The following is a 57,671-nucleotide window of genomic DNA, read 5'->3' on the forward strand; positions in this document are numbered from 1 at the left end:
GGCCACCTCTCCTCGGCGCGTACGGGTTCCGGTCTGCCGACCGAGCAGGCCCTGGCCCTGTTCGACCGCGCGATCACCCTGCCCGCACCGCACCTCCTGCCGGTGACGCTCGACCTCCGGGCCCCCAGGACGGGCGTGGTTCCGCCGCTGTTCCGCGCGCTGGTGCGGGCCCCGAGGGGCCGCGCGGCCGAGCGCGGCGCCGGCAGCCGGGCCGCGGTGCTGGAGCAGCTGCGGGGCCTGGACGCCGATCAGCGCCGTGCGCGGCTGCTGGAACTGGTGCGGGCCCACGTGGCGAGCGTGCTCGGCCACGCCGGAGCGGACGCGGTCGGCGCGAAGCAGGCCTTCAAGGACCTCGGCCTGGACTCGCTGACCGCCGTGGAGCTGCGCAACGGGCTCAACGCCGCGACCGGGCTGCGGCTGCCCGCGACCCTGGTCTTCGACTACCCGACCCCGGACGCGCTGGCCGACCACCTCGCCGAGGCGCTGTCCGACCGCGTCGCACCGGCCCCCGCCTCGACCGCGTCCGGCTCCGCCGCACCCGCCTTCGCCGGGGACGCCGACGAGCCGATCGCGATCGTCGGCATGAGCTGCCGCTACCCCGGCGGCGCCAACGACCCCGAGCAGCTGTGGCGCCTGCTGGCCGAGGGCTTCGACGGCGTGACCCCGTTCCCGGCCGACCGCGGCTGGCGGATCGAGGACGCGTCCTACACCCCGCGCGGCGGCTTCCTGGACGACGTCGCGGGCTTCGACGCCGAGCTGTTCGGCATCTCGCCGCGCGAGGCCCTGGTGATGGACCCGCAGCAGCGGATCCTGCTGGAGGCGTCCTGGGAGGCCTTCGAGGCCGCCGGGCTGGTCGCCCCCGAACTGCGCGGCTCACCGACCGGCGTGTTCGTCGGGGCGTACGCCTCGACCTACGGTGTGGGCGCGCAGCTCCCGCCCGGCGCGGAGGGCTACCTGCTGACCGGGACCTCGATGAGCGTGGTCTCCGGGCGGGTGGCGTACACCTTCGGCCTGGAGGGCCCGGCCGTCACCGTGGACACCGCCTGCTCCTCCTCCCTGGTGGCGATGCACCTGGCCGCACAGGCGCTGCGGCGCGGGGAGTGCGAGCTGGCGCTGGCCGGCGGCGTGGCCGTCCTGGCCGGTCCGAACATCTTCGCCGAGTTCGACCGGCAGGGCGGGCTGGCCTCCGACGGCCGGTGCAAGCCCTTCGCCTCGGCCGCGGACGGCACCACCTGGTCCGAGGGTGTCGGGGTGCTGGTGCTGGAGCGGCTCTCCGACGCGCTGCGCAACGGCCGTGAGATCCACGCGGTGATCCGGGGCAGCGCGGTCAACCAGGACGGCGCCTCCAACGGGCTCACCGCCCCCAACGGGCCCTCTCAGCAGCGGGTCATCCGGCAGGCGCTGGCCGACTCCCGGCTGCGCGCCGAGGAGGTGGACGCGGTCGAGGCGCACGGCACCGGCACCAGCCTGGGTGATCCGATCGAGGCCCAGGCGCTGCTGGCGACGTACGGCCAGGACCGGCCGGCCGAGCGGCCGCTCTGGCTGGGCTCGGTGAAGTCCAACATCGGGCACACCCAGGCCGCGGCCGGCGTGGCGGGCGTCATCAAGATGGTCCAGGCGATGCGCCACGGCGTCCTGCCCGCCACCCTGCACGTGGACGAGCCGACCCATCACGTGGACTGGTCGGCCGGCGCGGTCGAGCTGTTGACCGAGGCGCGCCCCTGGCCCGAGGCCGACCGTCCGCGCCGCGCGGGCGTGTCCTCCTTCGGCATCAGCGGCACCAACGCGCACATCATCCTGGAGTCCGCGCCGAGCCCCGCCGAGCCGAGCGCTGCCGCTCCGAGCCCGGCCGGGCCGACCACCACGGGCCACGGCCCGATGGAGCCGATCGGCGGACGCCGCGGACCGGCGGGCCCGACCACTGCGGGCGAGGGCACGGTCGTGTGGCCGATCTCCGGCCGGACCCCGGCCGCGCTGCGCGATCAGGCGCGCTCCCTGCGTGCCCGTCTGACAGCGGCACCCGCGCCCGAACCGGCCGACGTCGCCTGGTCGTTGGCCACCACCCGGGCCGGACTGGAGCACCGTGCCGTCGCCGTCGGACGGGACGGCGAGGACCTGCTGCGCCAGCTCGACCGGCTCGCGGACGAGGAGACCCCGGCCGGGGAGGGGCAGGCCGCGGCCCCGGGCGGCGCCGGTCGGCTCGCCTTCCTCTTCACCGGACAGGGCGCCCAGCGGGCCGGGATGGGCCGAGGGCTGTACGAGGCCTTCCCGGTGTTCGCCCAGGCCTTCGACGCGGTCTGCGCGGAGCTGGACCCGCACCTGGACCGGCCGGTCAGGGACGTGGTCCTCGACGGCGTCGACCTCGACCGGACCATGTGGGCCCAGGCCGGCCTGTTCGCCGTCGAGGTCGCCCTGTACCGCTGGGCGGAATCCTGCGGCCTGGTGCCGGACTTCCTGCTGGGCCACTCGATCGGCGAGGTGGCCGCCGCCCATGTGGCGGGCGTCCTCTCCCTCGCCGACGCCGGTGCCCTGGTCGCCGCGCGGGGCCGGCTGATGCAGGCGCTGCCCGAGGGCGGCGCGATGCTCGCCGTCCAGGCGGCCGAGGCCGAGGTGCGGGCGGAGATCGGCGACCGGCTCGACGTGGCCGCCGTCAACGGGCCCGCCTCGGTGGTGGTTTCGGGTCCGGCGGAGGTGGTCGAGGAGTTCGCCGCGCGCTGGACGGCCGAGGGCCGTCGGACCAGCCGGCTGACCGTCTCGCACGCCTTCCACTCGGCCCTGATGGAGCCGATGCTCGCCGAATTCACCGAGGTGCTGGCCGGGTTGACCTTCGCCGAGCCGCGCATCCCGATCGTCTCCAACCTGACCGGCGCGGTGGTCGACCCCGAGGAGATCCGGACACCCGGGTACTGGGCCCGCCAGGTGCGCGGCACCGTCCGGTTCGCCGACGGCCTCGCGCACCTGGCCGGCCGGGGCGTCACCCGGTACCTGGAGCTCGGCCCGGACGGCGTGCTGTGCGGCCTGGCCCAGCAGTCCGTCACCGAGGCCGTGTTCGTCCCGGTGCTGCGCCGCGGCGAAGCCGAGGAGACCGGGACGGCACTGCGCGCGCTCGGCCGGCTCTGGGCGGCCGGTGTCGAGGTCGACTGGCCGTCCGTGCTTCCGGCCGGACGCCGGGTGCCGCTGCCGACCTACGCCTTCCAGCGGACCAGGTTCTGGCTGGAGCCCGCCACCGGCGTGGGCGACGTGGGCGGCGTCGGCCAGAGCGCGGCGGACCACCCGCTGCTCGGCGCGACGGTCGCGCTGGCCGGCGAGGACGAGGTGCTGCTGACCGGTCGGCTGTCGCTCGCCGGCCAGCCCTGGCTGGCGGACCACGCCATCCTCGGCCGGGTGCTGGTGCCCGGCACGGCCTTCGTGGAGATGGCGCTGCGGGCCGGCGAGCAGGTCGGCTCGACGGTCCTGCGGGAGCTGCTCGTGCAGTCCGCGCTGCCCCTGCCGGCGACCGGCGGGGTGCAGGTCCAGGTGCGGGTGGCCGCCCCGGGCGAGGACGGCGACCGCCGGGTGGAGATCCACGCCCGGGCGGAGGAGGACGGGGCGCCGTGGGTGCGCCACGTGACCGGCCTCCTGGGCGCCGAGGGTGCCGCGGAGGAGTACGACCTGTCGGCTTGGCCGCCGCCGGGCGCCGAACCGCTGGCGCTGGAGGGCTTCTACCCGGCCCTCGCCGAGGGCGGGTACGGCTACGGGCCGGCCTTCCAGGGCGTCCGGGCGGCCTGGCGCGAGGACGCGACCGTCTACGCCGAGGTCGCGTTGCCCGGGGAGGCGGCCGCGGCCGCGCCCGGGTTCGGTCTGCACCCGGCGCTGCTGGACGCGGCGCTGCACGTGATCGGCTTCGTCGAGGCCGGCGGAGCGGCGCCCCGGGTGCCGTTCGCCTGGACCGGGGTCCGGCTGCATGCCACCGGTGCCACGGTGTTGCGCGTCGCGGTGACCCCGACCGAGGACGGTGTGCTGATCCGGACCGCCGACGGGATCGGCGCGCCGGTGGCCTCCGTCGACTCCCTGGTGCTGCGCGAGACCGCCGTGGAGCAGCTGCCGGACACCGGTCGACAGCCCGGCCGGGACTGGCTGTTCGCGGTCGACTGGACGCCCGTGCCGGCCCTGCCGCCGGTGGACACCGCCGCCTGGTGGGTGCTCGTCGGAGGCGAGGACGGCGCCGGGAGCGCGGCCGCGGCCGCGGTGCCGGGCGAGCGGATCGACTCGCTGTCGGGGCTGCCCGAGGGCGCGCAGGTGCCCCCGGTGGTGGTCCTGCCACTCGTGACCGGCCGCACCGACGCCGATCCCGTCGACGCCGCCGATGCCGTCGGCGACGCGGGTGCCGCACTCCGGGCGGCCTCCGAGGTGCTGGCGACCGTCCAGCACTGGCTCGCCGACGAGCGCTTCGAGTCCTCCCGGCTGGTGGTGCTGACCTCCGGCGCCGCCGGCCCGGCCGAGCGGGTGCGCGATCTGCCCGGCGCGGCGGTCTGGGGCCTGTTGCGCTCTGCCCAGTCCGAGCACCCCGACCGGTTCGTCCTGGTCGACGCGGACCCGGCGGACGACGCCTGGTACCCGTACGCGACCGGTGCCGAGCCGCAGCTGATGGTCCGGGACGGGCAGGTGCTGGTGCCCCGCCTGGTCCGGGCGTCCGGTACCGCGGCGCAGCCCGGCACCCTCGAGCGGCCCGGCACGGCGGAGCGGCCCGGCACCGGAGCGGTGGCCGACGGAGGCACCGTCCTGGTCACCGGCGGCACCGGCGTGCTCGGCGGACTGGTGGCCCGCCACCTGGCCGAGGCGTACGGCGTGCGCCACCTGCTGCTGCTCAGCCGGCGCGGTGCGGACAGCCCCGGCGCCGCCGAGCTGACCGCGGAACTCGCCGGACTCGGCGCCCGCGCCGAGGTGGTGGCCTGCGACGCCGCCGACCGCGACGCGCTCGCCCGGGTGCTCGCCGCGATCCCGGCGGAGCGCCCGCTGCGCGGCGTGGTGCACACCGCGGGCGTGCTGGACGACGGCGTGGTCGAGTCGCTGACGCCGGCTCGGATCGCCACCGTCCTCCGTCCCAAGGCGAACGCGGCCGTGCACCTGCACGAGCTGACGGCGGGCACGGACCTGGAGCTGTTCGTGCTGTTCTCCTCGGCGGCCGGCACCTTCGGCTCGCCCGGTCAGGCCAACTACGCGGCGGCCAACTCCTTCCTGGACGCCCTCGCGGCGCGGCGCCGGTCGCGCGGGCTGCCGGGCCTCTCGCTCGCCTGGGGCGTCTGGGCGGAGGCCAGCGCGATGACCGGGCACCTCGGCGACCGGGCCGCCCGGCTCGGCAACGCGCTGACGGCGGAACAGGGCCTCGCGCTCCTGGACGCGGCCCTGACCAGCGACCGCGCCCACCTGGTGCCGGTCCGCCTCGACCTGCCGGCCCGGCCCGGCCCGGTGGACGGTGCCGTCCCGGCGATCCTGCGCGGACTGCTGCCGGGCGGCCCGCGCCGGGCGAGCGCGGCCGCCGACGGCCCGTCGCTGCCGCGGCAGCTGGCCGGCCGCACCCCTGCGGAGCAGGCCAGGATCGTCCTGGACGCCGTCCGGGCGGACGTCGCGCAGGTCCTCGGGCACGCCACCGCGGAGGCCGTGGCGCCCGACCGGGGCTTCGTCGACCTCGGCTTCGACTCGCTCACCGCGGTCGAGCTGCGCAACCGCCTCGCGGCCCGCACCGGGCTGCGGCTGCCGGCGACCCTGGTCTTCGACCAGCCGTCGGCCGGCCGGGTCGCCGAGTACCTGACCGGGCGGATCGCCTCGCCCCGCACCGCGGCCGCCTCGCTCACCGACCGGGTGGAGCGGATCGAGGCCGAGCTGGCGGAGGTCGCGGAGGCGGAGCGGATCACCGTGGTCCGGCGCCTCCAGGCGCTGCTGGCCCGCTTCGAGGACGGCGCTCCCGCGGCCGGGACGCCGGACGTGGTGGCCGGGCTGGACGCCGCCACCGACGACGACCTCTTCGACTTCATCGACAAGGAACTGGGCGCCTCGTGACCCTGCTGCCGAACCCCTACCCGACACCCTGTGAGGCCTGACATGGCGGACGAGCAGAAACTGCGCGACTACCTCAAGCGCGTCACGGCCGAGCTGCACCAGACCCGGCAACGGCTGCACGCCGCCGAGTCGGTGGACCGCCAGCCGATCGCGATCGTCGGCATGGCCTGCCGGCTGCCCGGCGGCGTGGACGGCCCGGACGCGCTCTGGCGGCTGGTCTCCGAGGGCGTCGACGCCGTCTCCGCCTTCCCCGAGGACCGCGGCTGGGACGTCGGCGAGGACGCCGGATTCGCCCGCAGCGGCGGCTTCCTGCACGACGCGGACGGCTTCGACCCGACGCTGTTCGGCATCTCGCCGCGCGAGGCGACCGCCATGGACCCGCAGCACCGGCTGCTGCTGGAGGCCTGCTGGGAGGCGTGCGAGCGCGGCGGCGTCGACCCGCACGCGCTGCGCGGCAGCCGCACCGGGGTGTTCGCCGGGCTGATGTACCGGGACTACGCGGCCCGCATGATCGACGTCCCCGAGGGGGTGGACGCCTACCTCGGCATCGGCAACATGAGCAGCGTCGCCACCGGCCGGATCTCCTACACCCTCGGTCTGGAGGGCCCGGCGGTCACCATCGACACCGCCTGCTCCTCCTCGCTGGTCGCCCTGCACCTGGCCTGCCAGTCGCTGCGCTCCGGCGAGACCACGATGGCCTTCGCGGGCGGCGCCACCGTGATGGCCTCCCCGGACACCTTCACCGGCTTCGCCCGGCAGGGCGGGCTCTCCTCGGACGGCCGCTGCAAGTCCTACGGCGCCGACGCGGACGGCACCGGCTGGGCCGAGGGCGTCGGGATGCTCCTGCTGGAGCGGCTCTCGGACGCCCAGCGGCTCGGCCACCGGGTGCTCGCGGTGGTGCGGGGCAGCGCGGTCAACCAGGACGGCGCCTCCAGCGGCCTGACCGCCCCCAACGGCCCCGCCCAGCAGCGGGTCATCGAGGACGCGCTGGCCGGCGCGCGGCTCACCACCTCGGACGTGGACGTCGTCGAGGGCCACGGCACCGGCACCCGCCTCGGCGACCCGATCGAGATCCAGGCCCTGCTGGCGACGTACGGTCAGGACCGGCCCGCGGACCGGCCGCTGCGGCTGGGCTCGGTGAAGTCCAACATCGGGCACACCCAGGCCGCCGCCGGCGTGGCCGGGGTGATCAAGATGGTGCAGGCGATGCGGCACGGCACCATGCCGCGCAGTCTGCACGCGGAGGAGCCCACCCCGCAGGTCGACTGGTCGGCCGGCGCGGTGCGGCTGCTGACCGAGGCCGAGCCCTGGCCGGAGTCGGACCGCCCGCGCCGCGCGGGCGTCTCCTCCTTCGGCATCAGCGGCACCAACGCCCACGTCGTCCTGGAGCAGGCCCCTGCCGCCGAGGCCCCGGCCGCTCCCGGGCAGCCGGCCCCCGGGGTGGTGCCCTGGCTGCTGGCGGCGCGCACGACCGGGGCGCTGCGCGCCCAGGCCGGCCGGCTGCACGCCTTCGTCGCCGACACCGAGCCCGACCCGGTGGACGTCGGCCTCTCGCTGCTCTCCCGGGCGCCGCTGGAGCGGCGCGCCGTCGTGCTCGGCGCCGACCGGGACCGCCTGGCCGACGCGCTCGCCGCGCTGGCCGGTGACCTGCCCGACAAGGCCGTGGTCTCCGGGACGGCCGGGGAGGGCCGCAGCGCCTTCCTGTTCACCGGCCAGGGCGCCCAGCGGAGCGGGATGGGCCAGGAGCTGTACGAGGCATTCCCGGTGTTCGAACGCGCCTTCGACGCGGTCTGCGCCGAGCTGGACCCGCGACTGGAGCACTCCCTCAAGGACGTGGTGTTCGGCGGCGGCCAGGACCTCCACCAGACGGTGTGGGCCCAGGCCGGGCTGTTCGCGCTGGAGGTGGCGCTGTTCCGGTTGTTCGAGTCCTTCGGCGTGCTGCCGGACTTCCTGCTCGGCCACTCGATCGGCGAGGTGGCGGCGGCGCACTGCGCGGGCGTCCTGTCGCTGGCGGACGCCTGCGCCCTGGTCGCCGCGCGGGGCCGGCTGATGCAGGCGCTCCCGGCCGGCGGGGCGATGCTCGCCGTGCAGGCCTCCGAGGCCGAGGTGGTGGCGGCGATCGGCGCCGTCGCCGGGACGGCGGACCTGGCCGCGCTCAACGGCGCCGGCTCGGCGGTCGTCTCGGGCGCGGCGGAGACCATCGACGAACTCGCCGCCCGCTGGACGGCCGAGGGCCGCAAGACCAGCCGGCTGACGGTCTCGCACGCCTTCCACTCGGCCCTGATGGAGCCGATGCTGGACGACTTCCGGGCCGTCCTCGCGACGCTCTCCTTCGCCGCGCCCCGCATCCCGATCGTCTCCACCCTCACCGGCGCGGTGGAGGACGAACTGCTGCGCACCCCCGACTACTGGGTGCGGCAGGTCCGCGAGACCGTCCGGTTCGCCGAGGGCGTCGACCGCCTCAGGGCCGAGGGCGTCAGCCGGTTCGTGGAGGTCGGCCCCGACGCGGTGCTCACCGCGATGGCCCGCGAGAGCCTGCCCGAGTCGGTGCTCACCGCGACGGCGCTGCGCGCCAGCTGGAACGACACCGGGGTGTTCGTCACCGCGCTGGCCGACCTGTGGACCCGGGGCACCCCGGTCGACTGGCAGGTGCTCTTCGACGGCCACGGCCGCCTGGTCGAGCTGCCGGTCTACCCGTTCCAGCACGAGAGCTACTGGCTCCACCCGGTGGCCGCGCCGGCCGGCGGGCCCGCCGACCCGGGCTTCTGGGCCGCGCTGGCCGGCGAGGACGCCGACGCGCTCGCCGACCGGCTCGACGTGACCGACCCCGAGGTCCGGGCCTCGCTGCGCACCGCGCTGCCGCTGCTGTCCGACTGGCACCGGCGCGACCGGGCGGACGCCGAGGTCGCGGGCTGGCGCTACCACGTCGGCTGGGAGCCCCTCCCCGGCACCCCGGCGCCCGCCCTCACCGGCGACTGGCTGCTGGCCGTGCCCGCCGCGCAGGCCGACGACGAGCGGGTGCGGGCCCACCGGGAGGCCCTGACCCGGCACGGCGCCTCGGTGGTGACACTGCCGGTCGAGGCGGACGCCGCCGACCGCGCCGAGCTGGCCGCCCGGCTGCGACAGGCCGTCGGCACCGGGCACCGGCCCGCCGGCGTGCTCTCCCTGCTGGCGCTGGAGACCGTGCCGCACCCCGCGGTGCCGGCCCTGCCCGGGGGCACGGCCACCACGCTGCTGCTCGTCCAGGCCCTGCTGGACGCCGGGATCGCCGGACCGTTGTGGTGCGTGACCGAGGGCGCGGTGTCCACCGGTGAGTACGAGCCGCCGGTCGAGCCCGACCAGGCGCCGGTCTGGGGCCTGGGCCGGGTCGTCGCCCTGGAGCACCCGCAGCTGTGGGGCGGTCTGATCGACCTCCCCGCCGGGGCCGAGGAGGAGGACTTCGACGCGCTGGCGGGCCTGCTGACCTCCGCCGACGGCGAGGACCAGCTGGCGGTCCGTCCGGAGGGCGTCTTCGCGCGGCGGCTGCTGCACGCCCCGACGGCCGACCCGGAGGCCCCCGCGTGGCGCCCGCGCGGCACCGTCCTGGTGACCGGCGGCACCGGCGCGCTCGGCGGGCAGGTCGCCCGGTGGCTGGCCGGCGGCGGCGCCGAGCACCTGGTGCTGGTCAGCCGGGCTGGCCGCGGCGCCCCCGGGCTGGCCGCGCTGGAGGCCGAGCTGGTGGAACTCGGCGCCCGCGTCACGGTGGTCGCCTGCGACCTCTCGGACCGCGCGGACGCCGCCCGGCTGGTCGGTGAACTCGACGTGATGGAGCCGAAGTTGAGGGCCGTCGTGCACGCCTCGGGGGTCAGCTCCTCGGCGCCGCTGACCGACACCACCTTCGCGGAGCTCGAACGGACCGCGGGCGGAAAGGTCGCGGGCGCCCGGCACCTGGACGAACTGCTCGACCAGCGCCGGCTGGACGCGGTCGTGCACTTCTCCTCCATCGCGGGCGTCTGGGGCGTCGGCGAACAGGCCTGCTACGCGGCCGCCAACGCCTACCTCGACGCCCTGGCGCAGCGGCGCGACGCCGAGGGCGTGCGCGCGCTGGCCGTCGCCTGGGGGCCCTGGGACGGCGGCGGCATGGTCGACCAGGCGATCAAGGAGCCGATGCGCCGGCGCGGCATCTCGCTGATGGCGCCGGACCGGGCGATGCGCGCCCTGCAGCGGGCGCTGGACCTGGACACCGGAGCGGTCACCGTCGCCGACATCGCCTGGGAGCAGTTCGTTCCCGCGTTCACCGCGCTGCGGCCCAACCGGTTCTTCGCCGAACTGCCCGAGGTCCGGGCGCTCGCCGCGGGCACCGCCGACGAGGGCGAGGACCGGAGCCGGCTCGCCGCCCTGCGCGAGCGGCTGGCCGGCCTGCCGGCCGCCGACCGCGAGCCCGTCCTGCTCGACCTGGTCCGCACCCACGCGGCCGTGGTGCTTGGACACGACGGACCGGCCGCGATCGACGTCGACCGTCCGTTCCGGGACTTCGGCTTCGACTCGCTGGCCGCCGTCGAACTGCGCAACCGGCTCGGCCGGGCCACCGGCCTGGCCCTGCCCGCCACCGTGGTGTTCGACCACCCGACACCCGCGGTGCTGGCGGCCCACCTGCTGACCGAGGCGCTGCCGGACGACACGGCGGCCCTGCCCTCCACGGCCGAGCTGGACCTCCTGGAGGAGGCGCTGCTGGCCCGGGCGGAGGACGACGTGGACCGGCTCAGGGTCGTCCTGCGGCTGGAGGCGCTGCTCACCCGGCACCGGGGTGCGGGCGGCGACGACCCGGCTGGCTTCGACGACCTGCGGGACCAGCTCAGCAGGGCCAGCAACGAAGAGCTCTTCGACGTGATCGACCGGGATCTCGGCCTCTCGTGAGCAGGGGTGCGTGGTGGCCGGGGACAATCTTGGAAGGCGGCAATTTCGATGGCAGATGATGCGCGGCCGATGGCGGATGACGCGCAGCGGCTCCGCGACTACCTGACCCGGGTGGTCGCCGAACTGCAACACACCCGCCGGCGGGTCCGGGACCTGGAGTCCGCGGCGGGCGAGCCGATCGCCATCGTCGGGATGAGCTGCCGGTACCCGGGCGACGTGCGCTCCCCGGACGACCTGTGGCGGCTGGTCAGCACCGGCCGGGACCCGATCGGTCCGCTGCCCGCGAACCGCGGCTGGGACCTCTCGCTGGCCGACGAGCCGTCCTGGGCGGGCGGCTTCGTCGAGGACGCCGGGGAGTTCGACGCGGACCTGTTCGGGATCTCGCCGCGCGAGGCCCTGGCCATGGACCCGCAGCAGCGCCTGTTGCTGGAGACCTCCTGGAAGGCCTTCGAGGACGCCGGCATCGACCCGCTCTCGCTGCGGGGCTCCAGCACCGGCGTCTTCGTCGGCGTCACCTCGGTCAGCTACGGCCCCGGGATGGACCTGCCGGAGGACGTGGCCGGCCACCTGATGACCGGCACCGCCTCCAGCATCGCCTCCGGCCGGGTGTCGTACACCTTCGGCCTGGAGGGCCCGGCGGTCACCGTGGACACGGCCTGCTCCTCCTCGCTGGTCGCGCTGCACCTGGCCGTCCAGTCGCTGCGCGAGGGCGGCTGCGACCTGGCGCTGGTCGGCGGCGTCACGGTGATGACCACCCCGATGCAGATCGTCGAGTTCGGCCGCCAGGGCGGTCTGGCCTCGGACGGCCGCTGCAAGGCGTTCTCCGACGAGGCCGACGGCGCGGGCTGGTCCGAGGGCATCGGCCTGCTGCTGGTCGAGCGGCTCAGCGACGCGCGGCGGCGCGGGCACCAGGTGCTCGCGGTGGTCCGGGGCAGCGCGATCAACCAGGACGGCGCCTCCAACGGCCTCACCGCGCCCAACGGCCCGGCGCAGGAGCGGGTGATCCGGCGGGCGCTGGCCAACGCCAGGCTCAGCATCGAGGACGTGGACGCCGTGGAGGGCCACGGCACCGGCACCCGGCTCGGCGACCCGATCGAGGCCCGGGCGCTGCTGGCGACCTACGGGCGGGGCCGCTCCGCCGAACGTCCGCTCTGGCTCGGCTCGGTCAAGTCCAACATCGGCCACACCCAGTCCGCCGCCGGCGTCGCCGGCGTGATCAAGATGGTCATGGCGATGCGCGACGGCACCCTGCCGCCCACGCTGCACGCCGAGCGGCCCTCCACCCAGGTCGACTGGTCGCCCGGCACCGTCCGGTTGCTGACCGAGCCCCGGCCGTGGCCCGTCGCCGACCGGCCCCGCCGCTCGGCGGTCTCCTCGTTCGGGATGAGCGGCACCAACGCCCACGTCATCCTGGAGCAGGCCCTCGAACCCGAGCCCGCCGAACCCGCCGTCGAGCCGGGCACCGAGCCCGCCGCCGGGCCGGCGCTGACCGCCGGTCCGCTGCCGTGGCCGCTGGCCGCGAAGACGGCCGACGGGCTGCGCGGCCAGGCCGTGCGGCTGCGTGACGTCATGACCGCGGACGACGCCCCCCGGCCGGTGGACGTCGCCCGCTCCCTGCTGACCCGGGCCGCGCTGCCCAGCCGAGCCGTGGTGCTCGGCGCCGAGCGCGCGGAACTGCTGGCCGGCCTGGAGGCGCTGGCCGACGGCGGGTCCGCGGCCAACCTGGTGCGCGGCGAGGCCGCCGGCGGCACCGGGGTGGTCCTCGTCTTCCCCGGACAGGGCAGCCAGTGGGCCGGGATGGCCCGTGAACTCCGGGACGCCTCACCGGCGTTCCGGAACCGGCTGGAGGAGTGCGGGGCGGCGCTCGCGCCGTACGTCCCGTGGTCGCTGTCCGAGGTGCTGGACGGCGCGCCGGGCGCCCCGGACCTGAGCCGGGTGGACGTCGTCCAGCCGGTGCTCTGGGCGGTCATGGTGTCGCTGGCCGAGGCCTGGCGCTCGGTCGGCGTCCGCCCCGCCGCGGTCGTCGGCCACTCCCAGGGCGAGATCGCGGCGGCCTGCGTCGCCGGCGGCCTGACCCTGGAGGACGGCGCCCGGGTCGTGGCGCTGCGCAGCCGGGCGATCACCGCCCTCGCGGGCCGCGGCGGCATGGTCTCGCTGCCTGTCGGCCGGGAGCAGGCCGCCGAGCTGATCGCCCCCTGGGGCGACGGGCTCTGCCTGGCGGCGGAGAACGGCCCCGCCTCCACCGTGGTCTCCGGAGCGGCCGGCCCGATCGAGGAGCTGCTGGCGCTCTGCGAGGCCCGGGAGGTGCGCGCCCGCCGCATCCCGGTGGACTACGCCTCGCACTCCCCGCAGGTCGAGGAGTTGCGCGAGCGCATCCTCGCCGACCTCGCGCCGATCACCCCGGGTTCTTCCGGCACCGCCTTCTACTCGACCGTCACCGGCACGCCGATCGACACGGCGCGGATGGACGCCGCCTACTGGTACGAGAACCTGCGCTCCCCGGTGCGCTTCGAGACCGCCGTGCGGGCCCTGCTGGCCGACGGCCGCTCGGTGTTCGTGGAGAGCAGCCCGCACCCGGTGCTCACCATCGGCGTCCAGGACACCGCGGACCGGGTGGACACCCGGGTGACGGTCACCGGCACGCTGCGCCGCGAGGACGGCGGGCCGGACCGCTTCCTGTCCGGCGCCGCCGAGCTGTGGACCGCCGGGGTCCCCGTCGACTGGTCGGCGGCCTTCGTCGGCGGCACGCGCACCGCGCTGCCCACGTACGCCTTCCAGCGCCGCCGGTACTGGCCGGACCCGCTGCCCGCCCAGGCGCGGCCGGCCGGGGGCGGCGACCTCGCCGAGAGCGGGTTCTGGGACGCCGTCGAGCGCGGCGACACCGAGGAACTGGCCGCCACCCTGCGGCTCGACGAGGCGCCCGGCGTCCTGGACGCGGTGCTGCCCGCGCTGGCCGGCTGGCACCGCGGCCGCCGCCGGGGCGCGACCGTCGACTCCTGGCGCTACCGGGTCACCTGGACCCCCGTACCGGACCTGCCCGCGCACGCCCGGCTGGGCGGCCGCTGGCTGCTCGCCCTCCCGGAGGGCGGGGGCGGCGGGGAGGTCGCCGCACTGCTGCGCTCGGCCGGCGCCGAGGTGGTCGAGCTGACCGTCGCCGCCGGCGCCGACCGCACGGAGCTCGCCGGACGGCTGCGCGAGGTCGGCCCCGTCGCCGGTGCGGTCACGCTGCCGGCGGGCGCCGAGGACGCACCGACGGCCCCGGCCGGACTGTCCGCGACCGTCACCCTGCTCCAGGCCCTCGGCGACGCCGACCTCGACGCGCCGCTCTGGGCGCTCACCGGCGGCGCGGTGTCGATCGGCCGGGCGGACCCGCTGCGCAGCCCCGTCCAGGCGCTGTCCTGGGGCCTCGGCCGGGTCGCCGCGCTGGAGTACCCGCGCCGCTGGGGCGGCCTGATCGACCTTCCGGCCGTCCTGGACGCCCGGGCCGGCGCCCGGCTGGTGGCGCTGCTCGGCGGCGCCGCCGGGGAGGAGGACCAGCTCGCCGTGCGCGGCTCCGGGGTGTTCGCCCGTCGCCTGGTGCGCGCCCCGCGCCCGGCCGGGACGATGCTGGAGCTGCCCGGCTCGGTGCTGGTCACCGGCGGCACCGGCGCGCTCGGCGCGGTCGTCGCCCGCTGGCTGGCCGGCCGCGGCGTGCCCCACCTGACCCTGCTCGGTCGGCGCGGCGCGGCGGCACCGGGGGTGTCGGACCTCGTCGCGGAGCTGACCGAGCTGGGCACCCGGGTGACCGTGGTCGCCTGCGACGTGACCGACCGGGAGTCGCTGGCCGACGCGCTGGCGCGGATCCCGGCGGAGTTCCCGCTGGTCGGCGTGGTGCATGCGGCCGGCGTCGGGCAGGCCATGATGCTGGACCGCACCGGCCCGGCGGAGCTGGCCGAGGTGCTCGGCGGCAAGGTCGCCGGCGCGCTGCACCTGGACGAGCTGACCCGAGGCCCGGACCTGCGGATGTTCGTCACCTTCGGTTCCGGCGCCGGGATCTGGGGCAGCGGCGGCCAGGCGGCCTACGCGGCCGCGAACGCCTACCTGGACGCGCTGGTCGCCCGCCGCCGGGCCGAGGGCCTGCCCGGGACCTCGGTCTCCTGGGGCGCCTGGGGTGAGGTCGGGATGGTGTCGACCGACGCCGTCCGCGACCACCTGCGCGAGCGCGGCATGGTGCCGATGGACCCGGACCTGGCGATCGAGGCGCTGGCCGGGGCGGTCGACGCGGGCGAGGACTGCCTGACCGTCGCCGACATCGACTGGCCGCGCTTCGTCGACACCTTCACCGCCACCCGGGTCAGCCCGCTGCTGGCCGACCTCCCCGAGGCGCGGACGGCGGACGAGGCGCCGGCCGGCGAGGACCGGCGCCCGGACCTCGGCCGCCGGCTCGCCGCGCTGCCCGAGGCGCAGCGGCGGCAGATCCTGCTGGACCTGGTGCGCACCGAGGTCGCCGCGGTGCTCAAGCACCCGGACGTCCGGGCCGTCGAGGCCGCGCGGACCTTCAAGGACCTGGGTTTCGAATCGCTCACCGCGGTCGAGCTGCGCAACCGGCTGAACCGGGAGACCGGCCTGCGGCTGCCCGCGACCATGGTGTTCGACCACCCGACGCCGACGGCCCTGGTGGCCTACCTGGAACGGGAGTTGGACCTCGGCGCCGCGGCGGGGCCGGCCGGTGCCGAGCCGGCGGCGGTCCCCGTCGGCCTGGACGAGCCGATCGCGATCGTCGGCATGGGCTGCCGCTTCCCCGGCGGCGTCCGCTCGCCCGAGGACCTGTGGACCCTGGTCGCCGACGGCGCCGACGCGCTGTCCTCCTTCCCCGTCGACCGCGGCTGGCCGGACCGGGTGCCGGGCGTGGACACCGCCGTCGGCGGCTTCGTGTACGACGCCACCGAGTTCGACGCCGGGCTGTTCGGGATCTCGCCGCGCGAGGCGCTGGCGATGGACCCGCAGCAGCGGCTGCTGCTGGAGGCCTCCTGGGAGGCCTTCGAGTCCGCCGGCATCGACCCGCACGAGGTGCGCGGCAGCCGGACGGGCGTCTTCGCGGGTGCCTCCTCCTCGGGGTACGGCCAAGGCCAGTTGCTCGAGGGAGTCGAGGGGCACGTGCTGTCCGGCACCGCCAACAGCGTGATCTCGGGCCGCGTCTCCTACGTGTTCGGGCTGGAGGGCCCGGCCGTCACGGTGGACACGGCCTGCTCCTCCTCGCTGGTGGCGCTGCACCTCGCGGTGCAGGCGCTGCGGGTGGGCGAGTGCGGCATGGCACTGGCCGGTGGCGTCGCCGTGATGGTGAACGCCGGTGCGTTCGGCGAGTTCAACCGGCAGGGCGGACTGGCCTCGGACGGCCGCTGCAAGGCCTTCGCGGCCGGCGCGGACGGTACGGGCTGGGGCGAGGGCGTCGGCGTGCTGGTGCTGGAGCGGCTCTCGGACGCGCAGCGCAACGGGCACGAGGTGCTCGCGGTGGTGCGGGGGAGCGCGGTCAACCAGGACGGCGCCTCCAACGGTCTGACGGCGCCGAACGGTCCCTCGCAGGAGCGGGTGATCCGTCAGGCGCTGGCCAACGCGGGGCTGTCGGTCTCGGACGTGGACGCCGTCGAGGCGCACGGCACCGGCACCCGGCTGGGTGACCCGATCGAGGCGCAGGCGCTGCTGGCCACCTACGGCCGGGACCGGGCCGGTGAGCCGCTCTGGCTGGGCTCGGTGAAGTCCAACCTGGGGCACACCCAGGCGGCGGCCGGTGTCGCGGGCATCATCAAGATGGTGCAGGCACTGCGCAACGGCGTGCTCCCGGCCACCCTGCACGTGGACGAGCCGACGCCGCAGGTGGACTGGTCGGCGGGCGCGGTCGAGCTGTTGACCGAGGCCCGGCCGTGGTCGCCGGGCGAACATCCGCGCCGGGCGGGCGTGTCCGCCTTCGGGATCAGCGGCACCAACGCCCACGTGCTGCTGGAGCAGGCGCCGCCTCTCCAGGCTGCGGTGCCGGTGGAGGAGGCCGCCGGGCCGACGCCGTGGGTGGTGTCGGCGCAGAGTGCCGGGGCGTTGAGGGCCCAGGCGGCGCGGCTGGCCGGGGCGTTGGAGTCCGACGCCCGTCCGCAGGACGTGGCGTGGTCGCTGGCGACCGGGCGGGCCGGGCTGGCCCACCGTGCGGTGGTGCTCGGCGCTGACCGGGCCGCGCTGCTGGACGGCCTGGCGGCGCTGGCGGCGGGCGAGCCGTCGGCGCAGGTGGTCTCCGGCGTCACGGCCGAGGGCCGGACGGCGTTCCTGTTCACCGGTCAGGGAGCCCAACGGGTCGGCATGGGTGCCGGGTTGTACGAGGCGTTCCCGGTGTTCGCGGCGGCCTTCGACGCGGTGTGCGCGGAGTTCGACCTGCTGTTGGACCGCCCGGTGAAGGATGTCGTCCTCGCGGGCATCGAGGATCTGGACCGGACGGTCTGGGCGCAGGCCGGGCTGTTCGCCGTCGAGGTGGCGTCCTTCCGGCTGCTGGAGTCCTGGGGCGTGGTCCCCGACGTGCTGCTCGGGCACTCGATCGGTGAGGTGGCGGCGGCGCACGCCGCCGGAGTGTTCTCGCTGGCGGACGCGTGCGCCCTGGTGGCGGCGCGTGGTCGGCTGATGGAGGCGCTGCCCGAGGGTGGCGCGATGCTGGCGGTGCAGGCCTCCGAGGCCGAGGTGCGCGCGGAGATCGGTGACCGGCTGGACGTCGCGGCCGTCAACGGGCCTGCCTCGGTGGTGGTTTCGGGGCCGGCGGAGGTGGTGGAGGAGTTCGCGGCGCGCTGGTCGGCGGAGGGTCGCAAGATCCGCCGGCTGACGGTCTCGCACGCCTTCCACTCGGCGCTGATGGAGCCGATGCTCGCCGAATTCGCCTCCGTGCTGGAGGAGTTGACCTTCGCCGAGCCGCAGATCCCGATCGTGTCGACGCTGACCGGGTCGCCTGCCGAGCCGGGCCTGCTGACCACCCCGGACTACTGGGTGCGCCAGGTCCGTGAGGCCGTCCGCTTCGCCGACGGCGTCGAGGCCCTGCACCGCCAGGGCGTGACCCGCTTCCTGGAGCTCGGCCCGGACGGCGTACTGACGGCTCTCGCTGCCCGGTTGGTGCCCGATGCCGTGGGTGCGCCGCTGTTGCGCAAGGACCGGGACGACCACCGGAGCGCCCTGGCGGCCCTGGCCGCGCTCTGGACGGCGGGCGCCGGGATCGACTGGTCCGTGGTGCTGCCCGCCGGCCGTCGCGTCGCCCTGCCGACGTACGCCTTCCAGCGCGAGCGCTACTGGCCCCGGTCCATCGACCTGGGCAGCCTTGTGGCCGACCCGGCCGAGGCCCGGTTCTGGGCGGCGGTCGAGAACCAGGATCTGGACGGGCTGGCCGAGGCGCTGGAGATCGGCCGGGCGCCCGAGGAGTTGGAGTCCGTCCTGCCGGTGCTGTCCTCGTGGCGGCAGCGCCGCCAGGTCGACTCGGTGGTGGACTCCTGGCGCTACGAGGTGGTCTGGAAGCCGCTGACCGGCGTCACGGAGACCCGCCTGTCGGGTCGCTGGCTGCTGGTGACGGCCGAGGGGGCACCCGTGGAGGCCGTCGAAGCGGCGCTGCGGGCCGCCGGCGCGGACGTTCTGCCGTCGGCCGGCGAGGGCCTCGGCCGGAAGGAACTGGCCGACCGCATCCGCGAGTCGGCCCCCGAGGGCGAGCCGCTGAACGTGCTCTCCCTGCTCGCCGCGGCCGAGGAGCCGCAGGACCGGGGCTCGTGGGTGCCCTCCGGCGTGGCCGGGACGCTGACGCTGCTCCAGGCACTGGGCGACGCGGGCGTTCGGGCCAAGGTGTGGTCGGCGACGGTCGGCGCGGTGTCGGTGGGCCGGGCGGACCGGCCGGTGAGCCCGGCGCAGGCGCAGATCTGGGGTCTGGGCCGGGTGGCCGCACTCGAACTGCCGGACATGTGGGGCGGGTTGGTCGACCTTCCGCCGGTGCTGGACGAGCGGGCCGGGCGCCGGCTGGTGGCGGTGCTCGGTGGAGCCGAGGACCAGGTCGCGGTGCGTTCCTCGGGCGTCTACGGGCGCCGGCTGGTGCGGGCCGCGCAGCAGGGCGGCCGTAGCGGCGCCTGGACCCCGTCCGGGACGGTCCTGGTGACCGGTGGCCTGGGTGCGCTGGGCGCGGAGACGGCCCGCTGGCTGGCCGGGCGCGGCGTGCCGCACCTGGTGCTGACCGGCCGTCGGGGCGTGGACACGCCGGGCGCGGACGCCCTGGTGACGGAGCTGACGGCGCTGGGTGCCCGGGTGACGGTCGCCGCCTGTGACGTGGCGGACCGCGACGCGGTCGCCGCCGTCCTGGCCGCGGTGCCCGCCGAGCTGCCGCTCACGGGCGTGGTGCACACCGCGGGCGTCGTGGACGACGGCATGCTGGGCGGCGAGACGGTCGAGCGGTTCGAGCCGGTCTTCGCCGGCAAGGTCGGCGGCGCCGATCTGCTGGACGAGCTGACGGGCGGTCTGGATCTCGATCTGTTCGTGGTCTTCTCCTCGGTCGCGGCGACCTGGGGCAGCGGTGGCCAGGGGGCCTACGCGGCGGCCAACGCCCACCTGGACGCGCTGGTGCAGCGGCGTCGTGCGCGGGGGCTGCGGGGTACGTCGGTGGCCTGGGGTCCGTGGGCGGGCGAGGGCATGGCCGCCCAGGGCGATGCCGCGGGGCAGCTGGCCCGTCGTGGGCTGTCCGTGATGGAGCCGGGGCCGGCGGTGTCGGCGCTGGCGCGGGCGGTGGACGGTGACGAGGTCTGTGTGACCGTCGCGGACGTGGACTGGCAGCTGTTCGTGCCGGTCTTCACCGCGGTGCGCACCAGCCGGCTGCTGGCGGAGCTGCCGGAGGCCGTCGGCGCGCAGGCGCCGGTGGAGGCGGTGGCGGAGCGGTCCTCGGCGTTGCGGGAGCGGTTGGCCGAGGCCGCGGCCGGGCGCCGGGAGCGCATCCTGGTGGACCTGGTCCGGACCGGTGCGGCCGCCGTCCTCGGGCACGCCTCGGCGGAGGCCGTGGACGCCGGTCAGGCGTTCCGGGACCTCGGCTTCGACTCGCTGACGGCGGTGGCGCTGCGGAACCTGCTGGCGAAGGAGACCGGGCTCTCCCTGTCGGCCACGCTGGTGTTCGACTACCCGACGCCGGTGGTGCTGGCGGCGCATCTCGCCGAGGAACTGCTGGAGTCGGTGCCCGAGACAGCGGCTGCCGCAGAGCAGGCCGGTACGGCGGTGGTGGTCTCGGACGATCCCGTCGTGATCGTGGGCATGAGTGCCCGCTATCCGGGCGGGGTGGGTTCGGCGGCCGAGCTGTGGGACCTGGTGGCCGCCGGGGCCGACGGGGTCACCGGATTCCCGACCGACCGCGGCTGGCCGCTCGACGCGGTCGGCGCCGCGGCGGCGCGCGGTGGCTTCGTGGAGAGCGTGACGGAGTTCGACGCCGGGCTGTTCGCGATCTCCCCGCGGGAGGCGCTGGCGATGGATCCGCAGCAGCGGATCCTGCTGGAGGCCTCCTGGGAGGCCTTCGAGGACGCGGGGATCGACCCGCGTTCGGTGCGCGGCCGACAGATCGGCGTCTTCGTCGGAGCCTCCAACTCCGGCTACGGTTCCGCCGGCGGTCTGGAGGAGGTCCAGGGCCATGTGCTGGCCGGGACGGCGAACAGCGTGATCTCCGGCCGGGTGGCGTACGCCTTCGGGCTGGAGGGCCCGGCCGTCACCGTGGACACGGCCTGTTCCTCCTCGCTGGTGGCGCTGCACTGGGCGGCGCAGGCGCTGCGCGAGGGCGACTGTGGCCTCGCCCTGGCGGGCGGTGTCACGGTGCTGGCCACCCCCGGGGTGTTCGGCGAGTTCGACCGCCAGGGCGGCCTCGCCGCCGACGGCCGCTGCAAGGCCTTCGCGGCCGGCGCGGACGGTACGGGCTGGGGCGAGGGCGTCGGCCTTCTGGTGCTGGAACGGCTCTCGGACGCGCGCCGCAACGGGCACGAGGTGCTCGCGGTGGTCCGGGGCAGCGCGGTCAACCAGGACGGTGCGTCCAACGGGTTGACGGCACCCAACGGCCCGGCCCAGCAGCGGGTGATCCGTCAGGCCCTGGCGAGCGCCGGGCTGTCGGCCGCCGACGTCGACGCCGTCGAGGCGCACGGCACCGGGACGAAGCTGGGCGACCCGATCGAGGCCCAGGCGCTGCTGGCCACCTACGGCCGGGAGCGGGCGGGCGAGCCGCTCTGGCTGGGCTCGGTGAAGTCCAACATCGGGCACACCCAGGCCGCCGCCGGTGTCGCGGGCGTCATCAAGATGGTGCAGGCGATGCGCCACGGCGTGCTCCCGGCGACGCTCCACGCGGACCGGCCCACCACCGAGGTGGACTGGTCGGCAGGTGCGGTGGAACTGCTCACCGAGGCACGCCCCTGGCCCGAGCTGGACCGGCCGCGCCGCGCGGGCGTCTCCTCCTTCGGCATCAGCGGCACCAACGCCCATGTGATCATCGAACGCCCCGAGTCCGATCCCGCGCCCGAGCCCGCGCCCGCGGCGGGGAACGGCCTCGGGTCCGTGCCCTGGGCGCTCTCCGCCCGGACCACCGAGGGACTGCGCGGTCAGGCCGAACGGCTGCGCGACTTCGTGCGGGAGAACGGGACGGCGGACCTCCGGGACATCGGCCGCGCACTGGCCACCACCCGCGCCGCGCTGGAGCACCGGGCGGTCGTCGTCGGCGCCGACCGGGAGGAGCTGCTGCGCGCACTGGCCGCCGTCGTCGACGGCGTGCCGAGCGGGGCGGTGGTCTCCGGGAGCGCGGGCGACGGCCGGGTGGCGTTCCTCTTCACCGGTCAGGGCTCGCAGCGGGCCGGGATGGGGCGCGAACTCCACGCGCGCCACCCCGTGTTCGCCGAGGCCTTCGACGCGGTGTGCGCGGAGTTCGACCTGCTGCTGGACCGGTCGGTGAAGGACGCGGTGTTCGAGGGCGTCGACCTGGACCGTACGGTCTGGGCCCAGGCGGGGCTGTTCGCCGTCGAGGTGGCGCTGTTCCGGCTGCTGGAGTCCTGGGGCGTGGTCCCGGAGGTGCTGCTCGGGCACTCGATCGGTGAGATCGCGGCGGCCCATGTGGCCGGGGTGTTCCCGCTGGCGGACGCGTGCGCCCTGGTGGCGGCTCGCGGCCGGCTGATGGACGGGCTGCCCGAGGGCGGCGCGATGCTGGCGGTGCAGGCCACCGAGGCCGAGGTGCGGGCGGAGATCGGCGACCGGCTGGACGTGGCCGCCGTCAACGGGCCCGCCTCGGTGGTGGTTTCGGGCACGGTGGAGGCGGTCGAGGAGTTCGCCGGGCGCTGGTCGGCCGAGGGCCGCAAGACCAGCCGCCTGGCCGTCTCGCACGCCTTCCACTCGGCCCTGATGGAGCCGATGCTCGACGAGTTCGCGGCCGTCCTGAAGGGTCTGACCTTCAGTGAGCCGGGCATCCCGGTCGTCTCCGACCTGACCGGGGAGATCGCCGAGCCGGGCCTGTTGACCACGCCGGAGTACTGGCTGCGCCAGGTCCGCGAGGCCGTCCGCTTCGCCGACGGCGTCGAGGCCCTGCACCGCCAGGGCCTGACCCGGTTCGTCGAACTGGGCCCGGACGGCGTGTTGTCCGCGCTGGTGGCCCGGATCGTCCCGGACGCCGTGGGTGTGCCGCTGCTGCGCGAGGGACGGGACCACGTGCCGTCCGCCGTCGGGCGGCTCTGGGCGGCCGGCGTGCCGGTGGACTGGGCGGCCGTACTGCCCGGTGTCCGGCGGGTGGGCCTGCCGACCTACGCCTTCCAGCGGGACCGCTACTGGCCGGAGCCGGTGGCGGCGGCGCGGCCCGTCGACCCGGCGGAGGAACGGTTCTGGGAGGCGGTCGAGCGCGAGGACGTCGGCGAGCTGGCCGAGACCCTGGACACCCGCCCGGAGGCCGTCGAGACGGCCCTGACCGCGCTGTCCTCGTGGCGCCGCCGCCGGCGGCAGGACGCCCGCACCGACGGCTGGCGCCACCGGGTGCTGTGGCAGCCGGCCACCTCGCCGTCCGGCCGGGCCGCGCTGGACGGGACCTGGCTGGTCGTCGCCCCGGAGGGCGAGGAACTGGCGGCGGAGGCGGAGAGCAGCCTGGTCGCCGCCGGTGCCCGGACTCTCCGGCTACCCGGCGACGGCGACGGACGCGAGGGAGGCGACGGAACCGACGGAAGCGGCGGCACGGACGGCACGGACCGTGCGGTGCTGGCCGCCCGGCTCCGGGCCGCGCTCGACGGGGCCGGAGAGGTCGCGGGCGTGCTCGCGGTGCTCGGCGACCGGGTCGCCGAACTGGCGACGCTCGCCCAGGCCCTGGACGACACCGGCCTGACCGCCCCGCTGTGGGCGGTCACCTGCGGCGCGGTGTCGACCGGCCCGACGGACCCGCCGGCCGACCCGGCCCAGGCCACCGTCTGGGGCCTCAGCCGAGGCCTCGACCTGGCCGGCCCGGACTGCTGGGGCGGGATCGTCGACCTGCCGGTGCGCCGGGACGCCGCCGCCTGGGACCGCTTCGCGCAGGCGCTCGCCGGGCCGGAGCAGGAGGCCGCCGTCCGCGACGGGCGGGTCCTCGTCCGCCGGCTGGTCCCGGCTCCGGCCGGGGCCGAGGCGGGACAGGTGCGGTGGCCGGCCTCCGGCACCGTCCTGGTCACCGGTGGCACCGGCGCGCTCGGCGGGAGGGTCGCCCGCTGGCTGGCCGGCCAGGGCGTGCCGCGCCTGCTGCTGGTCGGCCGGCGCGGTGAGCACGCACCCGGCGTCGCCGGGCTGCTCGCCGAGCTGCGGGCCGCCGGAGCCGAGGCGACGGTGGCCGCCTGCGACGTCGCCGACCGGGCGGCGCTCGCCGGGCTGCTCGCCGCCGTCCCCGCCGAGCACCCGCTCACCGCGGTGGTGCACGCGGCCGGGGTCGGCGACGACACCGCGGCGGACGCGCTCACCCCGCGGCGGATCGCCGAGGTGCTGCGGCCCACCGTGGACGGCGCCCGGCACCTGCACGAGCTGACCTCGGGCCTGGACCTGAGCGCCTTCGTGCTGTTCTCCTCGGTGGCCGGAGTCTGGGGCGCCGCCCAGCCCGCCCGGGCGGCGGCCAACGCGTACCTGGACGCGCTGGCCGAGGCCCGCCGGGCCGCCGGCCTGGCGGCCACCTCGATCGCCTGGGGGCCGTGGGCCGCCGACAGCGGGCTGACCGCCGGCGCCGCCGACCTGCTGGCCCGCACCGGGCTGCGGGCGCTGGCCCCGGACGCGGCCCTCGACCTGCTCGCCCGGCTGCCCCGGGAGGCCTGCCTCACCGTCGCCGACGTCGACTGGGAGCGCTTCGCCGCCTCGTACACGCTCGGCCGGCCGCGCCGGCTGCTGGACGGGATCCCGGCGGCACGGCGCACCGGTGGCCCGGCCGACGAGCCCGTCCGGGCGGACGCGGCGGCGCTGCGCGAGCGGCTCGCCGGGCTGCCGGACGAGGAGCGGCACCGGACCGTGCTCGACCTGGTCCGCGCCCACGCCGCCGGCGTGCTCGGGCACGGCGGCGCCGAGGAGATCGCACCGGAGCGGCCGTTCCTGGAGCTGGGCGTCAACTCGCTCAGCGCGATCGAGCTGCGCGACCGGCTGCGGACGGCCGTCGGGGTGCCGCTGGAGAGCACCGTGGTGTTCGACAGCGGTACCGCGGCGGAGCTGGCCCGGCGGGTCCTGGAGGCCCTCGGCGGGGCCGGCGGCGCCGCCGGCCCCCAGGAGCAGACCGGGATCCTGCGCACCCTGTACGCCGAGTCGATGCGGCAGAACAAGCTCCACAAGTACATGGAGTTCCTGTCCGACGCGGCCTCCTACCGGCCGCAGTTCGAGTCGCCCGACGAGGTCTCCGAGCCGCCCGCACCGGTCTTCCTGGCCCGCGGGCCGAAGCGGCCGAGGGTGGTCTGCCACACCGGCATGTCGGCGCTCGGCGGCGTGCACGAGTTCGCCCGCTTCGCCGCCTCCTTCAACGGCAGCCACGACGTGATCGCGCTGCCGCTGCCCGGCTACCGGGACGGGGAGGAGCTCCCCGCCACCCTGGAGGCCTCGCTGGACTGGCAGGCCAGGACACTGGTGGAGGTCGCCGGGGACGCGCCGTTCGTGCTCCTCGGGCACTCCGGAGGCGGGCTGCTCGCCCACGCGCTGACCCGCCGGCTGGAGGCGATGGGCGTGCCGGTGGCCGGCGTGGTCCTGGTGGACACCTATCCGATGGACCGTCCGATGCACCAGGAGTGGCTGTCGGAGCTGACCGAGGGCACCTTCGGGCGCGAGGAGCTGGCCGTGCCGATGACCGACACCCGGCTCACCGCCCAGGCCTGGTACGGCCGGATGTACCTCGGGTTCCGGGCCGAGGAGGTCGCCGCCGCCACCCTGGTGGTCCGGGCCTCCGAGCCGATCGGCGAGTGGACCCGGGAGGACGACTGGCGCGCCACCTGGGACCGTCCGCACCGTACCGTGGACGTCCCCGGCAACCACTTCACGGTGATGATGGAACACGGCGCCACGACCGCCTCGGCCGTCCGGGAGTGGCTGGACACCCTGGTCGAGCCCGGTGCGAGGGCCGCCGCCGACCGACCGCACGGAAGGCCGGGTGACCGCACGGAAGACCGGTGACCGCACGGAAAACCGCCCGGGAGCGTCTCGTACGCTCCCGGGCGGTTCCGTCTTCCGCCGGCGGCTCAGGCGTGGTGGGCGACCTTGAGCGGCAGGCGCCTGAGGCCCAGCACGAAGTTGAACCGGGTGTGCCACTCCAGCTCCGTGGAGGCCAGCTCGATCCTCCCGTAGCGCCGCAGCAGTTCGGTGATGGTCAGGCAGACCTCGGTGCGGCCGAGCATCGCGGCGATGCAGTAGTGCGGCCCGGAGCCGAAGGCGAGCGACTTCACGCCCTCGCGGCGCAGGTCCAGGCGGTCCGGGTCGGGGAACCTCGCCGGGTCGCGGTGGGCGGCGCCGAGGATCGCCAGGACGACGTCGCCGGCCGGGATGCGCCGCCCGGACAGGACGAGGTCGTCGGTCAGGTGCCGCATGATGACCTGCACGGTGGAGTTGTAGCGGGCCAGCTCCTCGAAGCAGTCGCCCATCATCTCCGGGTGGGCGCGCAGCAGTTCCAGCTGGTCGGGGTTGGTCAGCAGGGCGTGCATGCTGTTGCCGATGACGTTGATCGTGGTCTCGTGCCCGGCGTTGAACAGCAGCAGCACCTGGGCGATCACGTCCTCGTCGCTGAGCCCCTCGCCGTCCTCGTCCTTGGCCATCAGCATGGTCAGCACGTCGTCGCGGGGCTCGGCCCGGCGCAGCTCCATCTGGTGCCGGATGTAGGCGCTGAACTCCGGCTCGGCCTGGTTCATCGCGTCCCGCATCTGCGGGGTGATCAGCGGGTCGATGATGTTGGCGATCGCGTTCGTCCACTTCAGGCACTTGTCCGCGTCCTCGATCGGAATGCCCAGCAGACCGCAGATCACCGCGACCGGGACGGGCGCGGCGAGCTGCTCGATCAGGTCGACCTCGCCCTCGCCCATCTCGTCGATCAGCCGGTTGACGATGCGCAGGATCTCCGGTTCGAGGCGCTGCACGGCGCGCGGCGTCACCGCCCGGGCGATGATCCGGCGCAGCTTGCGGTGCTCCTCGCCGTGCTTCACCAGCATCCAGCGGTTCAGGCTGCGCATCGCCGGGCTGTCGGGACCGCCGCGCTGCTCCGCGAACGCCGGGTCCGTGGTGACGCCGGAGGACGCCTGCGGGGACCGCAGGAAGGCGTCCACGTCGTCGTACCGGCTGAGCGTCCAGAATCCGTACGGCGAATGGTGAATGGGTTCGGTCTCGCGCAGCCGCCGATAGTAGGCGTATCTGTTCCTATGGAGCTGCGGATCGTTGAGGTCGAAGAGAACCCTGGTCCTTTGCCGCTCCACCATGACCCGGCCAATCATCGCGAGGAAATTTTCCCCAGAATCCGGCGGGCGGTGATGAGGGGTCAACCCCTATCCTTCCCGCCGTTCCGCCGGTTAAGGGGGAATCCCCGCAAGGCTAGGGGTGGTTGGCGGCGTCGGCGCGCGGTTAGCCTGCGTCCGGCGGACCGGCGAATCGGGCGGCTGGTGCATGCGGCGGCGGCGAAAGTCAAAGAATTCCCGTAACGGGCCGGCCGGTCATCTCCGTCAATTCGTCGCGCCATCCGTGGAAGAGGGTTTCACCAGATGGTTGATAAGGATACGCTCCGCGATTATCTGAAGCGGGTCACCGCCGATCTGCACCGGACCAGGCAGCGCCTGGCCGATTTCGAGGCGGCAGACACCGAACCGCTGGCGATCATCGGGATGAGCTGCCGGTTCCCCGGCGGCGTCCGTTCACCGGAGGACCTCTGGCGGGTGGTGGCCGACGGTTCCGACGCCATCGGCCCGTTCCCGGAGGACCGAGGCTGGGCCCTCGACCGCCTCTTCGACGACGACCCGGACCGGGCCGCGACCAGCTACGTGCGCGAGGGCGGCTTCGTCACCGGCGCCACCGAGTTCGACCCCGGGTTCTTCGACATCTCGCCGCGCGAGGCGCTGGCCATGGACCCGCAGCAGCGGCTGCTGCTGGAGACGTGCTGGGAGGCCGTCGAGCGGGCCCGCCTCGACCCCACCACGCTGCGCGGCAGCGACACCGGCGTCTTCATCGGCGCCGGCGACCAGAAGTACACCGCGCTGGTCGCCGGGGCGCCGCACGAGGGCGGCGAGGGCTACCTGCTCACCGGCGGCGCCAGCGCCGTCATCTCGGGCCGGGTCTCCTACGCGATGGGCCTGGAGGGCCCCGCGATCACCGTGGACACCGCCTGCTCCTCCTCGCTGGTCGCGCTCCACCTGGCCGCCCGTTCGGTGCGCCAGGGCGAGTGCTCGCTGGCGCTGGTCGGCGGTGTCACCGTCATGGCCACCCCGGGCGTCTTCACCGAGTTCAGCAAGCAGCGCGGGCTGGCCGGGGACGGCCGGTGCAAGTCCTTCGCCGCGGCGGCCGACGGCACCGGATGGTCCGAGGGCGTCGGCGTGCTCCTGGTGGAGCGGCTCTCCGACGCGCGCCGGCTCGGGCACCCGGTGCTCGCCGTGGTGCGCGGCTCGGCGGCCAACCAGGACGGCGCCTCCAACGGGCTCACCGCCCCCAACGGGCCGTCCCAGCAGCGGGTCATCCTGCAGGCGCTGGCCGGCGCCAAGCTGTCCACCGGGGACATCGACCTGGTCGAGGCGCACGGCACCGGCACGGAGCTGGGCGACCCGATCGAGGCCCAGGCGCTGCTGGCGACGTACGGTCAGGGCCGGCCCGAGGGCCGCCCGCTGTGGCTCGGCTCGGTCAAGTCCAACATCGGCCACACCCAGGCCGCGGCCGGCGTGGCCAGCGTGATCAAGACCGTGATGGCGCTGCGCAACGGCGTGCTCCCGGCCAGCCTGCACGTGGACGAGCCGACCCCGCACGTGGACTGGTCGGCCGGCGCGGTGGAGCTGCTCACCGAGACCCGGCCCTGGCCGCGCGGCGCCGAGCCGCGCCGCGCCGGCGTCTCCTCCTTCGGTATCAGCGGCACCAACGCCCACATCATCCTGGAGGAGGCCGCCGAGCCCGGAGCCGACGAGCGCGGAGCCGACGAGCCCGGAGCGGACGATCCCGGGGCCGCGCAGGCCGGGACCGCCCCGGCCACCGGCGAGCTCCCGTTCGTCCTCGGGGCCAAGAGCGAGGCCGCGCTGCGCGGCCAGGCCGCGCGGCTGCGCGCCCTGCTGACGGCCGATCCGTCGGTGCCGCCGGCGGACCTCGGCCGTTCACTGGCCCTCACCCGCGCCGCGCTGAACCACCGCGCGGTGGTCGTCGCCGCCGACCGCGCCGACCTGCTGGCCGGCCTGGCCGCGCTGGAGGACGGCACCGAGAGCGGCCGGGTGGTGCGCGCCACCGCCCGCACCAGCGGCAAGCTGGCCTTCCTGTTCACCGGCCAGGGCGCCCAGCGCGCCCGGATGGGCGCCGAACTGGCCGCCGCCCGGCCCGTGTTCGCCGAGGCCCTGGCCGAGGTGTGCGAGCGGCTGGACCCGCACTTCGACCCGCCGCTGAGCGCCGTGCTCGACGCCGAGCCCGGCAGCGACACCGCCGCGCTGCTCGACCGGACCGCCTACACCCAGGCCGCGCTGTTCGCCGTCGAGGTGGCGCTGTACCGCCTGGCGACCGCCTTCGGCCCGGCCCCCGACTACCTGCTCGGCCACTCGGTCGGCGAGGTCGCCGCCGCGCACGCGGCCGGGGCGCTCTCCCTGGACGACGCCTGCACGCTGGTCGCCGCGCGCGGCCGGCTGATGCAGGCGATGCCCGAGGGCGGCGCGATGCTCGCCGTCGGGGCTGACGAGGCACGGGTCCGCGAGGACCTGGCCGCCGTGGCCGACCGGGTCACCGTCGCCGCCGTCAACGGGCCGGCCTCGGTGGTCGTCTCCGGCGACCGTGAGGCGGTCCTGGCGCTCGCCGGGACCTGGCGCGAACGCGGCCTGCGCACCAGCGAGCTGCGGGTCTCGCACGCCTTCCACTCGCCGCACATGGACGGCATGCTGGCGGAGTTCCGCGAGGTCGTCGCGGGGCTCGCGTTCCGCCCCCCGGCGATCCCGGTGGTCTCCAACCTCACCGGTGCCCCCGTCGGCGCCGAGCAGCTGGCCGACCCGGACCACTGGGCCCGGCAGGTCCGCGAGACCGTCCGGTTCGCCGACGGCGTCCGGCACCTCGACGGGCAGGGCGTCACCCGCTACCTCGAACTCGGGCCCGACGGCGTGCTCACCGCCATGGCCCGGGAGAGCCTCGCGCACCGCGAGGACACCGTCTTCCTGGCCCCGCTGCTGCGCCGCGACCGGCCCGAGCCGCTGAGCGCCACCACCGCGCTGGCCGGCCTGTACGCGCACGGCGGCGCCGTCGACTGGGCCGCCCTCTTCGGCGACGGCCCCCTGCTGGACCTGCCGACCTACGCCTTCGAGACCGCGCCGTACTGGCCCAACACCGCCTCCTGGCGGGGAGACGTGACCTCGGCCGGCCTCAGCGCCACCGGCCACCCGATGATCGGCGCCGGGATCTCGCTCGCCGGCGGCGACGAACTGCTGTTCACCGCGCGGCTGTCCGCCGACTCCCACCCGTGGCTGGCCGACCACCGGGTGCACGGCCGGGTCGTCGTCCCCGGCACCGCCTTCGTCGAACTCGCCGTCCACGCGGGCGACCAGGTCGGCTGCGGCGACCTCGACGAGCTGGTCCTGGAGACCCCGCTGGCGCTGCCCGACCGCGGCGCCGTCCAGGTCCAGGTGGCCGTCGGCGCCGCGGGCCCGGACGGCCGGCGCACCGTCTCGGTGCACGCCCGGCCCGAGGAGCGGGCCGACGGCACCTGGCCGGACGGCCCCTGGACCCGGCACGCGACCGGCGTGCTGGCCCCCGTCGACGACGGCGCGGCGGCCGAGCAGGCCCCGCGGCAGTGGCCCCCCGCCGACGCCGACCCGGCCGACGTGGACGCCGTGTACGAGCTGCTGGAAGCGGCCGGACTGGCGTACGGCCCGGCCTTCCGCGGCCTGACCGGCGCCTGGCGGCACGGCGACGCCGTCCTGGTGGAGGCCCGGGCCGGCGAGCCCGAGGAAGCCCGCCGCTACGGCCTGCACCCGGCGCTGCTGGACGCCGTTCTGCACGCGCTCGCGGCCCGGTCGACGGCCACCGGGGGAGCCGCGGGCACCGCGCTCACCGCCGGACTGCCGTTCTCCTGGGCCGGGGTCGCCCTGCGGGCCTCGGGCGCCCCCGGCCTGCGGGCCCGGATCACCCCGCTGGGCGAGGACGCGCTCTCCCTGGTGGCCTGGGACGGCGACGGCCGGCCGGTCGTCACCGTCGAGCGCCTCGTGCTGCGCGCCGCCGACACCGCCGGGCCGTCCGCCGACACCGCCGGGCTGTACCGGGTGGACTGGCGGCGCCTGACCGACGCGGGCGCGAACGTCGCCGTGCCCGCGGACCTCGCCCTGCTGGACGCCGAGGACGCCCTGGCCGCGGCCGTCGACCAGGACGGCCACGTGCCGGGCGTCGTGGTGCTGCCCTGCCCGGCCGGCTCCGCCGAGGCGGCCGTCACCCGCGTCCTGACGGTGCTCCAGGACTGGCTGGCCGACGACCGCTTCACCGCCTCCCGGCTGGTGGTGCTCACCCGCGACGCGGTCGCCGCCGCCCCCGGGGACCCGCTCGCCGATCCGGCCGGCGCGGCCGCCTGGGGCCTGGTGCGCACCGCGCAGACCGAGCACCCCGACCGCCTCGTCCTGCTGGACGCCCCCGCCGGGGCGCCGCTGACGACCGAGGTGCTGACCGCCGCCGTCGCCTCCGGCGAACCCCAACTGGCGCTGCGCGACGGCGCGCTCGCCGCCGCCCGCCTGGTCCGCGCGGCCGTGCCCGCCGGCCTGCCGGCCCCGGCCGGTGCCGAGGCCTGGCGGCTGGACACCCGGAACCCGGGCACCCTGGAGGCGCTCGAACTGCTGCCGGTCGACCCGGCCGCGCCGCTCGCCCCCGGCACGGTGCGCCTGGGCGTGCGCGCGGCGGGCCTGAACTTCCGCGACGTGCTGGGCGCGCTCGGCATGTACCCGGGCGAGGTCGTGCTCGGCGGCGAGGCCGCCGGCGTGGTGCTGGAGGTCGGACCGGACGTCGAGGGCCTGCGCCCCGGCGACCGGGTGTTCGGCCTCTGCCCGGCCGCGTTCGGCCCCACCGCCGTCACCGACCACCGGCTGCTCGGGCCGATGCCCGCGCACTGGTCCTTCGCCGAGGCCGCGGCCGTCCCGATCGCCTACGCCACCGCCTACTACGCCCTGGTCGACCTGGCCGGCCTGCGGGCCGGCGAGTCGGTGCTGGTCCACGCCGCCGCGGGCGGCGTCGGCACCGCCGCCGTCCAGGTCGCCCGGCACCTGGGCGCCGAGGTCTACGGCACCGCCAGCGCGGCCAAGTGGGACGCGGTGCGCGCCCTCGGCGTCGCCGCCGACCGGATCGCCTCCTCCCGGGACACCGGCTTCGCCCGGCGCTTCGCCGAGGTCACCGACGGCCGGGGCATGGACGTGGTGCTGGACTCCCTGGCCGGCGAGTTCGTCGACGCCTCGCTCGGCCTGCTGCCGCGCGGCGGCCGCTTCCTGGAGATGGGCAAGACCGACGTCCGCGACCCGGAGGAGGTCGCCGACCGCCACCCCGGCGTGCGCTACCAGGCCTTCGACCTGATCGAGGCCGGGCCCGAGCGGATCCGCGAGATCCTCGCCACCCTGCTGGAGCTGTTCCGCACCGGCGCGCTGCGGCTGCCGCCGCTGCGCGCCTGGGACGTGCGCACCGCCCCCGAGGCGTTCCGCCACCTCAGCCAGGCCCGCCAGATCGGCAAGGTCGTGCTGACCGTGCCGCGCGCCTTCGACCCGGAGGGCACCGTCCTGGTCACCGGCGGCACCGGCGGCCTCGGCCGGGTGCTCGCCGAGCACCTGGCCGCCGTCCACGGCGTGCGCCACCTCACCCTGCTCAGCCGCGGCGGCCCCGCCGCCGGGGGCGCCGCCGCGCTCACCGAGGCGCTCGCCGGACACGGCGCGCAGGCCGAGCTGATCGCCTGTGACGCCGCCGACCGGGACGCCCTCGCCGAGGTGCTGGCCGGGCTCACCCGCCCGCTGACCGGGGTGTTCCACCTGGCCGGCGTGGTGGACGACGCCGTGGTCACCGGCCTGACCCCGCAGCGAGCCGCCGCCGTCCTGCGCGCCAAGGCGGACGCCGCCGCGCACCTGGACGAGCTCACCCGGCACGCCGACCTGGCCGCGTTCGTGCTGTACTCCTCCGCCGCCGGCACCCTGGGCAGCGCCGGGCAGGCCGGCTACGCCGCCGCCAACGCCTACCTCGACGCCCTCGCCCACCGCCGCCGCGCCGCCGGGCTGCCCGGGCTGTCGCTGGCCTGGGGCGCCTGGCAGGACACGGCCGGCATGACCAGCCGGCTCACCGGGGCCGAGCGCGAGCGCATCGCCCGCTCCGCTTTCCCGCCGCTCTCCGTCGAGCGCGGCCTCGCGGCCCTGGACGCGGCGCTCGCCCTGCCCCACCCGGCGCTGGTCCCCACCGAGCTGGACCAGGCCGCCCTGGCCGCCGCCGCGGGCTCGCTGCCGCCGCTGCTGCGCGAACTCGTCCGCGGCGGCACCCGCCGCGTCGCCGGCGCCGACCCGGCCACCGCCGGTTCGGCCCTCGGCCGCCGGCTGGCCGGACTCGGCGCGGAGGAGCGGGCCCGGCTGCTGCTGGAGCAGGTGCGCGGACAGGCCGCCGCCGTGCTCGGCTTCGCCGGTCCCGAACTGGTCGACCCGAACCGGGCGTTCAAGGAGCTCGGGGTCGACTCGCTGACCGCGGTCGAGCTGCGCAACCGGCTCGCCGCCGCCACCGGCCTGCGGCTGCCGGCCACCCTGGTCTTCGACAACCCGACCCCGGCGCTGGTCGCCGAGGAGCTCGGCCGCGAACTGCTCGGCGAGTCCGAGTCCGGGGCCGACCCCACGGTCGCCGCTCCCGCCCCGGTGGCCGCCGCCGCTCCGGCCGACGACCCGCTGGCGATCATCGGCATGAGCTGCCGGCTGCCCGGCGGCGCCGACACCCCCGAGGGCCTGTGGCGGATCGTCAGCCAGGGCGTGGACGCCATGACCCCGGTGCCCGCCGACCGCGGCTGGGACCTCAGCGCCTTCCCGGAGGGCTTCGCGGACGGCCTCGACGGCGGCTTCGTCGAGGGCCTGGCCGACTTCGACCCCGCCTTCTTCGGCATCAGCCCGCGCGAGGCGCTGGCGATGGACCCCCAGCAGCGCCTGCTGCTGGAGACCGCCTGGGAGGCGATCGAGAGCGCCGGGATCGACCCGACCACGCTGCACGGCAGCCCGACCGGCGTCTTCGTCGGCAACGCCACCACCGGCTACAGCGTCGGCGCCACCGAGGTGCCCGAGGGCATCGGCCCGCACCTGATGCTCGGCACCGCCGCCTCCGTCACCTCCGGCCGGGTCGCGTACACCCTCGGGCTGGAGGGCCCGGCGCTGTCCATCGACACCGCCTGCTCCTCCTCGCTGGTGGCGCTGCACATGGCGGGCGAGGCGCTCGGGCGCGGCGACTGCTCGCTCGCCCTGGTCGGCGGCGTGACCCTGATGGTCGTGCCGACCATGTTCGTCGAGGGCACCCAGGGCGGCGCGGTCTCCACCGACGGCCGCTGCAAGGCCTTCGCCGCCGCCGCCGACGGCACCGGCTGGGGCGAGGGCGCCGGCATGCTGCTGGTCGAGCGGCTCTCCGACGCCCGCCGCAACGGCCACCGGGTGCTGGCCCTGGTCCGCGGCACCGCCGTCAACCACGACGGCGCCAGCAACGGGCTGACCGCCCCCAACGGCCGGGCCCAGCGGAAGGTCATCCGGCAGGCGCTGAGCGCCGCCCGGCTCGCCCCCGGCGACGTCGACGCCATCGAGGCGCACGGCACCGGCACCGAGCTGGGCGACCCGATCGAGGCCCGGGCGCTGCAGGCGGTCTACGGCCGGGACCGGGAGGCCGACCGCCCGGTCTGGCTCGGCTCGGTCAAGTCCAACATCGGGCACACCCAGTCCGCGGGCGGCGTCGCCGCCGTGATCAAGATGGTCCAGGCGATGCGGCACGACGTGCTGCCCGCCACCCTGCACGTGGACGAGCCGACTCCGCACGTGGACTGGTCGGCGGGCGTGCTGCGCCTGCTCACCGAGCCGGTGCCGTGGCCGCGCGGCGGGCGCACCCGCCGGGCGGGCGTCTCCTCGTTCGGCATGAGCGGCACCAACGTCCACGTGATCCTGGAGGAGGCGCCGGAGCCGGCCGAGGCCCCGGGGCGGCCGGCCGCCCCGTCCCTGGCGGGCGCCCCCACCCCCTGGCTGCTGTCCGCCCGCGGCGAGGCAGCGCTGCGCGCCCAGGCCGCTCGGCTGCGGGAACACCTCGACAACCGACCGGAACTGACGATCGGTCAGGTCGCCGGCGCGCTGGCTTCCGGCCGCTCCGCCTTCGACCACCGCGCGGTGCTGCTCGCCGAGGACCGGGAGGGCTTCACCGAACTGCTGACGGCGCTCGCCGAGGACGGGACGGCCGAGGGCCTGGTGCGCGGGGTCGCCGCCGGCGGCGGCCGGACCGTGTTCGTCTTCCCCGGCCAGGGCACCCAGTGGGCCGGCATGGCCGCCGACCTGCTGGAGACCTCCGAGGTCTTCCGCGACTCCGTCCGGGCCTGCGACGCGGCCCTGGCGCGGTACGCCGACTGGTCGGTGGAGGACGTGCTGCGCGGCGCCGAGGACGCCCCGCCGATCGAACGGATGGACGTCGTCCAGCCCGTGCTGTTCACCATGATGGTGTCGCTGGCCGCGCTCTGGCGCTCGCACGGCATCACCCCCGCCGCCGTGGTGGGGCACTCCCAGGGCGAGATCGCGGCCGCCCACGTCGCGGGCGCGCTCACGCTGTCCGACGCGATGCGGATCGTCGCGCTGCGCAGCAGGCTGCTCCTGGCCCTCGCCGGCCAGGGCGCCATGGCGTCGGTCTCGCTGCCCGAGGCCGAGGTGGCCGCCCGGATCGAGGCCTGGCCGGGCGAGCTGCACATCGCCGCCGTCAACGGCCCGCGCTCGATCGTGGTCGCCGGTGATCCGGAGAACGTCGACGGGTTCGTCGAGACGCTGGCCGCCGACGGCGTCCGGGTGCGCAAGGTCCGGGTCAACGGCGCCGGCCACTCGCCGCAGGTCGAGCCGCTGCGCGAGGCGGTGCTGGAACAGCTGGCCGGCATCGAGCCGCGGCCCGCCGGGACGGCCTTCTACTCCACCGTGACCGGCGGCGCGCTCGACACCACCGAGCTGGGCACCGCCTACTGGTACCGCAACATGCGCGAGCCGGTCCGGTTCGCCCCCGCCGTCCGCTCGCTGCTGGAGGACGGCTACCGCACCTTCGTCGAGTCCAGCCCGCACCCGGTGCTGGGCCCCGGCGTGCAGGAGGCGGCCGAGGAGCTCCCGGGCACCGGCGAGGTGACCGTGGTCGGCACCCTGCGCCGCGACGAGGGCGGCCCGGCCCGGTTCCTGCGCTCGCTCGCCGAGGCGCACGCGCACGGCGCCCGCCCGGACTGGTCCGCCGTCCTCGGCGGCGTCCCGGCCACCCCCGTCGAGCTGCCCACCTACGCGTTCCAGCGGCAGCGCTACTGGCTCGACCTCCCGTCGGCCCAGGACACGGCGGCCGGCGACGCGCTGCGCGACCCGGCCGAGGAGCGGTTCTGGGCGGCGGTCTCCGAAGCCGACCCGGCCGGACTGGCCGAGGCACTCGGCGTGGACGACCCGGACGCCCGCGCCGCGCTGGCCGCCGCCGCGCCCGCGCTGCCGGTGCTCTCCTCCTGGCGGGCACGCCGCCGGGACGGCTCCACCATCGACAACTGGCGCTACCGGGTGCGCTGGCGGCGCATCGCCCGCACCGACGGCGCCGAGCTCTCCGGCACCTGGCTCCTGGTCACCCCGGGCGGGCAGGACGACGCGGCCGCCGCGTTCTGCGCCCGCGCGCTCGGCGCCCACGGCGCCCGCGTGGTGACCGTCTCGCCCGCCGCCGACGACCCCTCCGGCCACGGCCTGGGCGAGCTGATCGCCGAGGCGACGGCCGAGCGGCCGGCCGGCGTGCTCTCCCTGCTGGCCCTGGACGAGGGGACCCACCCGGACCACCCGGTGCTCTCCCGCGGGCTGGCCCGTACCCTCGCCCTGCTCCAGGCCGTCGAGGCGGCCGGCGGCACGGCACCGCTCTGGCTCGTCACCCGGGGCGCGGTCTCGGTCGGCGCCACCGACCCGCTGACCCGCCCGGAGCAGGCCGGCGCCTGGGGCCTCGGCCTGACCGCCGGCCTGGAACTGACCGGCCGTCGGATCGGCCTGCTCGACCTGCCCGCCGACCCGGACGAACGCGCCCTGGCCCGACTGGCCGCGGTGGTCCACGGCGGCACCGGCGAGGACCAGGTGGCGCTGCGCGCGGCCGGTGTCTTCGGCCGCCGGATGGTCCGGGCCCCTCGTGAGGAGACCCCGGGCGCGGACGGCTGGCAGCCCCGCGGCACCGTCCTGGTCACCGGCGGAACGGGCGCGGTCGGCGGCCGGGTGGCCCGCTGGCTGGCCCGGGCCGGTGCCGAGCGGCTGGTGCTGGCGGGCCGGCGCGGACCGGCCGCCCCCGGCGCCGAGGACCTGGCCGCGGAGCTGACCGCGCTCGGCGCCGAGGTCCGGATCGAGGCCCTCGACGTCGCCGACCGCTCCGCCGTCGCCGACCTGCTGACGCGGCTGCCGGAGCTGACCGCCGTCGTGCACGCGGCCGGCGTCGCCCAGAGCACGCCCGTGCTGCACACCGACGTCGCGGAACTGGCCGCCACCCTGGAGGCCAAGGTCGCCGGCGCCGTCCACCTGCACGAGCTCGCCGGGGACGACCTGGAGGCCTTCGTCCTGTTCTCCTCCGGCGCGGCCGTCTGGGGCGGCAGCGGCCAGGCCGCCTACGCGGCCGCCAACGCCCGCCTGGACGCGCTCGCCCAGCACCGGCGCTCGCTCGGGCTGCGCGCCACCTCGGTCGCCTGGGGCGGCTGGGGCGGCGGCGGCATGGCCACCGACGAGGCGATGGCCGTGCTCGGCCGGCGGGGCCTGGCCCTGATGGACCCGCAGCTCGCGGTCGCCGCGCTCGGCCAGGCACTGGCCGACGACGAGACCCTGCTGACCGTCGCCGACATCGACTGGGCCGCCTTCACCCCGGCCTACAGTGCCGCCCGCGAGCGGCCGCTGATCGGCGAGATCCCCGAGGCCCGGGAGGCGCTGGCCGACTCCGGGCCGCAGGGCGCCGCCGAGGGCGGGGCCGAGGGCGAGTTCGCCCAGCGGCTGGCCGCCCTCCCCGAGGGCGAGCGCGGCCGGGTCGTCCTCGACCTGGTCCGCACCCACACCGCCGCCGTGCTCGGCTACCCCGGGCCCGGGGACGTCGAGCCCGCCCGGGCGTTCCGCGAGGTCGGCCTGGACTCGATCATGGCGGTCGAGGTCCGCAACCGGCTCCGCACCGCCACCGGGCTGCGGCTGCCGGCCACCATGGTCTTCGACCACCCGACGCCCGCCGCCGTCGCCGACCACCTGGCCACCCTGCTGCTCGGCGCCCCGGCGGCCGCGGCCCGCGGGCCGGAGCAGCACGCGGCGCCGGCGGACGACGACCCGATCGCCATCGTCGGCATCGGCTGCCGCTTCCCCGGCGGCGTCCGCTCCCCGGAGGACCTGTGGGAGCTGGTCATGGCCCGCCAGGACGCCGTCACCCCGTTCCCCACCGACCGCGGCTGGGACCTGGACGCGCTCTACCACCCCGACCCGGACCGGCCCGGCACCTCCTACGTCCGCGAGGGCGGCTTCCTGGAGGGCGCCGGCCACTTCGACGCCGAGTTCTTCGGCATCAGCCCGCGCGAGGCGATCACCCTGGACCCCCAGCAGCGGGTGCTGCTGGAGGCGGCCTGGGAGGCGCTGGAGCGGGCCCGGATCAACCCGGCGACGATGGCCGGCGCCAAGGCCGGCGTCTTCGTCGGCACCTCCTTCCAGGGCTACGGCGTGGACGCCCAGGACGGCATCGCCGCCTCGGAGGGCTTCTTCCTGGCCGGGACGGGCACCGCCGCGGTGTCCGGGCGCCTGGCGTACACGCTCGGCCTGGAGGGCCCGGCGGTCACCGTGGACACCGCCTGCTCGTCCTCGCTGGTGGCGCTGCACCTCGCCTGGCAGGCGGTGCGCAACGGCGAGTGCACGCTGGCCCTGGCCGGCGGCGTCACCGTGCTGCCCACCCCGGTCTCCTTCACCGAGTTCAGCCGCCAGCGCGGTCTGGCGCCGGACGGCCGCTGCAAGGCGTTCGCCGCCTCCGCCGACGGCACCAACTGGGGCGAGGGCGTCGGCGTGGTCGTCCTGGAGCGCCTCTCGGAGGCGCGCCGCAACGGGCACCCCGTGCTCGCCCTGTACACCGGCTCGGCGACCAACCAGGACGGTGCCTCCAACGGCCTGACCGCGCCCAACGGCCCGTCCCAGCAGAGGGTCATCCTGCAGGCGCTGGCCAGCGCCGGGCTGCGGCCGACCGACATCGACCTGGTCGAGGCCCACGGCACCGGCACCTCGCTCGGCGACCCGATCGAGGCCCAGGCCGTGATCGCGACGTACGGTCAGGACCGCCCCGAGGACCGGCCGGTCGGGCTCGGCTCGCTGAAGTCCAACATCGGGCACACCCAGTCCGTCTCCGGCGTCGCCGGTGTGATCAAGACCGTGATGGCGCTGCGCGCCGGCGTGCTGCCGCCGACCCTCTTCGCCGAGGAGCCGACCCCGCACGTCGACTGGAGCGCGGGCCGGGTCGAGCTGCTGACCGAGGCCCGCCCCTGGCCGCACACCGAGGGCCCGCGCCGGGCCGGAGTCTCCTCCTTCGGCGGGACGGGGACGAACGCCCACGCCGTCCTGGAGCAGGCCCCGGAGCCCGAGGAGGAACCGCGCCCGGACCGCGAGGCCGGGGCGCCGCCCTTCGTGCTCTCCGCCCGCAGCCCGCAGGCCCTGCGCGAGCAGGCCGAGCGGCTGCTGGCGCACCTGGACGCCGAGCCCGCCGTGGACCTCGGCGACCTCGCCCACTCGCTGGCGACCACCCGTACCCCGTTCACCGAGCGCGCCCTGGTGCTCGCCGCCGACCGGGCCGAGCTGCGCGCCGGCCTCGCCGGCCTGGCCGCGGGGCAGACCCCCGAGGGCACGCTGACCGGCTCGGCCGTGGACGGCCGCACCGTGTTCGTCTTCGCCGGCCAGGGCGCCCAGTGGGCCGGCATGGCCGCCGGACTGATGGAGTCCTCGGAGGTCTTCGCCGAGCACGTCGCCGCCTGCGACGAGGCGCTCGCCCCGTACACCGACTGGTCGCTGGTCGACGTGGTGCGCGGCGTCGAGGGCGCGGCCCCGCTGGACCGGGTGGACGTGGTGCAGCCGGCCCTGTGGGCGATGATGGTCTCGCTCGCCGCGGTCTGGCGCTCCTGGGGCGTCGAACCGGACGCGGTGATCGGCCACTCGCAGGGCGAGATCGCGGCCGCCTGCGTGATCGGCGCGCTGTCCCTGGAGGACGCCGCCCGGGTGGTGGCCGTGCGCAGCCGGGCCCTGACCGCGCTGTCCGGCAAGGGCGGCATGGTCTCGGTCGCGCTGCCCGCCGCGGGGGTCGAGGAACGGATCGCCCCGTGGGCGGGACGGATCTCCGTCGCCGCCGTCAACGGGCCCTCCTCCACGGTGGTCTCGGGTGAGACCGCGGCCCTGGAGGAGTTCCTCGCCGCCGGCGAGGCGGACGGGGTCCGGGTCCGCCGGATCGCGGTCGACTACGCCTCGCACTCGGCCCAGGTCGAAGCCATCGAGGAGCGGCTGGCCGCGGAGCTCGCCGGGATCACCCCGCGCTCCTCGGCGGTCTCCTTCTACTCCACCGCGCTCGGCCGCTGGGCGGACACCGCCGAGCTGGACGCCGGGTACTGGTACCGCAACCTGCGCAACCCGGTCGGCTTCGAGCAGGCCGTGCGCGCCGTCGCCGCCGAGGGCTACCGGCACTTCGTCGAGGCCAGCCCGCACCCGATGCACACCGTCGGCATCCAGGAGACCCTGGAGGACCTGGACGAGGCCGTCACCGGCGGCGGCGCCGTGGTCGGTTCGCTGCGGCGGGACCAGGGCGGCCTGGACCGGCTGTGGACCTCCGCCGCCGAGGCGCACCTGCGCGGCCTGGCCGTGGACTGGGCGCGGCTGCTCGGCGGCCTCGGCGCCCGCACCGTCGACCTGCCCACCTACGCCTTCCAGAGCAAGCGCTACTGGCTCGGCGGCTCCGGCGGCGGTGCCGCCGAGGCCGGCACGGCCGGGCTGGGCGCCACCGGGCACCCGCTGCTCGGCGCCGCCGCCGACCTGGCCGGGCTGGACGCCGTCCTGATGACGGGCCGGCTCTCCCGCCGCTCCCAGCCCTGGCTGGCCGACCACGCCGTGCTCGGCACCGTCCTGCTGCCCGGCACCGCCTTCGTCGAGATCGCGGTGCAGGCCGGTGAGCAGGTCGGCTGCGGACACGTCGAGGAGCTCACCCTGGAGACCCCGCTGATCCTGCCGGAGGACGGCGGGGTGCGGCTGCAGGCCGTCGTCCAGGCCCCGGACGCCGGAGGCCGCCGGACGCTGAGCGTCTACTCCCGGCCGGACGACGGCACGGCCGCCGGCGCGGGCACGGACGGCTGGACCCGGCACGCCACCGCGACCCTCGCCCCGGAGGCCCCCTCCCCGGCGTTCGACCTCGCCCAGTGGCCGCCGCGGGACGCCGCCGCGATCGACCTCGGCGGCTTCTACCAGGAGCTGACCGCCCGCGGCTATGCGTACGGCCCGACCTTCCAGGGCCTGCGCGCCGCCTGGCGCTCCGGCGAGCAGATCTTCGCCGAGGTGGCCCTGCCGGAGCCGGGCCCCGACGCCGAGCGCTTCGGCGTCCACCCCGCGCTGCTGGACGCTGCACTGCACGGCATCGGCATGCTGCGGGCGCTGCGCGAGTCGGAGAGCGGTGAACGGGCCCGGGCCGAGCTGCCGTTCGCCTGGCGCGGAGTCGGCTGCCACCAGCGGGGCGTCACCTCGCTGCGGGTCCGGCTGGCCTTCGCCGAGGGGGACGGGATCACCCTCCAGGCCGCCGACGACACCGGGCTGCCCGTCGCCTCGGTCGAGGCGCTGGTCTCCCGGCCGGTCCCGGACGACCTCGGCACCGCCCCGGCCCCCGGGCAGTCGCTGTTCCAGGTCGAGTGGACCGGGGCCGAGCCGGCCCGGACCACCGGGCCCGGCCGCCTGCTGCTGGCCGGTGACGACCCGTCCGGGCTCGCCGAGCGGCTCGCCGAGCGGCTCGCCGCCGCCGGTGCCCCGGCCGAGCGCCACCGGGACCTCGCCGCGGTGGCGGCGGCGCTCACCGGCACCGAGGAGCCGGCGACCGTCCTGGTCCCGCTCACCGGCGCGGCCGACGGCGACCCGGTGGAGGCCGTTCGCGCCGCCACCCACACGGCGCTGGCACTCGCTCAGCAGTGGCTCGCCGAGGAGCGCTTCGGCACCTCCCGCCTGGTGCTGGTCACCCGGGGCGCCGTCGCGGCCGATCCGGCCGAGGCCCCCGGCGACCTTCCCGCGGCGGCGGCCTGGGGCCTGCTGAAGTCCGCCCAGTCCGAGCACCCCGGCCGGTTCGTGCTGCTCGACGAGGACGGCCACGAGGACACCGCCCCCGCCCTGCTCGCCGCGCTGGGCACCGACGAGCCCCAGGCCGCGCTGCGGGCCGGCGCCGTCCGCGTCCCGCGACTGGCCCGACTGTCCGTACCGGCCCGGCCGCAGACGACGGTGTTCGACCCGGACGGCACCGTGCTGGTCACCGGCGGCACCGGCACCCTCGGTCAGGCGCTGGCCCGTCACCTGGTGACCGAGCACGGCGTCCGGCACCTGGTGCTGGCCGGCCGGCGCGGACCGAACGCCCCCGGCGCCGCCGAACTCGTCGCCGAACTGGCCGAACTGGGCGCCCGGGCCGAGATCGCGGCCTGCGACGTGGGCGACCGCACGGCGGCGGCCGCGCTGCTGGCCGGCATCCCGGCCGACGCCCCGCTGCGCGCCATCGTGCACGCGGTCGGCGAACTGGACGACGGGGTGCTCGTCGGGCTCGACCCGGCGCGCGTCGACCGGGTCCTGCACGCCAAGGTCGGCGGCGCGCTGCACCTGGCCGAGCTGACCCGCGGCACCGGGCTCCGCGGTTTCCACTTCTTCTCCTCGGCGGCCGGCACCTTCGGCGGCGCCGGCCAGGCGAACTACGCGGCGGCCAACGCCTTCCTGGACGCCTTCGCCCAGGCCCGCCGGGCGGAGGGGCTCGACACGGTCTCCTTCGCGTGGGGCCCGTGGGCGCAGCCGACCGGGATGACCGGGAACCTGACCGAACTGGACGTCAACCGGGTGCGCCGGCTCGGCATGACGCCGGTGTCCACCGCGGAGGGGCTGGCGCTGTTCGACGCGGGTCTGGCCGCCGGCACCGCCGTGGTCGTGCCGATCAACCTGAACACCGCCGCGCTGCGGACCCAGGGTCTGCTGCCCCCGCTGCTGCGCGGGCTGATCCCCGCGGCGCCGGCGGCGTCCGGGGCGGGCGGGCCCGCCGGGGCCGCGGCCGGCGCCGGGAACCTGTCCGAGCGGCTGTCCGGCCTCTCCGGCCGGGAGCGGCTGGAGGCCCTGCTCGACCTGGTGCGCACCCAGGCCGCCACGGTGCTCGGCCACGACTCGGCGGGCTCGGTCGGCGCCGAGCGGGGCTTCCTGAAGGTCGGCATGGACTCGCTCACCGGCGTCGAGCTGCGCAACCGGCTGGCCCTGGCCACCGGCTTGCGGCTGCCGGCGACGCTGATCTTCGACTACCCCACGCCGCTGGACCTGGCGCGCCACCTCCGGGACGCGCTCGCCCCGGCGCCGGCCGCCCCGGCCGCGAGCGCCCTGGAGGAGCTGGCCAGGTTCGAGGAGGCCCTGAAGAACGTCGGCACCGACGAGTCCGAGCGGGCCGCGGTCGGCCGACGGCTGCGCGAACTGGCGGCCCGCTTCGGCGAGTTCGGCACCACCGACAGTGCGGCGAGCCTGCAGACGGCCACCGCGGAGGAGCTGTTCCAGATCCTCGACCAGGCGCAGTGAGATCCGGGGGAGACGAGATGAGCGCGACCAGGGAAGAAGAGCTGCTCCGGTACCTGCGCCAGGCCACGGCCGCACTGCAGGAGACCCGCCAGGAGCTGCGCGAGGTGCACGAGAAGGCCCGGGAGCCGATCGCGATCGTCGGGATGGCCTGCCGGCTGCCCGGCGGGATCGCCACTCCGGAGGAGCTGTGGCGGCTGGTCGCCACCGGTGGCGAGGGCCAGTCGGGGCTGCCCACCGACCGCGGCTGGCACCTCGCGGAACTCGGCGGCGACGGCACCCGGCAGGCCGGCTTCGTGCACGAGGCGGGCTGGTTCGACCCGGCGTTCTTCGGCATCTCGCCGCGCGAGGCGGTGGCGATGGACCCGCAGCAGAGGTTGTTCCTCGAAGCCTCCTGGGAGGCCTTCGAGTACGCTGGACTGGACCCGGAGCGGCTGCGCGGCAGCCGGACCGGGGTCTTCGCCGGGATGATGTACCACGACTACCTCCCCGGCGGGGCCGAGGGCAGTGAGCCCTACCTGGGCACCGCCACCGCGGGCAGCGTGGTCTCCGGCCGGGTGGCGTACGCGCTCGGGCTGGAGGGCCCGGCCGTCACGGTGGACACCGCCTGTTCCTCCTCGCTGGTCGCCCTGCACCTCGCGGTGCAGGCGCTGCGGGGCGGCGAGTGCGACCTGGCCCTGGCCGGCGGGGTGACCGTGATGGCCGCGCCCGAGGTGTTCGGCTCGCTCGGCGGTGGCCAGGGCGTGGCTGCGGACGGCCGCTGCAAGTCCTTCGCCGCCGCCGCCGACGGGATGGGCTGGGCCGAGGGCGCCGGCGTGCTGCTGGTGGAACGGCTCTCCGATGCCCGGCGGCTCGGGCACGAGGTGCTCGCCGTGGTGCGGGGCAGCGCGATCAACCAGGACGGCGCCTCCAGCGGGCTGACGGCGCCCAACGGCCCCTCCCAGCAGCGGGTGATCCGGGAGGCGCTGGCCGCCTCCGGGCTCTCGCCCGCCGAGGTGGACGCGGTGGAGGCGCACGGTACCGGTACCCGGCTCGGCGACCCGATCGAGGCGCAGGCGCTGCTGGCCACCTACGGCCAGGGCCGGCCCGAAGACCGTCCGCTGCTGCTCGGCTCGGTGAAGTCCAACCTGGGGCACACCCAGGCGGCGGCCGGTGTGGCGGGTGTGATCAAGATGGTGCTGGCGATGCGCCACGGCGTGCTGCCCGCCACCCTGCACGTGGACGAGCCGACGCCGCTGGTGGACTGGTCGGCGGGCGCGGTGGAGCTGTTGACCGAGGCCCGGCCGTGGCCGGAGGCGGACCGGCCGCGCCGGGCGGGTGTCTCCTCCTTCGGGGTGAGCGGCACCAACGCCCATGTGGTCATCGAGCAGGGCGAGGCCCTCGTGGCTCCCGAGCCGGTGAGCGTCCCGGCCCTCGTCCCCTGGCCGCTCTCGGCCCGGACGGCCGACGGCCTGCGGGCCCAGGCGCGCCGGCTGCGGGCCTTCGTGGCCGCCACTCCGGAGGCCGGCCCGGTGGACGTCGGGCGCGGGCTGCTCGCCCGTACCGCCATGGAGCACCGGGCGGTCCTGCTCGGCGGCGACCGCGAGGCCTTCACCGCGGCGCTCGACGCGCTGGTCGGGGGCGAGGCCGCGGGCGAGGGGCGGACGGCGTTCCTGTTCACGGGGCAGGGTGCGCAGCGGGTCGGGATGGGCCGGGGGTTGTACGAGGCGTTCCCGGTGTTCGCGGCGGCGTTCGACGCGGTCTGCGCGGAGCTGGACCCGCTGGTGGGCCGGCCGCTCAAGGGCGTCGTCTTCGAGGGCGCGGAGGAGCTGGACCGTACGGTCTGGGCCCAGGCCGGGCTGTTCGCGGTCGAGGTGGCCTCCTTCCGGCTGCTCGAATCCTGGGGCGTGGTGCCGGACGTGCTGCTCGGGCACTCGATCGGTGAGGTGGCGGCGGCGCACGTCGCCGGGGTGTTCCCGCTGGCGGACGCCTGCGCCCTGGTGGCGGCGCGCGGCCGGCTGATGGACGGGCTGCCCGAGGGCGGCGCGATGCTGGCGGTCGAGGCGACCGAGGCCGAGGTGCGCGAGGCGATCGGCGACCGCCTGGACGTCGCGGCCGTCAACGGCCCGACCTCGGTGGTGGTCTCCGGGCCCGTCGAGGTGGTGGAGGAGTTCGCGGCCCGCTGGTCGGCCGAGGGCCGCAAGACCCGCCGACTGACCGTCTCGCACGCCTTCCACTCGGCGCTGATGGAGCCGATGCTCGCCGAATTCGCCTCCGTGCTGGAGGAGTTGACCTTCACCGAGCCGCAGATCCCGATCGTCTCCACCCTGACCGGCGGCCTCGCCGAACCCGGGCTGCTCTCCACGCCCGACTACTGGCTGCGCCAGGTCCGTGAACCGGTCCGCTTCGCCGACGGCGTCGCGGCCCTGGGCGGACAGGACGTGACCCGCTGCGTCGAGCTGGGCCCCGACGGCGTGCTGACCGCCCTGGCCCGACAGGCCGAGGCCAAGGGCACGTTCGCGCCGCTGCTGCGCCGCGACCGCCCCGAGACCGAGACCGCCCTGGCCGCGCTCGGCGCGCTGTGGACCTCCGGGGCGGCCGTGGACTGGCCGGCCGTCTACGCCGACTGGGGCGGGGCCCGGGCGCTGCTGCCCCGCTACGCCTTCGACCGGCAGCACTACTGGGCGCCGCCGCCCGCCGCGCGCCACTGCGCCCGGCCGGGGGAGCGCTCCGACGCCTGGCGCTACCGGATCACCTGGAAGCCGCTGCCCACCGCGGCCGTTCCACCGCCGCTGTCCGGCAGTTGGCTGGCGGTGCTGCCCACCGGGGCGGCGGAGCCCGGAACCCCGGGGGCCGACCTGACCGAGGCCTGCCTGGCCGCCGTGGAGCGGACGGGCGCCCGCGTGGTGCGGACCACGACCGGGCGGCTCGCCCACGACCTCCCCGGGATCCCGGACCTGGCCGGGGTGTTGGCCTTCCCCGGCACGGCCCCGGACGGCGACCCCGTCGCGGACGCCCTGGACCTGATCGACGCGCTCGCCGCCGCGGACGGGCGGGTGCCGCTCTGGTGGGTCACCTCCGGCGCGGTGACCGTGCGCGAGGAGGAGACCGTCCGGCCCGGCCATGCCCGGATCTGGGGCCTGGGCCGGGTGGTCGGCCTGGAGCTGCCCCACCTGTGGGGCGGGCTGGTGGACGTCGGCGGTCCGGCGGGGCCGGTGCTCGGCGACCGGCTGGCCGCGGTGCTGTCGGGCACCGAGGACCAGGTCGCCGTCCGTGCCACCGGTGCCTTCACCCGCCGACTGGTCCCGGCCGGCACCGGGTCGGTGACGGCCGACCCCGCCCCCGCCACCGGCACCGTCCTGATCACCGGCGGCACCGGAGCGCTGGGCGCCGCCGTGGCGCGCCGCCTGGCCGGGCAGGGAGTCCCGCACCTGGTGCTGGTCTCCCGCCGGGGCCCCGCGGCGCCCGGTGCCGCGGAACTGGTCGCGGAACTGGAGGCGCTGGGCGCCCGGGTGACCGTCGCCGCCTGCGACACGGCTGACCGGGCCGGGATGGCCGGGGTACTGGCCGCCGTCCCGGCGGAGTTCCCGCTGAGCGGAGTGGTGCACGCGGCCGGTGTCGGCGACCCGACGCCGTTCGGCGCCACCGCGCGCGCCGAGTTCGCCGCGATCGTGGACGGCAAGGCCGAAGGCGCGGCCTGCCTGGACGAGGTGCTGGGCGACATCCCCCTCGACTACTTCGTGCTCTTCTCCTCCGTCGCCGGCGTCTGGGGCAGCGGCGGGCAGTCCGCGTACGCGGTGGCGAACGCCGCGCTGGACGCGCTCGCCGTCGACCGCCGGGCCCGCGGGCTGGCGGCCACCTCCGTGGCCTGGGGCCCCTGGGCCGGCGAGGGCATGGCCGCCGACGCCGACGCCGAGGAGTTCCTGCGCCGCCGGGGCCTGCGGCCGATGGCCCCGGACCTCGCCCTGGACGCGATGGACACCGCGATCCGGACCGGCGACGTGTGCGTGACCGTCGCGGACGTGGACTGGCCGGCCTTCGTGCCCGGCTTCACCGCGTACCATCCGCAGCCGCTGATCGAGGACGTGCCCGAGGTGCGGCAGGTCCTCACCGGGGCCGCCACCGGCGGCCCGCAGGACGGCGCCGCGCTGCGCGAGCGCCTCGTCGGGCTGTCCGGCGAGGACGGCCGCGCCCTGCTGCTGGAGACCGTGCAGCAGCAGGCCGCGCTGGTCCTCGGCCACAGTGCGGCGGGGGCGGTCGCCGTCGACCGGGCCTTCCGCGACCTGGGGTTCGACTCGCTCACCGCGATCGAACTGCGCGACCGGCTGACCTCGGCCACCGGGCTGGCCCTGCCGGCCACCCTGATCTTCGACCACCCCACCCCGCGGGAGCTGGCCGAACGGATCACGGCCGAACTGCTCGGCGACGACGCCCCGGACGCCGACGAGGCGGAGCGGCTGCGCCGCGTCCTCCTCACCGTCCCGGTGTCCCGGCTGCGCGAGTCCGGACTGCTGGAGCCGCTGCTGCGGCTCGCCCCGCAGGAGTCCGCGCCCGCCGCCGAGGACACCGCACCCGTGACCGCCATCGAGTCGATCGACGAGATGGACGGCGAAAGCCTGCTGAGGCTGGCCCTCGGCGAACGTGATTCCTGACCGCAGTACGGAGCTTGCGATGGCCTCTACCCAGGACTATGTCGAAGCGTTGCGAGCTTCCCTCAAGGAGACGGAGAAGCTTCGCGCGCGAAACCGGGAACTGACCGCCGCGGTCAGCGAACCCGTCGCGATCGTGTCGATGGCGTGCCGCTACCCCGGCGGCGTCGCCTCGCCGGACGACCTCTGGCGGCTGGTCGAACGGGCCGCCGACGCGATCGCGCCCTTCCCCGAGCAGCGCGGCTGGAGCGCGGACGGCCTCGGCGCGGACGCCGCGGCCAGCGACCTCGCCGCCCAAGGCGGCTTCCTCGACGGCGCCGAGCGCTTCGACGCGGCGTTCTTCGGGATCTCCCCGCGCGAGGCCCTGGCCATGGACCCCCAGCAGCGGCTGCTGCTGGAGAGCGGCTGGGAGGCCTTCGAACGGGCCGGGATCGCGCCGGACACCGTCCGCGGCAGCCGGACCGGGGTGTTCGTCGGCGCGACCTCCTCCGGCTACGGCGTCGGTGCGGCCGACGCCGACCAGGGGTACGTCCTGGCCGGCGGGGCGACCAGCGTGCTCTCCGGCCGGGTGGCGTACGTGTTCGGCCTGGAGGGCCCGGCCGTCACCGTGGACACCGCCTGCTCCTCCTCGCTGGTGGCCCTGCACCTGGCCGTCCAGGCGCTGCGCGCCGGCGAGTGCACGCTGGCGCTGGCCGGCGGCGTGACGGTGCTGACCAACGCGGAGGTCTTCCACGCCTTCAGCGCCCAGCAGGGCCTGGCCTCGGACGGGCGCTGCCGCTCCTTCGGCGCCGGCGCGGACGGCACCGGCTGGGGCGAGGGCGTCGGACTGCTGCTGCTGGAGCGGCTCTCGGACGCGCGCCGCAACGGGCACCAGGTGCTGGCGGTGGTGCGGGGCAGCGCGGTCAACCAGGACGGCGCCTCCAACGGGATGACGGCGCCGAACGGCCCCGCGCAGCGCCGGGTGATCCGGCAGGCGCTGGCCACGGCGCGGCTCGCCCCGTCCGAGGTGGACGTGGTGGAGGCGCACGGCACCGGAACGAAGCTGGGCGACCCGATCGAGGCGCAGGCGCTGCTGGCGACCTACGGCCAGGAGCGCCCCGAGGACCGGCCGTTGTGGCTGGGCTCGATCAAGTCCAACATCGGCCACACCCAGTCGGCGGCCGGTGTCGCGGGCATCATCAAGATGGTGCAGGCGATGCGGCACGGGCTGCTCCCGGCCACCCTGCACGCCGAGCAGCCGACGTCCCACGTGGACTGGTCGGCCGGTGCGGTGGAACTGCTGACGGAGGCCCGGCCGTGGCCGGAGGCGGACCGGCCGCGCCGTGCGGGCGTGTCCTCCTTCGGCATCAGCGGCACCAACGCCCACGTCATCCTGGAGCAGGGCGACCCGCTGCCCGCGCCGCAGACGGGCGGCGCCCCGGGCGCGACGCTCTGGCCGGTGTCCGCGAAGACCCCGGACGGGCTGCGCGGACAGGCGCAGCGACTGCGGGACCACCTGGCGACCGGGCCCGACCTGGCGGCCGCCGGGCACGCGCTGGCCGTCACCCGGGCGGGGCTGGAGCACCGCGCGGTGGTGCTCGGCGACTCGGCCGCCGTCCTCGGCGAGGGGCTGGCGGCGCTGGCCGCGGGCGAGCCCGGCGCGGGGGTGGTCACCGGTGCGGTCGCCGAAGGCCGTACGGCGTTCCTGTTCACCGGGCAGGGGGCGCAGCGGGCGGGCATGGGCCGGGACCTGTACGAGGCCTTCCCCGCCTTCGCGGCGGCGTTCGACGCGGTCTGCGCGGAGCTGGACCCGCTGCTGGACCGGCCGCTCAAGGACGTGGTGTTCGGGGGCGCCGAGGACCTGGACCGTACGGTCTGGGCCCAGGCCGGGCTGTTCGCGGTCGAGGTGGCCTCCTTCCGGCTGCTCGAATCCTGGGGCGTGGTGCCGGACGTGCTGCTCGGGCACTCGATCGGTGAGGTGGCGGCGGCGCACGTCGCCGGGGTGTTCCCGTTGGCGGACGCCTGCGCCCTGGTGGCGGCGCGCGGCCGGCTGATGCAGGCGCTGCCGAGCGGTGGCGCGATGCTGGCGGTGCAGGCGGGTGAGGCGGAGGTCCGCGCGGCGATCGGCGACCGCCTCGACATCGCGGCCGTCAACGGTCCCACCTCGGTGGTGGTCTCCGGGCCGGCCGAGGTGGTGGAGGAGTTCGCGGCCGAGTGGGCCGCCCAGGGCCGCAGGACCCGCCGGCTGACGGTCTCGCACGCCTTCCACTCCGCGCTGATGGAGCCGATGCTCGACGGATTCGCCGCCGCCCTGGCGGACGTGACCTTCGCCGAGCCGCGCGTCCCGCTCGTCTCCGACCTGACCGGCGAGATCGCCGGGCCCGGGCTGCTCACCACACCGGACTACTGGGTGCGCCAGGTCCGCGAGGCCGTCCGCTTCGCCGACGGCGTCGAGGCCCTGGGCCGCCGGGGCGTGACCCGGTACGCCGAGCTCGGCCCGGACGGCGTGCTGTGCGGGATGGTCCGACAGGCCGGCGTCGAGGGCACCTTCGCGCCGGTCCTGCGCGGCCCCGGCCACGACGGCGTGCGCACCTTCCACGCCGCCGTCGGCGCGCTCTGGACGGCGGGCGCGGCCGTGGACTGGTCGGCGGTCCACCCGGGGCGGGGCGAGGGACACGTCGCCCTGCCCACGTACGCCTTCCAGCACCAGTCCTACTGGGCCGGCCCCGCCGCCGCGCCCGTGGCCGGGACGGCGGGCGCGGAGAGCGCCGCCGAGAGCGGCTTCTGGTCCGCCGTCGAGCGCGAGGACGTGGCCGAGCTGACCGGCGCCCTCGGCGTGGCCGCGGACCCGGGCGAGCTGCGGGCCGTGCTGCCCGCCCTGTCCTCCTTCCGGCGCCGCAGCCAGGACGAGGCCGTCATCGACTCCTGGCGCTACCGGGTCCGTTGGAAGCCGCTCACCGACGCGCCCGCCGCCGGGACGCTCACCGGCACCTGGCTGGTCGTCTCGACCCCGGGCGACACCGACGCCCAGCGGCTGCTGACCGCCGCCGGCGCCGAGGTGGTCCCGGTCGAGCTCGGCCCCGGCGACACCCGGGCCGAGTTGGCCGCCCGGTTGCGCGAGCTCGCGATCGCCCCGGCCGGCGTGGTGGCCTGCCCGGCCCGGCACCCCGAGCCCGTCCCGGCCACCGTCGCGCTGATCCAGGCGCTCGGCGACGCGGGCCTCGACGCCGCGCTCTGGCTGGCCACCCGCGGCGGAGTCTCGACCGGCCGCTCCGACGGGCCGTCCGACCCGGCGGCGGCGCAGCTCTGGGGCCTCGGCCGGGCCGCCGCCCTGGAGCTGCCGGAGCGCTGGGGCGGGCTGGTCGACCTGCCGCCCGCCGAGGACGCCAGGACGGCCGCCCGGCTGGCCGCCGTCCTGACCGGCACCGAGGACCAGGTGGCCGTCCGGAGCGCCGGCACCTACGTCCGGCGTCTGGTGCGGGCCGCCCGCCCGGACGGGCCCGAGCCGCTCGGGCCGCCCCCGGGCACCGTCCTGGTGACCGGCGGAACCGGGGCGCTCGGCGCCGAGGTGGCCCGCTGGCTCTCCCGCCGGGGCACCCCCCACCTGGTCCTGACCAGCCGGCGCGGCTCGGCGGCCGAGGGCGTCGACGCGCTGGTGGCCGAGCTGACCGGCCTCGGCACCCGGGTGACGGTCGCCGCCTGCGACGCCGCCGACCGGGCGGCACTGGCAGCGGTGCTCGACGCGATCCCGGCCGAACTCCCGCTGACCGGCGTGGTGCACGCGGCCGGCATCGGCCAGGCGACCCCGCTGATGGACACCGCCGTCGAGGAGATCGCCGCCGTGCTCGGCGGAAAGGCCGACGGCGCCGCGCACCTGGACGAGCTGACCGCCGGCCTGCCGCTGGAGCTGTTCGTCGTCTTCTCCTCGATCTCGGCCACCTGGGGCTCCGGCGCCCAGGCCGTCTACGGCGCCGCCAACGCCTACCTGGAGGCCCTGGTCGAGCAGCGCCGGGCGGCCGGCCGCCCGGCGCTGGCCGTGGCGTGGGGCCCCTGGGCGGAGGCCGGCATGGCCGTGCAGGGGGAGTCGGAGGACTTCCTGCGACGGCGCGGGCTCGCCCTGCTCGACCCGGCCCTCGCCGTGCAGGCGCTCGACCGGGCCGTCGGCGGCGGCGAGGCCTGCGTCGCGGTGGCGGACGTCCACTGGGAGCGCTTCGCCCCGGCCTTCACCGCCAGCCGCCGCCGTCCGCTGATCGAGGACCTGCCCGAGGTGGTCCGGGCACTGGAAGCCCCGGCCACCGCCCCGGCCGAGGGGGTCTCCCCGCTGGCCGGGAGGCTCGCCGCGCTTCCGCCCGTCGAGCAGGAGCGGATCCTGCTCGACCTGGTCCGGCGGCTGGCGGCGGCCGTGCTCGGCCACCGCGAGGCGGGCGACGTCCCGCCGGAGACGCCGTTCAAGGGTCTCGGCTTCGACTCGCTCACCGCACTCGAACTGCGCAACGCCCTGGTGGCCGAGACCGGGCTGCGGCTGTCCGCCACCCTGGTCTTCGACCACCCCACGCCGCGCGAACTCGCCGCCCAGCTGCGCGGCGAGCTGCTCGGCACCGCGGCGGCGGCCGAGACCGTGCCGAGCGCCGCCGGCGCCGTGGACGAGCCGATCGCGATCGTCGCGATGAGCTGCCGCTACCCGGGCGGGGTCGAGAGCCCCGAACAGCTCTGGCAGCTGGTCGCCGACCGGGTCGACGCGGTCTCCGCGCTGCCCGACGACCGCGGCTGGCCGCCGCTCCCGGCGCCCTCCGGCGAGGCGGGCACGGACGCCACCTGGGCCGGCGGATTCCTGTCCGGCGTCGCCGACTTCGACCCGGCGCTGTTCGCGATCTCCCCGCGCGAGGCGCTGGCCATGGACCCGCAGCAGCGGCTGCTGCTGGAGACCGTCTGGGAGGCCTTCGAGCGGGCCGGGGTGGACGCGCGCGCGCTGCGCGGCAGCCGCACCGGCGTGTTCATCGGCACCAACGGCCAGGACTACGCGGCGCTGCTCTCCGGCCAGTCCGACAGCGAGGGGCACCGGGGCACCGGCACCGCGGCCGCCGTGCTCTCCGGCCGGATCTCGTACGTGTTCGGGCTGGAGGGCCCGGCGATGACCGTGGACACCGCCTGCTCCTCCTCCCTGGTCGCGCTGCACTCGGCCGCCGAGGCGCTGCGCCGCGGCGAGTGCACCATGGCCCTCGCGGGCGGCGCCACGGTGATGGCGACCCCGTCGGCCTTCGTGGAGTTCAGCCGGCAGCTGGGCCTGGCCGCCGACGGCCGCTGCAAGGCCTTCGCGGCCGGCGCGGACGGTACGGGCTGGGGCGAGGGCGTCGGCATCCTGCTGCTGGAGCGTCTCTCCGACGCGCGCCGCAACGGGCACCGGGTGCTCGGCGTCGTGCGGGGCAGCGCGGTCAACCAGGACGGCGCCTCCAACGGCCTGACCGCCCCGAACGGCCCCGCGCAGGAGCGGGTGATCCGTCAGGCCCTGGCCAACGCCGGGCTGTCGGTCGCCGAGGTGGACGCCGTGGAGGCGCACGGGACGGGCACCCGGCTCGGCGACCCGATCGAGGCGAAGGCCCTGCTCGCCACCTACGGGCAGGACCGCTCCGGGGAGCCGCTCTGGCTGGGCTCGATCAAGTCCAACATCGGCCACACCCAGGCCGCCGCCGGCATCGCCGGGATCATCAAGATGGTCATGGCGATGCGGAACGGCACGCTCCCGGCAACCCTGCACGTGGACGGGCCCACCCCGCACGTCGACTGGTCCACCGGTGCGGTCGAACTGCTGACCGAGGCGCGGCCCTGGCCGCGGGCCGAACGGCCGCGCCGTACCGGCGTCTCCTCCTTCGGCATGAGCGGCACCAACGCCCACGTGATCATCGAGGAGGGCGAGCCGGCCCCGGCCGCGCCCGCCGAGCGGCCGCACGGCCCGGTGCCGTGGCCGCTGTCCGGGCAGAGCCCGGAGGCGCTGCGGGCCCAGGCAGCCAGGCTCGGCGACCACCTGACGGCCCGCCCGGAGGACGGGCGGACCGAGGTGGCCCGGGCGCTGTCCGGCCGGACGGCGCTGGCGCACCGCGCGGTGGTGGTCGGGGCGGACCGGGCCGAGCAGGCCCGGGAGCTGGCGGCGCTGGCCGCCGGCGAGCCCGGCGCGGGCGTGGTCGCGGGCACGGCCGTCGAAGGCCGTACGGCGTTCCTGTTCACCGGGCAGGGAGCGCAGCGGGTGGGCATGGGCCGGGACCTCTACGAGGCCTTCCCCGCCTTCGCGGCGGCGTTCGACGCGGTCTGCGCGGAGCTGGACCTGTACCTGGACCGGCCGGTCCGGGACGTGGTGTTCGAGGGCGCCGAGGACCTGGACCGTACGGTCTGGGCCCAGGCCGGGCTGTTCGCCGTGGAGGTGGCGTCCTTCCGGCTGCTGGAGTCCTGGGGCGTGGCGCCGGACTTCCTGCTCGGTCACTCGATCGGCGAGGTGGCGGCGGCGCACGTCGCCGGGGTGTTCTCGCTGGCGGACGCCTGCGCGCTGGTCGCGGCGCGCGGCCGGCTGATGGAGGCCCTGCCCGAGGGCGGGGCGATGCTGGCGGCCGAGGCCGGCGAGGACGAGGTCCGCGAGGCGATCGGCGAGCGGCTGGACGTCGCCGCCGTCAACGGCCCCACCTCGGTGGTGGTCTCGGGCCCGACCGAGGTCGTCGAGGAGTTCGCGGCCCGCTGGCAGGCCGAGGGCCGCCGGATGCGCCGGCTGACCGTCTCGCACGCCTTCCACTCGGCCCTGATGGAGCCGATGCTCGCCGAATTCTCCTCCGTCCTGGAGAAGCTGACCTTCGCCGAGCCGCGCCTCCCGCTGCTGTCCAACGTCACCGGGACGATCGCCGAACCCGGGCTGCTCACCGAGCCGGACTACTGGGTGCGCCACGTCCGGGCGGCCGTCCGGTTCGCCGACGACGTCGCCTGGCTGGGCGAGCACGGCGTGACCCGCTTCCTGGAGCTCGGCCCCGACGGCGTGCTCTGCGGGCTGGCCCAGCAGAGCCTCCCGGACGCCGTGCTCGCCCCGCTCCAGCGGGCCGGCCGGGACCAGGTGGACGCGCTGTGGCACGGCCTCGGCCGGATCTGGACGGCCGGTGCCCCGGTCGACTGGGCGGCGGCCCTGCCGGCCGGCCCGCGCGCGGAACTGCCCACCTACGCCTTCCAGCGCGCGTGCTACTGGCCTCGGCCGGTCGCCGGAGCCGGGGACGTGGCGGCGCTCGGGCAGGCGCCCGCCGGGCACCCGCTGCTGGGCGCCGTCCTGGCCCTGGCCGGGGACGAGGGCGCGGTGCTCACCGGCCGGCTGTCCACGGCGAGCCACCCGTGGCTGGCCGACCACGCCGTGCTGGGCCGAACGGTGGTGCCCGGCACCGCGCTGGTCGAACTGGCGCTGCGGGCCGGCGAGCAGGTCGGCCGCACGGTGCTGGACGAACTGGTGGTGCGCTCCCCGCTCACGCTCCCCGAGCGGGGCGAGGTCCAGGTCCAGGTCCGGGTGGCCGCGCCCGGCGACGACGGGGACTGCCGGCTGGAGATCCACGCCCGGGCCGACAACGGCGACCGGACGCCCTGGACCTGCCACGCCACCGGCCTGCTGACCGGGACCGAGCAGGCCTCGCCCGCCGAGCACTTCGAGCTGACGGCCTGGCCGCCGCCGGCCGCCGAGCCGGTGCCGCTGGACGGCTTCTACGACACGCTGGCCGACGGCGGCTACGGCTACGGGCCGGCCTTCCGCGGCCTGCGCGCCGTCTGGCGGGCCGAGGACGCGGTCTACGCCGAGGTCGCGCTGCCCGAGCAGGCGGCGCAGGACGCGGCCGGCTTCGCCCTGCACCCGGCGCTGCTGGACGCCGCGCTGCACGCCGTCGGCTTCGCCGGCGGGAGCGAGGTCGAGGGCACCGCCCTGCCGTTCGCCTGGACCGGCGTCCGGGTGGACGCGGTGGGGGCCTCCGTCCTGCGGGCGCGGATCACCCGGGCCGCCGACGGGGTCGCGCTGCGGCTGGCCGACGGCACCGGAAGCCCGGTGGCGACGGTGCGTTCGCTGGTGATGCGCGAGGTGTCCCCGGAAGCGCTCGGCGCCTCGGCCGACACCGGACCGGACGCGCTGTTCGCGGTGGACTGGCGGCCGGTGCCCCCGGCGGCCGGTGCGGCCGAGCCGGACCGAGCCGCCTGGGCGGTGGTCGGCGAGACCGCCCCCGAGGGCGGGCCGGTCCGCCGCCACGGCGACCTGGCGGGCCTGGTCGCCGCCCTGGACGAGGGCGCTGCCGTACCGCCGGTGACCGTCCTGGCCGTCTCCGACCGCGCCGCCGACGCCCAGGGGGCCGAGGCCGTGCACGAGGTGACCGCCCGGGTGCTCGGCGAGGTACGGGCCTGGCTGGCCGAGGAGCGGTTCGCCGACTCCCGGCTGGTCGTGCTCACCCGCGGGGCGACCGAGGCCGGGTCCGGCAGCGCCGGCGAGGCCTCCCTGGCCGGCGCCGCCGTGTGGGGACTGGTCCGCTCCGCGCAGACCGAGAACCCGGACCGGATCGTGCTGGTGGACCTCGAGCCGCAGGGCGGCGCGGCCGACCCGTGGGCCGGCTGGCCCGCCCTGATGGGCGGCGAGGAGCCCCAACTCGCGGTCCGCGGCGGCGACATCAGGGTGCCGAGGCTGGTCCGGGAGGCGAGCGTCGCCCGGCTGGCCCCGCCGGAGCCCGCGGGTGCCTGGCGGCTCGGTCTCGCGGGGCGGGGCACCGGGCTGGAGGACGTGGCGCTGGTGGCCGCGCCGGACGCCGACGCGCCGCTGGGCGCGGGCGAGGTCCGGGTCGCGGTGCGCTCGGCGGGCGTCAACTTCCGGGACGTGCTGATCGGTCTGGGCATGTACCCGGACCGGACGGCCGTGATGGGCTCCGAGGCCTCCGGCGTCGTGCTGGAGGTCGGCTCCGGGGTGACCGACCTCGCCCCGGGCGAGCGGGTCTTCGGCTTCTTCGCCGGCGGCGCGGCCGTCCGGGCCGTCACCGACCGGCGGCTGCTGGCCCGCGTCCCGCAGGGCTGGTCCTTCGCTCAGGCCGCCTCGGTGCCGCTGGTGTTCGCCACCGCCTACTACGGGCTGCGCGACCTCGCCGACGCGAAGCGCGGCGAGTCGGTGCTGGTGCACGCCGCGGCCGGCGGCGTCGGCATGGCGGCCGTCCAACTCGCCCGCCACTTCGGGCTGGAGGTGTACGGCACCGCCAGCCCCGGCAAGTGGCGCACGCTGCGGGAACTGGGGCTGGACGAGGCGCACATCGCCTCCTCCCGCGACCTCGCCTTCGAGGAGCGGTTCCGCGCCGCGACCGGCGGGCGCGGGGTCGACCTGGTGCTCAACTCGCTGGCCGGCGGGTTCACCGACGCCTCGCTGCGGCTGCTGGCCGAGGGCGGGCGCTTCCTGGAGATGGGCAAGACCGACGTCCGGCAGCCGGCCGGCCTCTGGTACCGG

Annotated in this window: 7 protein-coding genes (1 of these 7 running past the window's edge); 6 read left to right on the top strand and 1 reads right to left on the bottom strand. The window is 76.8% G+C overall.

Features of this window, described 5'->3' with window-relative positions:
• The 3 genes from ABZ449_RS25085 to ABZ449_RS25095 all read left to right on the top strand — a co-directional run.
• On the top strand, positions 1 to 6,039 hold a 6,039-nt coding region (locus ABZ449_RS25085; protein ID WP_360349878.1), incomplete at its 5' end, for an SDR family NAD(P)-dependent oxidoreductase.
• A gap of 42 nt (positions 6,040 to 6,081) precedes the next feature.
• Positions 6,082 to 10,935, top strand: coding sequence for a type I polyketide synthase (locus ABZ449_RS25090; protein WP_360349880.1), 4,854 nt, complete (start codon positions 6,082 to 6,084; stop codon positions 10,933 to 10,935).
• A gap of 69 nt (positions 10,936 to 11,004) precedes the next feature.
• A complete protein-coding gene (locus ABZ449_RS25095) occupies positions 11,005 to 25,566 on the top strand; it encodes a type I polyketide synthase (RefSeq protein WP_360349882.1) in 14,562 nt (4,853 codons plus the stop codon).
• Positions 25,567 to 25,631: 65 nt separating this feature from the next.
• Here ABZ449_RS25095 and ABZ449_RS25100 read toward each other — a convergent pair whose 3' ends face one another.
• Complete coding sequence (locus tag ABZ449_RS25100) at positions 25,632 to 26,855, bottom strand: cytochrome P450 (RefSeq protein WP_360349885.1); 1,224 nt, start codon at positions 26,853 to 26,855, stop codon at positions 25,632 to 25,634.
• Between the two features lie 279 nt (positions 26,856 to 27,134).
• On the opposite strand from ABZ449_RS25100, the gene ABZ449_RS25105 reads away from it, so the two are divergent.
• The 3 genes in view from ABZ449_RS25105 to ABZ449_RS25115 are tightly spaced (at most 19 nt apart) and all read left to right on the top strand, a layout consistent with a single transcriptional unit that may run on beyond the window.
• Complete coding sequence (locus tag ABZ449_RS25105; protein WP_360349888.1) at positions 27,135 to 43,586, top strand: type I polyketide synthase; 16,452 nt, start codon at positions 27,135 to 27,137, stop codon at positions 43,584 to 43,586.
• Positions 43,587 to 43,603: 17 nt separating this feature from the next.
• Positions 43,604 to 48,214: a type I polyketide synthase gene (locus tag ABZ449_RS25110; protein WP_360349890.1), complete on the top strand. Its 4,611-nt coding sequence runs from the start codon at positions 43,604 to 43,606 to the stop codon at positions 48,212 to 48,214.
• A gap of 19 nt (positions 48,215 to 48,233) precedes the next feature.
• On the top strand, positions 48,234 to 57,671 hold the 5' portion of the coding sequence (locus ABZ449_RS25115) for a type I polyketide synthase (RefSeq protein WP_360349893.1). 1,494 nt of this gene lie beyond the right edge of the window; the window shows 9,438 of its 10,932 coding nt (coding positions 1–9,438); it begins with the start codon at positions 48,234 to 48,236; the stop codon falls past the right edge of the window.

This window comes from Kitasatospora sp. NPDC005856 (assembly GCF_040629945.1).
Taxonomy (GTDB): domain Bacteria; phylum Actinomycetota; class Actinomycetes; order Streptomycetales; family Streptomycetaceae; genus Kitasatospora.

What these genes read in the sequence shown, in the direction of transcription:
- ABZ449_RS25110 (WP_360349890.1), top strand. Translation starts at nt 43,604, where the DNA reads ATGAGCGCGACCAGGGAAGAAGAGCTGCTCCGGTACCTGCGCCAGGCC.
- ABZ449_RS25090 (WP_360349880.1), top strand. Translation starts at nt 6,082, where the DNA reads ATGGCGGACGAGCAGAAACTGCGCGACTACCTCAAGCGCGTCACGGCC.
- ABZ449_RS25100 (WP_360349885.1), bottom strand. Translation starts at nt 26,855, where the DNA reads ATGGTGGAGCGGCAAAGGACCAGGGTTCTCTTCGACCTCAACGATCCG.
- ABZ449_RS25095 (WP_360349882.1), top strand. Translation starts at nt 11,005, where the DNA reads ATGGCGGATGACGCGCAGCGGCTCCGCGACTACCTGACCCGGGTGGTC.
- ABZ449_RS25105 (WP_360349888.1), top strand. Translation starts at nt 27,135, where the DNA reads ATGGTTGATAAGGATACGCTCCGCGATTATCTGAAGCGGGTCACCGCC.